Source organism: Streptomyces sp. 2114.4 (assembly GCF_900187385.1).
GTDB lineage: Bacteria > Actinomycetota > Actinomycetes > Streptomycetales > Streptomycetaceae > Streptomyces > Streptomyces mooreae.
Genome location: NZ_FYEY01000001.1, coordinates 3,682,866 through 3,740,536, shown reverse-complemented (window position 1 = coordinate 3,740,536; position 57,671 = coordinate 3,682,866). Strand labels below are relative to the sequence as shown.

Sequence of the window (57,671 nt, the reverse complement as noted above, 5' to 3'; positions counted from 1 at the left end):
TCGCGGCCCGGGCCCTGCAGGGCGTCGGCGGGGCGCTGCTCACCCCCGGCTCGCTGGCTCTGATCCAGGCCGTCTTCCACCCCGAGGACCGGGCGCGGGCGGTCGGTGCCTGGTCGGGGCTCGGTGGTGTGGCCGCGGCGGTCGGCCCGTTCATCGGCGGCTGGCTGGTGGACGGGGCGGGCTGGCGCTGGGTGTTCTTCCTGAACGTGCCGCTGGCGGCGGTGTGCGTACCGGTGGCGCTGCGGCACGTCCCCGAGACCCGGGAGCGGGACGCCCGCGAGCGCCGCGGCTTCGATGTGTCCGGCGCGGTGCTGGGGGCGCTGGCGCTGGCCGGGGTGACCTATGCGCTGATCGCCGCCCCGGGCGGGGGCGCGGGGCCCGGCGTGATCGTCCCGGCGGCGGCCGGGGTGCTGCTCGGGGTGCTCTTCGTCCATGCCGAGCGGCGGCGGAAGGATCCGATGCTGCCCCCGGCGATCTTCGGCATCCGGCTGTTCTCGGCCGTCAACGCCGTGACGGTGTGCGTCTACGCCGCGTTCGGCGGCTTCTTCTTCCTCGCCGTGCTCCAGCTCCAGGTCGTGGTGGGGTACTCGGCGCTGCAGGCCGGTACCGCGCTGCTGCCCACCACCGTGCTGATGCTGCTGCTGTCCGCCCGCTCGGGCCAGCTGGGGCAGCGCATCGGGCCGCGGATTCCGCTCACCGTCGGACCGCTGCTGTGCGCCGCGGGGATGCTGCTGATGACGCGGGTGGGCCGGGGCGCCTCGTACTTCGCCGATGTGCTGCCCGCGCTGGTGGTGCTGGGCGCGGGCATGGTGACGCTGGTCGCGCCGCTCACCTCGACCGTGCTGGCGTCGGTGGACGTGGACCGGGCGGGCCTGGCCAGTGGCATCAACAACGCGGCGGCGCGGGCCGCGAGCCTGATGGCGGTGGCCGCGCTGCCGCTGCTGGCGGGCATCGGCCCGGAGGCCTACCGCTCGGCGGACGCATTCGGCGCGGCCTTCCGGCGGGCCATGCCGTTGTGCGCGGGCATCCTGGTGCTCGGCGCGCTGATCGCCGTGCTGACCGTACGCGCCAATGTGCTGCGCGCCGCACCGGGTGCCGAGGAGCCGTGCCGGGCGGAGACGACCTACCACTGCGGGGTGAGCGCACCGCCGCTGGATCCGGGCGAGACCACGGTCCGGCGGGTCCAGCGGCTGCCGCGCGGCGGGGGACAGCCGGGCCGGCCGGCCGAGGGGGACGCGCCTTAGGAGCCCGGACCAGGCCTCCGGGCCCGTAGCCGCGCCCCAGCCGCCAGCCGCCGGCACCCACCCGGGCCGCCGGCACGCCCCTCTCCCCAGGCCGCCGGCACGCCCATATCCGCTCCGTCCCGCCCCGTCCGCCGCACTCCCAGGGGCAAGATCCCGGCTGCCGCCCGCCCCGCCCCGGCGACCAGGCAGACTGGGGAGCATGGCCATTCACGAGAACCTGCTCGGGGGACCGCCCCCGACCCATCTGCCCGACGACCCGGAACCCCGCGAACTGCTCGCCTCGGGCACGGCGCCGTCCGACGTCGCCGCGAAGTACCCCACCTCCTCCCTGGCCTGGGCCCAGCTCGCGGACGACGCCTTCGAGCAAGGCCGGGTCGTGGAGTCGTACGCCTACGCCCGCACCGGTTACCACCGCGGCCTGGACGCGCTGCGCCGGGCCGGCTGGAAGGGCCACGGCCCGGTGCCGTTCGAGCACGAGCCCAACCGCGGCTTCCTGCGGGCGCTGCACGCCCTTGCCCGCGCCGCCCAGGCGATCGGTGAGCAGGAGGAGTACGAGCGCTGCTCGACCTTCCTGCGGGACTCCTCGCCGACCGCGGCCGACACCCTCAGCTGAGGGGCTGCCACCGGTTCTCCCCGCAGTAAGGGCCGTCGCCCTCCCGCGGGGAGCCGGGCAAGATCAATGGGCCGGCCGCGTGATCGCGGTCGGCCCTTGCGCGGTCGCTGCCCAGCACGGATCATTTCCAGTGGGCCGGGTCATCCCGCGCCCGAGGGGACCGGGGCTCCCGAGCCGACGAGGAAGGGGCGGACCGCTACCCGGTAGTTCGCACCTGAGGAGTCCCTCATGTCGCAGCCGTCTCCCACCGACCCCGTGGACAGCGCCTCGACCGCACCCGCAGCGGGCCCCGCACCGGCCGGCACCGCCGAGCCCGACCCGCCGTTCGCCCCGGATCTCAGCATCGGCAGCAGCGGTACGACCCCGTACGAGGACTACGTCCAGGCGGACGTCCTCACCCACCTGCAGCACCCGCTCTCCGACGACCCCGGCGAGATGGTCTTCCTGGTCACCACCCAGGTCATGGAGCTGTGGTTCACCGTCATCGTCCATGAGTGGAGCACCGCCGCCGCGGCGCTGCGCCGCGACGACCTGGCGGAGGCAAAGGAGGCGCTGCGCCGCTCCACCTACGAGCTGGAGGCGCTGAACGCCGCCTGGAAACCGCTCGCCCGGCTGACCCCGGCGCAGTTCAACGCCTACCGCAGCGCGCTCGGCGACGGGTCCGGCTTCCAGTCCGCCATGTACCGGCGGATGGAGTTCCTGCTCGGCGAGAAGTCCGCGTCGATGCTGGTGCCGCACCGCGGCGCCGCGCGGGAGCACGCCGAACTGGAGAAGGCCCTCCAGGAGCCGAGCCTGTGGGACGAGGTGCTGCGGCTGCTCGCCCGCCGCGGCCATGCCGTGCCCGAGGCCGTCCTCCGGCGGGACCCCGCGCTGCGCTACGAGGCCGACCCGGCCGTCGAGGCCGTCTGGGCCGAGATCTACGCCGGGCCGCAGGATTCCGACCTCGTCCGGCTCGGCGAGGCGCTGACCGATGTGGCCGAGCTGGTCTGGCGCTGGCGTAACGACCACCTGGTCGCGACCCGGCGGGCCATGGGGGCGAAGATGGGCACCGGTGGTTCCGCGGGGGTGGCCTGGCTGGAGAAGCGGGCCCGCAAGAATGTCTTCCCGGAGCTGTGGACGGCGCGCAGCCATGTCTGAGACCCCGGAATTCCCCGACCACGCCGGCCTTCAGGAGCCGTCCGGCGCCCGCGAGCATGCCGCGCGGGCCGCGGAGCGGGACGCCGCCGACCCGCTCGCCGCGATCCGTGACCGCTTCGTCCTCGACGCCGCACCCGATCACGCCTCCGGCGACGCCGGGGTCTACCTGGACGGCAACTCCCTCGGCGCGCTGCCCCGTACGGTGCCCGGCCGGATCGCCGATGTCATCGCCCGCGAATGGGGCGAGCTGCGCATCCGGTCCTGGACCGAGTCCGGCTGGTGGACCGCGCCCGAGCGGGTCGGCGACAAGATCGCGCCGCTGATCGGAGCGGCACCGGGCCGGGTGGTGGTCGGCGACTCGACCAGCGTCAACCTCTTCAAGGCCGTGGTGGGCGGCGTCCGGATGGCCGGCAAGGGCTGTACGGAGATCCTCGTCGATGCCACGACCTTCCCGACCGACGGCTATATCGCCCGGTCAGCGGCCCGGATGACCGGTCTCGCGGTGCGCCCGGTCGAGCCCGCCCGGATCGCCGACGAGGTCACCGAGCGGACCGCGCTGGCGCTGGTCAACCACGTCGACTACCGCACCGGACGGCTCCACGACCTGCCCGGCATCACCCGCGCGCTGCACTCCGCGGGCGCGCTCGCCGTCTGGGACCTGTGCCACAGCGCCGGGGCGCTGCCGGTCGGCCTCGATGCGCACCACGTCGACCTCGCCGTGGGCTGCACGTACAAGTACCTCAACGGCGGCCCGGGTGCGCCCGCCTACCTCTACATCCGCGAAAGCCTCCAGGAGCGGTTCGAATCGCCGCTGCCGGGCTGGAATTCGCACGGCGATCCGTTCGCCATGGACCCCGCGTACGTCCCCGCCGAGGGCATCGCGCGCGGCCGTGTCGGCACCCCCGACATCCTGTCGCTGCTCGCCCTGGAGGCGGCGCTGGAGGTCTGGGACGGGGTGTCCATCGAGGCCGTACGCACCAAAAGCCTCGCCCTGACCGACTTCTTCCTGGAGTGCGTGAACACCTACGTACCGCCGGGCCGGGCCCGCTCCGTCACGCCGTACGACCACCGGCGGCGCGGCAGCCAGGTGTCGCTGGAGTGCTCCCCCGCGGCGGAAGAGGTGATGGACGAGCTGATCCGGCGCGGGGTGGTCGGCGACTTCCGCCGGCCCGACGTGCTGCGCTTCGGCTTCACCCCGCTCTACACCTCGTTCGCGGACGCCGAGCGGGCGGCGTGGGTGCTCGGCGAGGTGCTGAGGGCGCTGCCCGAGGTCGAGTCCGGGGCGGCCGGGGCCGGCGGGTGAGCGCGGCGGACGAGGAGGCGGCGCTGCTGGGGCTGGCCCCGGTGGCGCCGGACCGGACGGTGGCGTACGGGCCGCATCCGGACCAGATCGTCGACCTGTACCTGCCGTGGGCGGCCGAGGACACGTGGGCGGCCGAGGACACGTGGGCGGCCGAGGGCGAGCGGGCGCCCGTGGGCGAGCGGGTGGCCGACGGCGAGCGGAGGACGGACGAGGCGAGGGCGGCCGACGGGGCACCGGCGCAGGGGGCCGGGCCCCCGCTGGTCGTCCTCCTGCACGGCGGCTTCTGGCGCGCCGCCTACGACCGCCGCCATCTGTCGCCGCTCGCCGCCGCACTGGCCACGCAGGGACTGCCGGTCGCGCTCGCCGAGTACCGCAGGGTCGGTGCGGGCGGCGGGGCGCCGCAGACCTTCGACGATGTGACGGCGGGCCTCGCGGCGGCGGTGCGCGAGCTGCCGGGGGGCGGGTACCCGGTGCTGGCCGGCCACTCCGCGGGCGGCCAGCTCGCGCTGCTCGCCGCCGCCCGCCCCGGCACCCGCGTCTCCCGTGTCCTCGCCGTCGCACCGGTCGCCGACCTCGCCCGCGCCCATGCGCTGGGCCTGAGCAACGGCGCGGTCGCCGAACTGCTCGGCGACGGGCCCGGCCTCGCGGAACGGATCGCCGCTGCCGACCCGGTGTGCCACCCGCCCGCCGGCGTCCCGGTCACGATCCTGCACGGCACCGATGACCCGGACGTCCCGATCGACCTCTCCCGCCGCTACGCCGCACACAGCCCCGGCACCACGGACCTGCGCGAGCTGCCCGGCGTCGGTCACTACGGCCCCGTCACCCCCGGCAGCCCCAGCTGTCACACACTCTTCGCCCAACTGCGCCGGACCTGTAGTACTTGAGGCGGACCTCGGCAGATCCCCACTGGTGGGGACGCCCCGGGGCCCGTCGTTGCTTACCTTTGTCAGCGTGAACGACACCACCCAGACGCAGAGCCACCTGCGTTCCGAGGCCCGGATAGCCCACGGGGCACTGCACCGGCTGCGCCAGGACCTGTTCGTCGGCGCCTTCGCCTTCCGCCCGATGCCGCCGCTGGAGGACGCCAAGGTGTCCCGGTGGCTGCCCTTCCTGCCGCAGCGGCTGCGGCACTGGGCGCGCTGGCTGCCGCACTTCGCCGTCGGCTTCTTCTCGGTGTGCGTCTTCCTGGCGACCCTCGCCGACGCCGACGGCGGCGGCTCGCTGCGCGGCCTCCTGGTCACCGGCTTCAGCGCCGTGGTCGCCGCGGGCCCGCTGCTCACGCTCTTCCGCCCGGTGGGCGCCTACTGGCTTTCGCTGGGCGCGTTCGTGCTGTCGGTGCTCGTCTACGCGGGCTTCTCGTCCCCGTACGTCAGCGTCTTCGGACAGTCGTCCTTCCCCACCCACCTCGCCGTGATGGTCCTCGTGGTGCTGCGCACCCGGCCCCGGCTGGCCATCGAGATGTGGCTGGTCACCTTCGCCACGGCGGCCGTGATCACGGCGTCCCTCGGGAGGGAGCCGGGCGATGTGCCGCCGATCGCGGTGTTCTGCGGGGTGGTGCTGGCCTGCGCCGCCGCGATCCGCGCCTGGCGTGAGGAGCGCCGGCAGGTCGTCGAGACGCTGACCGCCACCGCGGAGGAGCGCTCCCGGCGCACGCTCCTGGAGGAGCGCGCCCTCATCGCCCGTGAGCTGCACGATGTGGTCGCCCACCACATGTCCGTGATCGCCATCCAGGCCGAGGCGGCGCCCTACCGCGTCAAGGACACCCCGCCCGAGCTCGCCACGTCCTTCGCGACGATCCGGGAGAACGCCGTCGCCGCGCTCGCCGAGCTGCGCCGCATCCTCGGTGTGGTCCGCTCCGCCGACCCGGACGCCTTCGCCGAGAACGATCCGGAGGCCCCGCAGCCGACGCTCGCCAGCCTCGACGCGCTGCTCGCCAGCGTCCGCAGCGCCGGGCTGACCGTCGAGGCGGTGACCACCGGTGCGCCCCGGCCGCTGCCGCAGGGCGTGGAGCTGTCCGCGTACCGGATCGTGCAGGAGGGGCTGAGCAATGCGCTGCGGCACTCGCCGGGCGCCGAGGCCCGGGTGGAGATCTCCTATGTGCTGGGCGGGCTGGGCGTACGGATCGTCAACGGTCCGCCGAGCCGCCTCGCCAAGCCCTCGCCGGGCGCGGGCCACGGGGTGCTGGGCATGCGGGAGCGGGTACAGATGCTGGGCGGCGAGATGACGGCCGATCACACCGAGGACGGCGGCTTCGAGGTCGCGGCGTTCCTCCCGGTGGTGCGCACGGCGGGCGAGAACACGGTGGGGGGCAAGGCATGATCCGGGTACTGATCGTCGATGACCAGGTGATGGTCCGCGAGGGCTTCTCCGTCCTGCTCAACGCCATGCCGGACATCGAGGTCGTCGGGGAGGCGGTGGACGGCCGGCAGGCGGTGCACAAGGTCGCGGTCCTCAAGCCCGATGTCGTCCTGATGGACATCCGGATGCCGGAGATGAACGGTCTGGAGGCGACCCGCGAGATCGTGGCCGCCGACGCGGACGCCAAGGTCCTGGTGCTGACCACCTTCGACCTGGACGAGTACGTCTACCAGGCGCTGCGCTCCGGGGCCAGTGGCTTCCTGCTCAAGGACGCCTCGGCCGGCCAGCTCGCCGACGGCGTCCGCATCGTCGCCTCCGGCGAGGCGCTGCTCGCCCCCACCGTCACCAAGCGCCTGATCTCCGAGTTCTCCCGTCTCGGCACCCCCCGCGCCCCCGCCCAGGAGCGCATCGCCGATCTCACGGAGCGCGAGACCGAGGTCCTGGTGCTGGTGGCCCAGGGCCTGTCGAACGGCGAGATCGCCGAGCACCTCGTCGTGGCCGAGTCGACGGTGAAGACGCATGTCAGCCGGATATTGGTGAAGCTGGGGCTGCGCGACCGCACTCAGGCGGCGGTGTTCGCGTACGAGGCGCGGCTGGTGACACCGGGGGGCTGAGGCCCGCGGCGGCGAGTGGCGGGGCGCACGGCGCGGGCCGCCGGCGGGCGGTGCCCGGCCGGCGGCCCGTCACCTCAGGCCCTACGGCTGGGGGACCTCCCGCACCAGCCTCGACGTCCAGGGACACCAGACCAGGCCGGGCAGGAACGGCCCGCCGGCCTCGTCCAGATGCTCTTCGACATAGGGCGTGGTGGCGTCACAGACCTCGATGGCGAAGTCGAAGAAGTCGATGGTTTCCGGACGGAGATGGAAGCTCCAGCGCCAGTTGTACGGGGCGGGGCGCTTCTCGATCCTGCCGATGACATGCGGCTCGGAGTGGGACGCGCCGCTCAGCAGGTCCCGGGCGTGCTGGATCTTGCGGGGGTCGGTGAGCTTGATGACGAATTCCTCGCGGGTGACGTCGGTCATCACGAAGTAGGCCGCCGATGCGTCCCCGGTGCGGTGTGCGGCGTCGCTCGCCTGCTTGCCCTGGGCGGGCCCGGCCGCCGCGACGGCGAGCAGTGCTGCCGCCGCCAGCATGCCGATCTTGGTGGTGATGCGTGGCATGAACCCCTCCGGTGCCGCGGGCCGTGGTCACGGCCGTGCATACGGAAAGTAACCGGAGCGTCACGCATTGCTCCAGAGTTACTACGGGTTAACGCGCGGGCAGGTGAAATCGCGAGGAGTGACTGGCCGTCGGGGGATTTCTGTGCTCTGTCCACACCCTGTGGGCAGAGCGCGCCGGCTCCGCACCCGCACAGGCCCGCCGGCCCGCCCCGCCCTGCGAGCGGAATCCTGGCCCGACCGGCCGTGCGAGCCAGATCCCGGGATCGGTGCGGTACGAGCGGGACCCCGGGCTCGGCGTCGTACGAGCGGTATGCCCGCCCGGCGCCGTACGGCAGAACGCCGGCCCGGCGCTCAGCCCGAGCCCGCGCTCACCCCCGGGGCAGCTGGAGCCGCCAGGCCCCCGGCTGCAGGGTCCAGGTACGGGTCCTGACCGGCCCGCCGACGACCGCATCCGCCCGGTAGTGGAAGTCCGCGCCGGACACCGTCACCGCCCGCGCCCGGGTCCGTACCGGCCGGGCCCCGTCCGGCCAGTGCACCACCACCTCGGCCAGCGCGTCCTGGGCCCCGGGCCGCAGCCCGTCCGCTCCCGCCCGTCCGCCGGGCGCCACCGACACCCCGCGCACCGGCCGGTCCAGATCCGCCAGCAGCACCCCGTCCGCCTCGATCCGCAGCCGCTGCCCCGGCACCCGTGCGCGCCGCCCGCCCAGCCCGGCGGCCGGCGCGGCCAGCAGCGACAGCGCCGTACGGGCGGTCCGCGCGGCCGGCTGCCACCACGGCCGGTGTCCGTCGAGGCCGCCCGCCGGGCCGTCCGGCGCCTCCACGGCCTCCCGCGGATCCGCCGGGGTCACCGCGGAGGCCGCCGCCGGCACATACACCCCGCCGCCCTGCCGGGCCGCCGCGCTCCCGCAGGGGATCCGCAGCCCGCCGAGCACGATGCCGTCGCTGTCGTCCGTGAGCAGGTCCCGCGCCCGCTCTCCGCCGTCCAGGACGGCGCGCGCGGCGGCCACCGGGTCCGTGGGGACGCCCAGCGCGCGGCTCAGCGCCACGGCGGCCGGAGCGCCCACCGGGACCATCGACAGCGGCACCGCGGCCAGCTCGCGTTCCTTGTGCAGCAGGCCCACCACCCGCAGCAGCGCCCGGTCGTCACCGATCACCACCGGCCGCCGGTGGCCGCGCCGGGCCAGGACCCGGGCGAATTCCTCCGGCCCTTCCGGAAGGCAGATTTTCGCCCCCGCGCCCGCACACAGGACATCCTTCGCGATCCGCACGGACTCGCCGTCCGTACTGCGGGCGAGCGGGTCGATGACCACGAGCAGGGGGTGCCCCCGGACGGAGTCCACGGGAAAGTGCCCAGAAGGCTGCGCCGACACCTCGGTCCTTCCTCAGGTAGCATCTCGGTGCAAGAGCCCCTTGCGCTATTGCGCCAGGGGCTTCGTCTATTCCGGGGCACCGGTCCGATGTCTCCAGCGATGACGTGCGCGTGAACACGCAACGCCACGGCATCCACGCACGTTGGACATGCCCCGCCCGGAAGGGGTGTACGCCTGTGCCCGCACTTGTGCTGCTCGGTGCTCAGTGGGGTGATGAGGGCAAGGGAAAGGCCACCGACCTGCTCGGTGGGTCCGTTGACTATGTGGTGCGCTACCAGGGCGGCAACAACGCCGGCCACACGGTCGTCGTCGGCGACCAGAAGTACGCGCTGCACCTTCTCCCTTCCGGAATCCTCTCGCCGGGGTGCACCCCGGTCATCGGCAACGGTGTCGTGGTCGACCCGGCGGTCCTGCTCTCCGAGCTGAGCGGACTCAACGAGCGCGGCGTCGACACGTCCAAGCTGCTGCTCAGCGGTAACGCGCACCTGATCACGCCGTACAACATCACCGTCGACAAGGTGACGGAACGGTTCCTCGGCAAGCGGAAGATCGGCACCACCGGGCGCGGCATCGGCCCGACCTACGCCGACAAGATCAACCGCGTGGGCATCCGGGTGCAGGACCTCTACGACGAGTCGATCCTCATGCAGAAGGTCGAGGCGGCCCTGGAGGTCAAGAACCAGCTCCTGTCCAAGCTCTACAACCGCCGCGCCATCGAGGCCGGCCAGGTCGTCGAGGAGCTGCTGGGCTACGCCGACAAGATCAAGGGCTATGTCGCCGACACCACCCTGATCCTCAACAAGGCGCTCGACGACGACAAGGTGGTCCTCTTCGAGGGCGGCCAGGGCACGCTGCTGGACATCGACCACGGCACGTACCCCTTCGTCACGTCCTCGAACCCGACCGCGGGCGGCGCCTGCACGGGCGCCGGCGTCGGCCCCACGAAGATCAACCGCGTCATCGGCATCCTCAAGGCCTATACGACGCGCGTCGGCGCCGGTCCGTTCCCGACCGAGCTGTTCGACGAGGACGGCGAGGCGCTGCGCCGGATCGGCGGCGAGCGCGGGGTCACCACCGGCCGCGACCGCCGCTGCGGCTGGTTCGACGCGGTCATCGCCCGCTACGCCACCCGCGTCAACGGCCTGACCGACTTCTTCCTCACCAAGCTCGACGTGCTCACCGGCTGGGAGCAGATCCCGGTCTGCGTGGCCTACGAGATCGACGGCAAGCGCGTCGAGGAGCTGCCCTACAGCCAGTCCGACTTCCACCACGCGAAGCCGGTCTACGAGACGCTGCCGGGCTGGTCCGAGGACATCACCAAGGCGAAGTCCTTCTCCGACCTGCCGAAGAACGCCCAGGCCTACGTCAAGGCCCTGGAGGAGATGTCCGGCGCCCCGATCTCCGCGATCGGCGTCGGCCCCGGCCGCGACGAGACGATCGAGATCAACTCGTTCCTGTCCTAGCCACACCCCGCGGGGTCTCCGGGGACCTGGCGGCGGACGGCGACAAACAGCCGCGCACCTACTCCGCTCTGGAGTAGGTGCGCGGCTGTTTGTCGCCGTCCAGGAACTCGCGGTGCAGGGTGCCGTCGCCGTTCAGGCGGAGGAGGGAGCTGCTGCCCGGGGCGCAGCCGGGGGCGGGCCGGTCGACGACCGAGGGGCCGACGGTCAGTTGGCCGCCCTTTGCGGAGTAGAGGTCGGCATGCGCCGTGCAGCGGCCGCCGCGGCCTGCGACAACGAGGGTCAGGACCGTGCTGCCCACCGGGGCCCGCTTGAGGGTGAGCCGCCGGCTTCCGTAGCCGTCGGCGTCCGGCTGCTGCCAGGTGCCGAGGTAGCCGTCGGGGACGGACTCCTCGGCCGGGGCGGTGCGGTGCAGCGTCGCGGTGCGGCCGGCCGCCGCCCAGGTCAGGGTGCCGCCGTCGCCGGCTTCGAGGGTGTGCTCGCCCAGCGCGGCACAGCGGCCCTCGGGCACGGACCGTACGACCGTGGTGTCCAGCCGGAGCGCCGGATGCCCGTGGTGCGCCGTGACGGACACCAGCTTGGCGTCGCTGCGGCACTCATAGGTCGTGCCGAGGCTGGTGCTGTTGGCGACCACCTCGCCGGCCTTGCCGTTGATGATCACGAACCGGCGCTGCCCCCCGGTGGGTTCCCCGTCCCGCAGCACCGGGCCCGACCAGGTGCCGACGAAACGTGCGGGGATGTCGGACGGGCTCTCGCCGGCATCCGCGCCGCCGCTCAGCAGCGGGACCGCGACGGCGGTGGCGGCGGCCGCGGCGACGGCGGTGGCGAGGAGGGGGAGCCAGCGGGGGCGGCGGGACCGGGACGGTGCCGCCTCGGCCGGGGGAGCGGGCGTGGGAGGGGGCGTGACCCTGGTGGACGAGAGTGTCGGCGGCTGGCCGCCGGGCGGGGTGTCGGTGTCCAGGAGGCGTACGGCGTGCTGTCCCAGGCGCGCGAGCAGGTCGGCCGGCAGCCAGGGGGCGGCCGAGGGGCCGCCGGGCACCGGCCCCATGCGGTCGGCGATCTCCCCGGGGGTGGGCCGCGCTGCCGGGTCCTTGGCCAGGCAGTCCTGGATCAGGCCGCGGATGCCGTCCGGCGCCCCCGTCAGCTCGGGCTCCTCCTGGGCGATCTTGAACATCACGGCGTGGAAGCCCGAGTGGATATTGCCGAACGGCTGCCGCCCGGTCGCCGCGTACGCCAGCACCGACCCCACGCAGAAGACGTCGCTGGCCGGGCCGGCGCGTAGCCCCCGTACCTGCTCGGGCGACATGAAGCTGGGCGAGCCGAGCACCGTGCCGGTGCGGGTCCGGGTCCGGTCCCCGACCGCGTCCAGGGCCCGCGCGATGCCGAAGTCGATGACCCGCGGCCCGTCGATGGTCAGCAGCACATTGGACGGTTTGAGGTCGCGGTGCACCAGGCCGACGCCGTGGATGTCGCGCAGCGCGCAGGACAGCCCGTACGCCAGCCGCCGCAGCGAATACTCCGGCAGGGGGCCCGGGTTGCGGATGGGGCCGTAGGTGCCGCCGACGACCTCGCTCAGGGTGGGGCCCGCGATATAGCCGGTGGCGACCCATGGGATCGCGGCCTCGGTGTCGGCGTCCAGCACCGGCGCGGTCCACCGGCCGCCGACCCGCCGCGCGGCCGCGACCTCGGCCCGGAAACGGTCCCGGAACTCTTCCTCCACGGCGAGTTCGGCCTTCACCAGCTTCACGGCGACGGTCCTGCCGCCCTCGGAACGGGCGAGGTAGACCCGCCCCATTCCGCCGCTGCCGAGACGGCTGAGCAGCCGGTAGTCCCCGATCCACTGCGGATCGTCGGCCGTCAGCCCCCGCAGGCCGTCCATCCGGGCGCCCTCCCCCGTCTCGTGGTGTGCCTGAGGCGCGTTCCGGCAGCAGGCGTGCTCCGAGCGTAGGCGGCCGGGGATCGCGCCAGGGCCGGGGGATCGTCACGACGGGGGAACAATCGGTGCCCGGACGGGAGCGAGGGGCGTGACGGGGCGCGGGAAGGGGAGCGCGGCCGTCAGCTCCTACGGGCCGTCAGCTCCTCTTGTCGGACGGCAGCTTGCGGTACGTCAGCGCCTTCCCGTCGTCGGAGGTGCGGCGCAGCTTGCCGTTCACCATCTCCAGGGTGCTCGCCGAGCCCGGGGAGCAGCCGTCCGGCCCGGAGACCACGGTGGAGGGGCCGAGGCGGACCGGCGGCCCCGTATTCGACAGGGCGGCGGCGAACTCACAGCGGTAGTCCGCCCCGGTCGCCGTCATCGTCAGCACGATGTCACCGGGCTTGCCCTGCGCGAGGGTGAAGCGCCGGACCTCGTCGTGGGAGTCGCCCAGCCTCGCCTCCCACGTGCCCAGGTAGTTGGCGGGAAGCCTGCCCTTCGCGGACTCCGCCGTCCTCCGGGCGCCGCTGCCGCCCGCGTCGCCGGCGTCCGTCGAGCGCAGGCCGCTGCCGTCCGCGCTCATCAGGGCGTACGCGGCGACCGCACCGGCCCCGGCGAGCACCAGCGCGGCCGCGGTGACCAGGGCGGCACCGGCCCCGCGGCGGCGCGACGGCTTACCGGCCGGGGCGGGGACCGACGCCGCGTCAGGGTGCGGTGCCGTGGCGGCGGGTGAGTACGCCGCCGGGCCCCGGGACGGCGGTGGCGGCGTGGCCGGGGCGCGGCCCGGTGCCGAGGGGGTGGGCACGACGGCGGTGGGCGGCTCCCCGTCCCGGGCGGTGTCCCGGTTCTGCGGGTTCTCCGCCGCCAGCAGTTCCACGGCGTGCCGCCCCAGCCGGGCGGTCAACGCCCCCGGCAGCCACGGCTCGTCGTCCGCTCCCGGCCGGCCCCCGCCACCGCTGCCGCCCTCCGCCTGCGCCACCAACTGCGCGGGCGTGGGCCGCTGTGCGGGGTCCTTGGCGAGCGCGCCGGCGATCAGCCCGCGCAGTCCCTCGGGCACCGCGGAGAGGTCGGGCTCCTCCTGGGCGATGCGGAACATCACCGCGTGCGCGAGGCTGTCGGCCGTCCCGAACGGCGCTCGCCCGGTCACCGCGTACGCCAGCACGGCACCGAGGCTGAAGACGTCGCAGGCCGGGGTCAGCGGCGCGCCGCGCACCTGCTCCGGCGACATGAAGCCCGGCGAGCCGATCGCCCCGCCGGTATGCGTCACGCCGTGGCCGGACACCGCCTCCAGGGCCCGCGCGATGCCGAAGTCGATGACCCGCGGCCCGTCGATGGTGAGCAGCACGTTGGAGGGCTTGAGGTCGCGGTGGATGATTCCGGCGGCGTGGATCGACCCCAGCGCGCGGGCCAGCCCGGCGGCCAGGATCCGTACCGTCCGCTCGGGCAGCGGGGTGCCGCTGCCGCCGACGACCTGCTGCAGGGAAGGCCCCGCGATATAGCCCGTGGCGAGCCAGGGGGTCTCGGCCTCGGTGTCCGCGTCCAGTACGGGCGCGGTCCACTCCCCGGCGACCTGCTGGGCCGCCCGCACCTCCCGCCGGAAGCGTGCCCGGAACTCCTCCTCACCGGCCAGCTCCGCCCGCACCAGCTTGACCGCGACCGTACGGCCGCGGTCCGAACGGGCCAGGAACACCCGCCCCATGCCGCCCTCGCCGAGCCGCCCGAGCAGGCGGTAGTCCCCGATCCGCGGCGGATCCTGTGCATCCAGCGGCATCAGCCCCGCCGGCCCGTCCGCGCGCCCCAGCAGCCGCTGCCACCCCAGTCGCCCCGCTTGTCCTGGCCGTTCCACGATCTTCCGCCCCTTCCCCCCGAATCCGCCCCCCGGGAGAGTGGGCGGGCCGCCTGTGCTGCCCGCGCCGCCTCCTCCGCGTGAGGATATCGAGCGCCCCCCGGCCCCCGGCAGGCCGCGGGCCCGTCATGCCTCCGCAGCCGGCGGCACCCGGGGCCCCGGCCAACTCGTCCCGCGCCGCGCAGCGTTCCGGCAGCACCGCCATGAACCGCCCGCCCGTGGCCGGGATGCGACGTTCCCGGATGTCTTTTTCCGCGTCCCGGAACTTTCCCGGAACTTTCCGGAGACGAGGATCGTCGTACGCGTACCTCGACGACCACCGCGACCCCGGCCCGCCCTCGGCTCCGCCCGCGACACCACGCCGACAGCCGGACATCGGGACCGCAAGGGAACCGATACGGAACAACGACGGAACAGCGCGCCCCCCCGGCCCCGCACGCCCCTTCTCTCGCCCTTCAACCGCCAAGGAGACCGTGTGATTCCCGCCGTACGCGCCCTCGCCCGTGCCGCCATGGCCGCACGCCCGGTACCGCTCGCCGACGTCCAGGCGCGGGCCGAACTCCTCGCCCGTTTCGACCGCCGCTACCTCGTCCCGGTCGAGGTCTTCGCCGCCTTCGCGGCCGAACTCACCGACCACCGCAGGCCGGGCGGCCCGTTCGCGGCGCTGTGCATCAACGGACGCCGCTGGTTCCGCTACCGCTCCCTCCACTACGACACCCCTGACCTGCGTTCCTTCCACGACCACCGGCAGGGTCTGCCACTGCGCTACACGATCCGCGAGCGGCACTACGAGGACATCGGGCAGCGGCAGTTCGAGGTCAAGCTCACGGGACGGCGCGGCGAGACGGTCAAGCACCGGCAGCCGCTGCTGCCGGGCGACCCGGCACTCGGCGCGGCCCCGCGCGGCTTCCTCACCGCCGTACTGGACCGCGCCTACGGCCTCCCGGCCCCCACCGACCTCGACGGCGCCCTGGAGACCGACTACACCCGCGCCACCTTCGTCGCGGACGGCCGGCGCATCACCTGTGACGCCGCGCTGCGCTGCCGGGACCCGGAGTCCGGCCGCACGGTACGCGCCGACGGCGGACTGGTCCTCGTCGAGATCCGGACCGCCGGCCGGCTGACCGACGCGGACCGGCTGACCGACGCGGACCGGCTGACCGACGCGGACCGGCTGCTGCACGGCCACGGCGTCCGGGCCGCCGCCTTCACCCGCTACTGCGGCGGACTGTCGGCCCTGCGCCCGGACCTGGCCGCCGACCACTGGCGCCAGGCGGTACGGACGGCTTTTCCCACGGCCGCCTGACCACCCGGTCCGTGCCACGGGCCACGGCAGCCGGCAGCCCACGATTCTGGACAGAATGTCCGCGCGTCGTGGGTGGAGTCACACACAGTGTCGGTACCGCCCGGCGGACCGTGATCCCTACGCTGAGGGCGTTCGCCGCGACCGTTCCACGGCGGACCCGAGCGACCCGATCCGAGGTACTGACCGTGACCACGACGCCCTCCGCCTCCGCCGACCCGTCAACCGGCGCGGCCGTCAAGGCCGCCGACCGCGCGCACGTCTTCCACTCCTGGTCCGCGCAGGGCCTGATCGACCCGCTGCCGATCGCCGGCGCCGAGGGCGCGTACTTCTGGGACTACGACGGCAACCGCTACCTCGACTTCTCCTCGCAGCTGGTCAACACCAACATCGGCCACCAGCACCCCAAGGTCGTCGCGGCGATCCAGGAGCAGGCCGCCAAGCTGTGCACCATCGCGCCCGGATTCGCCGTGGACGTACGGTCCGAGGCCGCGCGGCTGGTCGCCGAGCGCACCCCCGGCGACCTCGACAAGATCTTCTTCACCAACGGCGGCGCGGAGGCCGTGGAGAACGCGGTCCGCATGGCCCGCCTGCACACCGGCCGCGCCAAGGTGCTCTCCGCCTACCGCTCGTACCACGGCGCCACCGCCACCGCGATCAACCTGACCGGCGACCCCCGCCGCTGGCCCTCCGACACCGCCTCGGCCGGTGTCGTCCACTTCTGGGGCCCGTTCCTCTACCGCTCGGCCTTCCACGCCGAGACGGAGGAGCAGGAGTGCGAGCGCGCCCTCGCGCACCTCGAGCAGACCATCGCCTTCGAGGGGCCGCAGACGATCGCGGCGATCGTCCTGGAGACCATCCCCGGCACCGCCGGGATCATGGTCCCGCCGGCCGGCTACCTCGCCGGGGTCCGGGAGATCTGCGACCGCCACGGCATCGTCTTCATCCTCGACGAGGTGATGGCGGGCTTCGGCCGTACGGGCAAGTGGTTCGCCGCCGACCACTTCGGCGTCACCCCCGACCTGCTGACCTTCGCCAAGGGCGTCAACTCCGGCTACGTCCCGCTGGGCGGCGTCGCGATCAGCGCCGAGATCGCCGCGACCTTCGACCAGCGCCCCTACCCGGGCGGTCTGACCTACTCAGGACACCCGCTGGCCTGCGCCTCCGCCGTTGCCACCATGAACGCGATGGCCGAGGAGCGGATCGTGGAGAACGCCGCCGAGATCGGCGAGAAGGTCATCGGCCCCGCGCTGCGCGAGATCGCCGAGCGCCACCCGTCCGTCGGCGAGGTCCGCGGCCTGGGCGTCTTCTGGGCGCTCGACCTGGTCCGCAACAAGGAGACCCGCGAGCCGCTGGTCCCCTACAACGCCGCCGGTGCCGCGGGCGCCCCGATGGCCGAATTCGCCGCGGCCTGCAAGCGCGGCGGCCTGTGGCCGTTCGTGAACATGAACCGGACGCATGTCGTCCCGGCCTGCACCATCACCGAGGCCGAGGCCAAGCAGGGCCTGGCCGCCCTCGACGAGGCCCTGACGGCGGCCGACGCCCACACCGTCTGAGCCCCCCGGGCGACGCCGCCGGAGGCGGAACCGCAGGTCACGGACGTGTCGTCCGGCGGACCGACGGTAACCTCGGGCGGCAACGCGGTACGGCCCTCGCCTATCGTGGGCGGGGGCCGCTCCCACCTGCGCGGTCAGGGACGTCGAAGGAGACGCACACGATGGCTGCCGCCGGAGACAGCTCGGTCATACGACGCAGCACCCTGCGCCAGCAGATCGCCGACGCGCTGCGCGACGAGGTCCTGGCCGGCCGGCTGCCGTCCGGCCATCCCTTCACCGTCAAGGAGATCGCCGAGCAGTACGGCGTCTCCGCCACCCCCGTGCGCGAGGCGCTGCTCGACCTCTGCGCCCAGGGCCTGCTCGACGTCGAACAGCACCGCGGCTTCAAGGTGCACGCCTTCACCGCCGATGACTTCCGCGCCATGGTCGAGGCCCGCACCCTGATCATCGAGGGCATCTTCCGCAGCGGCGCCGACCAGGCCCTGCGGGATACCCCCGCCGAGGTGCTGATCTCCGTCCGGCGCCGCGCCGACGAGGCCGAACGGGCCGCGCGGGGCGGCGACCTGGACGTCCTGATCGGCTACGACCTGCGGTTCTGGCGCGAACTGAGCAGCATCGTGAACAACGCCTACATCAGCGACTTCCTGGACCGGATCCGCGTCCAGACCTGGATGTTCGCGGTGCCGCTGCTGCGCCGCGAGGGCGACCTCAAGGGGCATCTGTGGCAGGGCCACAGCGCGCTGGCCGACGCCCTGCTGCGGCACGACCTGCCCGCGGCCCAGCGGCTGATCGCCGAGTACAACGAGCACTCCCTCACTCTCGTCGGAACGCGCGGGTAGCACTACGCTGTCCCGACCATCGGCCGTAATGGGCCGTACCCGTAGCTGTACGTGCGCCGGTGTCCCCGTCCCCGACCGGAAGCGAGCCCACACTCGTGGCATGTGACCTGTGGCTGGTACCCCTCGTCGATGTGCTGTGCCACAGCCCCGACAACCCGTTCTCCGAAGAGATCGCCGCCTACGACAAGGCCCTGACGGAAGCGGGTCTGCCACCGGTCCCGGTCTTCAGCTATATGCCCGGCCTGTCCGGTGACGTCGCCCCGGTCGCCGGTTTCGACTACGACGCACTGCACTTCCTGCGCCGCGCCTACCTGCTGCGACTGTGCAACCTGGAGGTGACCCCGGTCGACGAACTGGGCGGTGACTACGAGCAGTTGCTGGAGATGTTCGAGACCACCGCGCAGCAGTCCCATCTCGTGTGGCACTACGACCACGCCGGCGCCTACGTCCCGGTCGACTTCCCGCACCCGCTCGCCAACGACGAACTGCTGGAGGGCGGCGGCCCGCTGGGCTCCTCGCACGGTCTGCTGCGCGACCTCGAACTCGTTGCGCCATCCCTCGGCATCGATCCGGCCAATCCGCCGGCCGCCCCCGCCCCGCCGGCCGGCCCCACCTCCCTGGAGGAGCGGGCGGGCGCGGTCCCCCTGGACGACAGCCCGTTCGCCCGGGAACGGCATGTATGGCTCGGCCTGCACGCGGCCGCCACCCGAAGCCTGGGCCAAGGCTCCATGATCGTCTTCAGCTGACCCGCACCACCGGCATCCCACCCACGGGCCGTCCCCACCCACCACCTGATCTCCACCCACCCACCCACGGGAGGGGACGGGCCGGAGGGGCCTGGTGTGTGGGCTTTGCTTCCGAAGGCTCCAAGAAAGAGCAAAGGCGGAGCGCAGCGGAGCGTAAAGCGAAGCAGTCCACACACCAGGCCCCGGAGGCCCGTCACCGCACCCACAAGCCCCGCGCAGCGGACCCGGCCCGCCGCAGGGGTACCTCCCACGCCCTTCAGGCAGTGGGGGAGCAACGGCGGGCGCACCGCGCAGCGGGCGAAAAACGGCGAGCAACCCCCACGGCGGGAAAGGCAAAAACGTGGGAAAAGCAAGCGCGCTCAACGCGCCTCCGGCGGCCGCTGCCGCGGCATATTCGGCCGCACCCGCTCCGGCACCGCGAACCGCCCCGGCGCCCCCGGCTCCTCCCGACGCGCGTCCACGGCGGCGAATCCGCCCCCGCGCGCCGCGGCGAACCGCAGCGAATCGGCCCGGAAGTCCGCCATCCAGTCGGCCGTCTCGGCCCGTACCAGCTCCCCGAGGTCTTCGTTGAACCGCCGCAGCACGCCCAGACAGCGCTCGGCCGCCTCACCCGCCGTGCCCTCGGCCGGCCCCAGCACCTCGCGCACACCCTCCACCGCCCAGTCGAACTGCAGCGCCTCCAGCCGCCGGTGAATCGCCTGGGCGGTCGCCAGGTCCCGCATCCAGCCTGCGGTCAGCCCGAAATACCGGTCGCAGCCCACACACACCGCCGCCAGCAGCAGCGACAGAGCGCCCCAGGGCGCCCCGCCCGGCCAGATCCCGGCCAGCTCCAGCAGCGGGAGCACCCCGCCCGCCGTCACCCCGGCGGCGGCCCCCACCCGCAGCATCCGCGCGCCGTGGCGCTTGGCCCGCCGGCCGCGCAGATACCAGTCGGCGCTGCGCAGCGCGCCCTCCTCGCACCAGAGATAGAGCGCGTCCAGGCGGTCGGCCGGCTCCCCCCAGTCGCCGAGCGGAAAGGCCCGCCCCGCAAGATCCCTCCGGCCGCGGCCCCGGCTGCCGCTCTCCCGGGTGGGGCTGCCGCCCTCCCGAGGGGGCCCCTCGGGCTGCATCTCCGGATGACTCACCCGTGCACTCCCTCTCTGTCTCCACAGCCTCTGTAGCTCTCCACGGACACGTCCGGTGCGTGACGTACACGCGCGGTGCCTGCAGGACGTCCACGCGCGGCGCATCCGTGGCGTAGCGGCGCATCCGTGACACCTACGCGCGGTGCCTGCGTGACATACGAGACAGCCGTTGCGCCCGGCCCGGCCCCCTTCCTACCGCCGAACGGCTGGCGTCGGCTCCACGATCACGCCCTTTCCGCCCGGAAGTGGTGCGTGATCGGATATAAGGCGGCCGACCGCCTCACCCGAAAGAGTTGCCACCGCGACGACGCACGGTTTCCGGCCGCCCGGGCCGGTGCGCCGGCCCCGGCCCGGCCGACGTCGGGGCGGCGGGCGCTCTCGTCTAGGCTGCCACCGTGAAGGTCCTCGTCATCGGCGGCGGCGCCCGCGAACACGCCCTGTGCCGCTCTCTGTCCCTCGACCCCGACGTCACCGCGCTGCACTGCGCTCCCGGCAACGCCGGTATCGCCGAGGTGGCCGAATTGCACGGGGTCAACGCCCTCGACGGCGCGGCCGTCGCCGAACTCGCCGCCGGTCTGCAGGCCGACCTGGTCATCGTCGGTCCCGAGGCCCCCTTGGTGGCGGGCGTCGCCGACGCCGTGCGCGACCGCGGCATCCCGGTCTTCGGCCCCTCGGCCCAGGCCGCCGAGCTGGAGGGCTCCAAGGCCTTCGCCAAGGACGTGATGGCCGCCGCGGCCGTCCCCACCGCCCGCAGCTATGTGTGCACCACCCGGGAAGAGATCGACGCGGCCCTGGACGCCTTCGGCGCCCCGTACGTCGTCAAGGACGACGGCCTGGCCGCCGGCAAGGGCGTCGTGGTCACCGACGACGTCGAGGCGGCCCGGGCGCACGCCCTGGCCTGCGACCGCGTGGTCATCGAGGAGTTCCTGGACGGCCCCGAGGTCTCGCTCTTCGCGGTCACCGACGGCGTGACCGTCGTCCCGCTGCAGCCCGCCCAGGACTTCAAGCGCGCCTACGACGGGGACCAGGGCCCCAACACCGGCGGCATGGGTGCGTACAGCCCGCTGCCCTGGGCCGACCCCAAGCTGGTCGACGAGGTCATGGCCACCGTCCTGCAGCCCACCGTCGACGAGCTGCGCCGCCGCGGCACCCCGTTCTCCGGGCTGCTCTACGCGGGCCTGGCGATCACCTCCCGCGGGGTGCGGGTGATCGAGTTCAACGCGCGCTTCGGCGACCCGGAGACCCAGGTCGTCCTCGCCCGCCTCAAGACTCCGCTCGCCGGTCTGCTGCACGCCGCGGCCACCGGCACCCTCGCCACCCTCCCGCCGCTGCGCTGGAGCGACGGCGCGGCGGTCACCGTCGTCATCGCCTCCCACAACTACCCGGACACCCCGCGCACCGGCGACCCGATCGACGGCCTCGCCGACGTCGCGGAGCAGGACGGCCCCAAGGCGTACGTCCTGCACGCCGGCACCAAGCGGGACGAGAGCGGCGCGGTGCTCAGCGCGGGCGGCCGGGTGCTGTCCGTCACCGCCACCGGCTCCGACCTGACCGCCGCCCGGCAGCGCGCCTACCGCGCCGTCGGCCGGATCTCCCTCGACGGCTCGCAGCACCGCACGGACATCGCCGCCAAGGTCGCGGACGCGGGGGCAGAGGGCGTCTAGGACGCCGTCCCCGACCCGCCGGGTCGGACGGGGAGCACGCAGGCCGCACGGACGCGCCCGTCGCGGGCGTCCCGACCGCTGTGTCCGGTCCCGTCTTCGGGGGCCTCTTGGGTGACATTTCTCCTGGGGCATATGCCACATACCGTGACATATGCCCCAGTCCTCTTGCTGGAGACCGGGCCGAAGCGTCCACGGCCCATACCCGCCAGGCACGGGTTCCCGGCTTTGCCCAAAGCCATTCCATCGAGTGACCGCACCAGGTATACGGCTGACGAGGCCCACACCCCCAACTAGGGTGCGGCGCAAGCGTCCTGTGGTCACCGGGCCGGAATCCGGCACGGCTGCCCCGGCGGCGTCCGGCAAGTGGCTCACCGGCATTGCGATGTCAGTGGCCGGTGCCACAGTGGTGGTGGAGTGCCCTCGCTCCACTCACCGCGCAATTCTCGTACGTCCGTCCCGTGTTCTCTCCGTCCGGCTCCATCAGGACAGCAGGGGGTGTACAGGCTCGTGGCAAGTCCGGAAACAGGCGTCCTGGCGGCGCGTGCCCGCGCCCTTGCCGTGCTGCGGATCCGCAGCACGGCGCTGGCCGTCGCGCTGCTGCCGGCGGCCGTGGCCGTGGTGCTGTTCACCGGCCGGGCGACCGGCCACCTCGGCGCGGGCGCCGGCTGGGATCTGGCCCGCTGGATCGCCGGCGGTCTCGCGGTGCTCAGCCTGCTCCTGGCGGCGCTGGTCACGGCCGTCGTGGCGCGCGCCAGACCCGCGCTCAGCCCGTCCGTGCCGATCTCCGAGAAATCGGCGCCCGATCTCTACCGCCTCGTCCGCGATCTCGCCGACCGCCTGGAGGTCCCCGCGCCCTCGGCCATAGCGCTCACCCCGGACTGCGACAGCTGGCTGGAGGACCGTACGCACCGCGCCCACGGCCCGCCGCGCCGCGGCAGGGGAGCGGCACCATGCGAAGGGCGCCGGAGCGCCGAGGCGCCGGTCCTGGTCATCGGCTCGCCCTTCCTGTGGTGGATGCGGGTCGGCGAGCTGCGCGCCCTGCTGGCCCCGGTCGTCGCGGGCACCGGCCCGTCCGCCCACCCCGACATAGCGGCCGCCCGCCGCTTCATCCGCGGCCTGGACGCCGCCGTCGCCGTATCGGCCCGCGCCCGGGGCCCGCTGCGCGCCCTCCCGCTCCGCTTCGTGGGCCGGGTGGCGCGACTGCTGCTGCGGGCCGGCCGCGAACACGCCACGATCATGGAGCGCGCCGTCGCCGCCGCCGCCTCCGAGCGCGCACAGACCGTCGACTACGGCCTGCGGATCGTCGCCCAGGAGCAGGTCGGTCTCGCCTACGCGGGCTGGGACCGGCTGCTGACCCGGGTGGCGCTGCCCGCCTGGCGGATGGGCCGCTGGCCGTCCCGGCTGGACGCCGGTGTGGTCTCCGCGCTCACCGAACTCTCCCGCCGCGACCGCCTCGCCAACGGCTTCGCCTCCCGGCTCGGCGAGCGCCCGGCCTGCGACCTCCTGGAGGAGCCGGGCGCCATCGACCGCGCCGCCTCCCTGCTGGCCGCCCGCCTCTTCCACGGCGGCCCGGCCGAGCCCGGCCCCGACTGGTCGCCGGTCGGCTGGAGCCAGTACCCGGAAGAGGTCGTGGACCGCAAATGGCGCCTGGAGGCCGCCCGCCTCCACCGCGTCCTCGACAACCTCCCGGCGCCCCCGCTCCCGGCGGCCCCGCCCGCTCCGGCGGCCCCGGACCCCGCCTGCGCCCCGCCCCTCTCGTACGCCCGCTCCTCCTCCCGTACGCCCGCGGGCCACCACCCGGCGGACCGCCCCGCCGACGGCTCGCCGCCCACCGGCCACCCCGCCGGCGCCCCGTCGTCCGCCGGCCGTCGCGACGACCCGCCGGCCACACCGGCCCCGGGCCCCACCCTGGCCCGTGTCATCGACCGGCTCGTCCAGGACGAGCGGGCGGGCGATCTGGTTGCCGCCCGGCTGGGCGCGGAGGTCGAGCGCGAGGAGCGCGAGGAAGCGGCCCGCCAGGCCGCCCGCTGCGGCGCGGCGCAGGACGCCGGCATCGGTGTGGCCTGGGGCGACGGCATGGTGTCCGAGGGCGGCCTCCCGCTGTTCCCGCTGCAGCCGCCCCGTACGGGCCGCGAACTCCTCGCCGACCACGTCACCGCCATGGTCTGCTGCGCCGCCGTCGACACCGCGGGAGCCGCCCCCGGCCTGGACTGGCTCGACGGCCCGGCGCTGCTGGTCGACGGCGCCCGCCGCGCCGACCTCGGCCGCCCGGTCCTCAGCCTGGTCGACGACGGCGACGCGGAGCCGCTTCGCGGCTGGCTGACGACGGTCGGCGTACGCCCCGAAAAGCCGGTCCGGCTGGTATGACCGGGACAGCCGGGACAGCCGGAATGACCGGAGCAGCCGGAGCAACCGGAATCGTCGGAAAGTCGCGCTCAAGGCCGCACTTACCCGCCGGGCGGGGGCCGGGCGCCTCGCCCCGCGGCTCCCGCACCACCGGCTGAATGTTCCCTTCCAGTTCGCATTTCGGGGGCCGCACCCTCTAAATTCACGACGAAGGGTGACGGAGTGAGTGCGTAATGTGATGTGCTGAGGGGATGGCCGGCCGGGTTTGCCCGGCCGGACGCAGTAGCGGCTCGATCGGCTGCGGCCGATGGGGATGTGGGAGGGGAGTGAAGGTGGCGACGGATCAGATCAGGCGCTGGGAGTCGGGTGCGCTCGCCCACGCGGTCACGGACCCGTTCGGGCAGGGCCCGCTGCCCTGGCTGCGCGGCAGCGAGAACTACTTCGACTCCGGCCGCATCATTCCCTGGTACGTCGACCCCGCCGTCGCCCAGGGCGCCCTGCCGGTGCCCGACCCCGGCAAGCACAACGGGCCGCGTACCGCCGATGACGTCCACCGCCAGATCAAGGGCTTCGCCGGCCCCGGCGCGGTGGCCCCCGGCGAGGCCATCGACTTCCGCGTCTCGGTGGACCCGCCCCAGCCGTTCAACATCGACATCTACCGCATCGGCCATTACCGGGGCGCCGGCGCCTCCAAGATCACCAACAGCCCCCGCCTGGCCGGTATCGTCCAGCCGCCCCCGCTGACCGCGGACCGTACGGCCTCCTGCCACCACTGGTGGCTCTCCTGGCGCCTGCAGGTCCCCACGTCCTGGCAGCTCGGCGCCTATGTCGCCGTGCTCACCACCGCCGACGGCCGCTACCGCTCCCACATCCCCTTCACGGTCCGCGACCATCAGCCCGCCGATCTCCTCCTGCTGCTGCCCGACATCACGTGGCAGGCCTACAACCTCTACCCGGAGGACGGCCGGACCGGCGCCAGCCTCTACCACGCCTGGGACGAGGAGGGTGCGCTGCTCGGCGAGGCGGACGCCGCCACCACCGTCTCCTTCGACCGCCCCTACGCCGGCGCGGGACTGCCCCTCCACGTCGGCCATGCCTACGACTTCATCCGCTGGGCCGAGCGCTACGGCTACGACCTCGCCTACGCCGACGCCCGCGATCTGCACGCCGGCCGCGTCGACCCGTCCCGCTACCGCGGCCTGGTCTTCCCCGGCCACGACGAGTACTGGTCGGTGCCGATGCGCCGTACGGTCGAGCACGCCCGCGACACCGGCACCTCCCTCGTCTTCCTCTCCGCCAACACCATGTACTGGCAGGTCGATCTCTCCCCCTCGCCCTCGGGCCCGGACGCGCTGCTGCACTGCCGCAAGCGGCAGGGCCCCGGACGTCCCGCGCTCTGGCGGGAGCTGGGAAACCCCGAACAGCGGCTGATGGGCATCCAGTACGCCGGCCGGGTCCCCGAGCCGGCCCCCATGGTCGTACGCAACGGCGGCCACTGGCTGTGGGATGCCACCGGCGCGCACGAAGGCGACGAGCTCCCCGGGCTGGTCGCCGGCGAGGCCGACCGCTACTTTCCGCGCACCAATCTCCCCGAGCACACCGAACGCATCCTGCTCGCCCACTCCCCCTACCGCGACAGCGAAGGCGCCCGCCGCCATCAGGAGACCTCCCTCTACCGTGCCCCCAGCGGCGCCTGGGTCTTCGCCTCCGGGACCTTCGCCTGGTCCCCCGCCCTCGACCGCCCCGGCCACGTCGACGAACGCATCCAACGCGCCACCGCCAACCTCCTCGACCGCATCTGCAAACGCGACTGAGCCCACGGGCGGGGCGCGGGGCCCCGCCCCGCCCGGCCCGTGCGGGGGCCCGCCGACTACCGGGCGGGGATCGACCGGTTACCGCCCACTACCGCGCGGCGACCGGCCCCAGCTCCCGTGCCAGCGCGACCGTCAGGGCCCGGAAGATCCGCACCTCCGGATTCGGGTCCCCGGCACGAGTGGCGAGCACACTCTGCGCCCATGGCGCATCCAGTACCGGGACGAACACCGCCCCCGGCCACGGGTAGTAGCGCGCGAACGACTTCAGTCCCGAGCCCGCTCCCCGCCCTGCCGCCACGCTCGTCAGCACATCCTGCGGGGTCAGCGCGTAGTCGAGGCCACGCCGTTGGCCCTCGTGGAAGTACAGGTAGTCGGAGAAGGGCTGCGGTGTGTGCGAGGGCAGCCGCAGATACGGCAGGTCGATGACGTCCGCCATCCGCACCCCTTCGTGCGCGGCGTCCGCGAGCGAGGACGCCGCCGGCACCGCCACGATCCGCTGCTCGTTCGTCAGCACATCGGCCTCGATCTCCGCACTCCGCACCAGCGGCCGCACGAACGCCACGTCCACCCGGTCCTCGCGCAGCGCACTGCAGTGCTCGGTAAAGGTCAACTGCACCAGCGACACGGGGACGTCGGGCCGGGCCCGGCGGAAGGCGCTGATCGCGGCCGGGGTCACCTCGGCCGATCCGTGCCCCATGACGCCGACCCGCAGCGGCCGGGCCGGTGCCGTCCCCTGTGCCGCGTCCGCCACATCGTCCATGGCGGCGTTGGCGGCGGCGAGCAGCGTACGGGCGTGGGAGACCAGCCGCCGCCCCGCCGCGGTCGGCACCACGGGGCTGCGCTCCAGCAGGACGGTGCCGAACTCCCGCTCCAGTTGCTGTATATGGCCGGTCACCGCCGCGGGAGACAGAAACAACCGGGCCGCCGCCCGTCCGAAGTGCCCCTCCTCGACCACGGCAAGAAAGGAGGAGAGCCGCCGCAGATCCATGCGGCCCACGATAATTCCGGACCCGCGCCGCCACCGGGGGCCGTTCAGTTTTCCTGAACGGGGGAGGCGCCGCGGCCCGCCCGGCCCGTACAACACGTTCCATGACGACCACGGCACACCCCGCCACCTCCCGGACCACCGGCCGTCCGATCCGTCACCGCCACTGGCTGCGCACGGGCTGGGTGATGACCGCCTCGGGCTGGAGCGCCAACCAGTTCTCCGCCCTCCTCGGCGCCTACCATGCGGAGCTCGGTCTGACCGGGGCCACGACCACCGCCCTCTTCGGCGTCTATGTCCTGGGCCTGATCCCTGGTCTGTTCCTGGGAGGTCCGGCCGCCGACCGCCGCGGCCGGCGCCCCGTCGTCTTCGCCGCTCTCACGCTCTCCGCGCTCGCGACCGTGCTGCTGATGGCGGGTTCGATGGCCACCGGCCTGCTGTGGCCCGGCCGCTTCCTGACCGGTATCGGGGCCGGCGCCCTGCTCAGCGCCGGCAGCGCCTGGATCAAGGAGCTGTCCTCGCTCCCGTACGACACCCACTCGACGGCCGGCGCCGCGGCCCGCCGTTCGGGACTCTTCCTCTCCGCGGGTTTCGCCACCGGCGGGCTGGTGGCGGCGCTGATAGCCCAGTGGGCCCCGGCGCCCATGATCACCGCATACCTGCCCCACCTCGTCCTCTCCGTGACAGCCGCGCTCCTGGCGTCCCGCGCACCGGAAACGGCCCGCACCGGCGGCCGGGGGCCCGCCCGCACGCCCGACGCCCCCGCGACGGCACCGGCCCCCGCGACGACACCGGCCCCCGCGCCGCACGGCACCGCCCCCGGCGCGGCCTTCCGCCGCCTGGTCGCCCCCGTCGCCCCCTGGGTGTTCGTCGCCCCCAGCATCGCCCTCGCCACCCTCCCCGGGCTCGTCGATGCGGGTCTCACCGGCTGGCAGACCGTGTACGCCGGGATCCTCACCGCCGTCACCCCCGGCGCCGGCCTGCTCGTCGCACCCTTCGCCCGACGCCTCGCCGCCCGCCACCGCATCGCCACCGCCGTGGCCGGACTCGCCGCCGTTATTGCCGGCCTGCTCCTCGCCGCCTTCGCGGTCGCCCGCATCCGGCCCGACGCCGCACTGCTCGCCGCCGCCGTACTCGGCGCCGGATACGGACTGTGTGTGGCGTACGGTCTCACCGAGGTCGCCGCCCTTGCGCCCCCGGAGGGGCTGGCCCGCCTGACCGCCCGCTTCTGGGCCCTGTGCTACCTGGGCTTCTGCACCCCGTACGCGATCACGCTGCTCACCGGCCTGTTCGCCCCGGCCACGGTGCTGCTCGCGGCGGTCGTCCCGGCCGCGGCCACCCTCGCCCTGATCGCCCGCCGGGGCGCCCACCGGGGCGCGCGCCGGGGTGCCCGCCCTGCCGCATGACGCCCAGCCCCCGGCTGCCCGACCTCAGCTCGCGCCGACTGGAGCCCGGCCCCCCGGTATACCCGGCCCCCGTCCGCCACCACCGGCCCGCGTGAGGGAGAATCGGTATGACTCCTGGATCAACCTACGCGGAGGAAGCGTGCCCGGTTTTGTAGAAAAGCCTGAGCCGGTGGAGGTTCCCGGGCTCACCCACCTTCACACCGGCAAGGTGCGCGACCTCTACCAGAACGCCGCCGGCGACCTGATCATGGTCGCCAGCGACCGCACCTCCGTCTACGACTGGGTGCTGCCCACCGAGATCCCCGAAAAGGGCCGCATCCTCACCCAGCTGTCCCTGTGGTGGTTCGAGCAGCTCTCCGACCTGGCCCCCCACCACGTCCTCTCCACCGACGTCCCGGCCGGCGCCCCCGCCGACTGGGCGGGCCGCACCCTGGTCTGCAAGTCGCTGCGGATGGTCCCCGTCGAGTGTGTGGCCCGCGGCTACCTCACCGGCTCCGGCCTCGCCGAATACCGGCAGACCCGTACCGTCTGCGGCCTGGCCCTCCCCGAAGGCCTCGTCGACGGTTCCGAGCTCCCCGCGCCGATCTTCACCCCGGCCACCAAGGCCGCCGTCGGTGACCACGACGAGAACGTCTCCTACGAGGAGGTCGTCCACCAGATCGGCGCCGAGGTGGCCGCCCAGCTCCGGCAGACGACCCTCGCCGTCTACGGCCGGGCCCGCGACATCGCCCGCGAGCGCGGCGTCATCCTGGCCGACACCAAGTTCGAGTTCGGCTTCGACGGTGAGCAGCTGACCCTGGCCGACGAGGTCCTGACGCCCGACTCCTCGCGCTTCTGGCCGGCCGACCTGTGGCAGCCGGGCCGCGCCCAGCCGTCCTTCGACAAGCAGTTCGTCCGGGACTGGCTGACTTCTCCCGCGGCGGCCTGGGACCGTACGGGAACGCTGCCGCCGCCTGCCCTCCCGCACGAGATCGTCGAGAGCACCCGCGCCAAGTACGTCGAGGCCTACGAGCGTCTTACGGGTCTCAGCTGGGCGTGAGCCCTCGTCCGGGCCGGGCCTCAACCCGGCCCGGGCCGTACCCGGCCGGCGAACAGGTGCCGCGCACACGAAGAGGCCCCGTCCGACATCACTGCCGGCCGGGGCCTTCTCCTTCTGAGCGGACGACGAGGCTCGAACTCGCGACCTCAACCTTGGCAAGGTTGCGCTCTACCAACTGAGCTACGTCCGCATGCTCCGTGCACAGCTCCTGAAACCAGTCGCCGCCGCGCGGTGCGGGCACCACTATAGCCAACCTCGCTCGCGGGCGAGGCGCGCCGCGGCGTGACGGTTCTCCGCACCCAGCTTCGCGGTCGCCGACGAGAGGTAGTTCCGCACCGTCCCGGGCGACAGCGAGGCCCGCTCCGCGATCTCCGCGACCGGCGCCCCGTCCTCGGCGCATTCCAGCACCTCCGCCTCCCTGGCTGACAACGGAGACTCCCCGGCGCTGATCGCATCCGCCGCCAACTCCGGGTCCACATAGCGGTTTCCGGCATGGACCGCGCGTATGATCTCCGCCAGCCGCTGCGCCGACACCGTCTTCGGAACGAACCCCCGCACCCCGGCTTCCAGCGCCCGCTTCAGATGCCCCGGCCGGCCATGGCTCGTCACGATCATGCACCGGCACCCCGGCACCTCACCCCGCAGAGATGTGGCCACTGCCACACCGTCCGCCCCCGGCATCTGCAGATCCAGCACCGCCACATCCGGCCCGTGGGCCCGTGCCATCGCCCGCGCCTCCGGTCCCGACGCCGCCTCGGCCACGACCAGCAGATCGTCCTCCAGCGACAGCAACGCCGCCAGTGCTCCCCGGATCAGATGCTCGTCATCCGCGAGCAACACCCGGATCACCTCGCCACGCACCCCGTCACTCACCTGCCGCCCCACCTCTCCGCCGGCCATGAACCCCCGTTCCGAATCTCGTGCCGAACCTCCGTGCCGAGTCCCTGCGCCGAACCCCTGCACCAGATCCCCGCGCCGCACCAGATCCCCGCACCGAGCCCTTGCGCCGAACCCCCGCCCCGTTCGCCCGCGCCATCCGCACCCTCACCCCTCCCTACCCCGTCACCGCCCCCCTCGGTATCGGCAGCTCGACCGTCAGACGGTAGGAGCCCGGCAGGACCGGGCCCGACGCCAGGGTGCCGCCCAAGGGCTGCAGCCGTTCCCGCAGTCCCTTGAGGCCGCTGCCGGGCAGCGAGCCGGCCCCGGTGGGGTCCGGCCGGTGGGTGACCCCGTCGTTCTCCATGGTCATCACGAGTACCGAGCGGTGCGGATCGATCAGGGTCCGCACCGCACAGTGCCGCACCGCGGCGGCGTGCCGCAGGACGTTCGTGGTGCCTTCGCGTACGACCCAGCCGAGCGCCGACTCCACCTCCGGCGGCAGCTGCGTTTCGTCCTCGCCCTCGATACGGCAGTCCACCCCGGCCGCCCGCAGGATGGAGCGGGCCCCGGCCAACTCCGCCCGGAGATCGGCCTTGCGGTAGCCGCGCACCACCTCCCGTACCTCGCGCTGCGAATCCTGGGCGATCCGCTGCACCTCCACCATCTGCTCCACGGCCTCCGGCCGCTCCCGCCGGGCGAGCTGGACCGCCAGCTCGCTCTTGAGGGCGATCACCGCCAGATTCCGGCCCATGACGTCGTGCAGATCCCGGCCGAACCGCAGCCGTTCCTCGGCGACCGCGAGCCGTGCCTCGGTACCGCGTGCCGCGTCCAGCTTGCGGACCACACCGAGCAGCCATCCCGTGGGCCGCGCTATCACGAAGCTCCACAGACCGGCGAAGACCAGCAGACTCGCCACGGCCAGTGCCCCCAGCCAGGAGCCCTTGAGCACCCCGAGCACCAGGATGAGCCCCGTCGCGGCGGCGGCCAGCGCCGCCAGGAACCCCCGCTTCGACACCAGCAGGCTGTGTGCCATGAAGAACGGTGTGAGGCTGGCGGCGACCGCGATGAACACCGTGGCCAGGTTTTCGTCGCGAGTGTGGCCGTAGCCGATGCCGTTGACCGCGATCAGCGCGACCAACGCGATCTCGGCGGCGAGCGTCAGCACACCCGAGACGAGCAGCAGGCCGCGCGGTGTCGCCCCCAGTTTCAGATAGCTGTTCAACGCCCGGTTGAACAGCGGCACGGCCAGCACGGCCTGCACCACATTCAGTCCGGCGACGGCCACCGCCAAAGTGACCGGCAATGCGCTGCCGCTCGTCATGCCCACGACGGGCATCACCCCGCCGATCGCAGGAAGCCAGGGAAGGGCGTACAGCGTCCAGCGGAAGTACGCCTCGACCATGCCCACCTGGCTCCGCCGTCGCCACATCGCCCGTAGCCGCCCGATCATGCGCTGCCCGCCCCCGTTGCCCGATCTCCTGCGCCGTTAGCGCCGCGGCTCCCAGCGGAACCACCGCTGCACAGCAAACAGCGCGAGCCCGGCCCAGGCCAAGCCGGTGATCAGTTGCCCCACCGTCTCCTTGAGGTCCCCGCCGCCGGTCCAGCCGCCGCGTATCAGCTCCATCGCAGGAGACAGCGGCAGGAATCCGAGGACGGTGGCGATCCGCTCCGGAAAGATATCCAGGGGCACCATCACCCCGGACCCGGCCAGCGACAGCATGATGAAGGGCATCACGATCAGCTGAGCGGACTCGGTCGACCTCGCGAAGGCGGAGGTCGCCGCTGCGAGGCCGAGGACCGTGACCATGCCCAGCAACACTCCTGCGATCAGGAGGTGCGGTGCGGTGGGCAGGTCGGTGTCCAGCACCAGCGCACCGAGGACGGCGAGGAGCACGCACTGCGCCAGCCCTATCAGTACCGAAGGGAGCGCGGTGCCGGTCAGTATTTCCAGATCCCGCAGTTCTCCGGTGCGCAGGCGCTTGAGCACCAGTTCCTCGCGCCGGGCGACATAGGCGGCGGTGACGTTGGAGTAGACGGCAAAGACCAGAACGCAGCCGAGGGTGCCGGGCAACAGCACTGTTCCGACCGACAACCCCGTGCCGGCCAGATTCATCGAACCGACCCCCTGCCGCATGGCGATGGCCATCACAATCGGCAGGAACAACGACGTGTACAGCGCGGACTTGTTGCGGACGAGAAGCGTCAACTCGGCCCGCCCCAGGGCCTGCAGACGGCCGGAAGCGCGGGTTTCGGCGGGAATTCCGCCCCGCTCATCGCCGACAGCTTGGCTTGTACCTGCACTCATGTGTTCTCCAGCCCCTTTGCGATGTGCAGAAATGCCTCTTCCAGCGACGCGGATCTGACGTCCAGTCCGTGCAGCGTGATCCCCTTGTCCTGCGCCCAGACCAGCACCGCCGTCGCGGTCCGCTGCAGTTCGTCCGTCCGCAGCCGGACCGTGCGCCCGGTCGTCTCATGGCCGATGACTCCCAGTTCCCCCAGCGGCGGGAGATCGCCGAGGTGGAATCCCTCGGGCAGCTCGAAGGAGAGGTGCGAGGGATGCGCGGCGACCACGTCCGCGACATATCCCGCCGCCGCTATCCGCCCGCCGTGCAAAATCGCCAGCCGGTCCGCCAGCTCCTCGGCTTCCTCGAGATAGTGCGTGGTCAGCACGATCGTGGTGCCGGCGTCCCGCAGCTCGCGCACCAGCTCCCAGGTGACATGCCGCGCCTCGGTGTCCAGCCCGGTTGTCGGCTCGTCCAGGAACAGCACCTCGGGCCGCCCCAGCAGCGCGAGGGCGAAATCCAGTCGCCGCCGCTCGCCGCCGGACAGCTGCTTGACCCGGACGTCCTTGCGCCGGTCCAGTCCCACGGAGCCGAGGGCTTCCTCGACCGGGCGCGCCCCGGTGGTGCACCCCGCCCACATCCGCAGGGTCTCCGCCGGCGTCAGCTCGGCGGGGAAGCCGCCCTCCTGCAGCATGACGCCGATACGGGGCCGCACCTTGTCCCGCTCCCGGAACGGATCATGGCCGAGGACCCGGATCCGCCCGGACGTGGGCGCGGCCAGGCCCTCCAGCAGTTCGAGGGTGGAGGTCTTGCCCGCACCGTTGGTGCCGAGCAGCGCGAACAGCTCGCCCCGGTCGACGGTGAAGTCGATGCCCTTCACGGCCTCATAGCTCTCCTGCGCGCCGGACCGGCTCCGCCCGCCCGGCCGGCTGCGCCCCTCCGCCTGCCCTGCGGGCGTGCTCCGCCCGCCCGGACGGGGCGTCTCCTTCCCGCGCCCTCCGGCCGCGCCGTAGCGCCGGCGGAGTTCGGTGACTTCGATCACACTGGCGCCGGAGCCGGTGCCCCCGGCGCCGCCGCGGCCGGCCTCCGCGATGGTTTTCTCCCCGATGTTCATGAGTCCAGCGTTTCGCCGGATCGCGTTTCCGGGCAGTGCGTCCTGTCATCGCAGCCGATGACAAATGTCAGTTGCCTACGCCGGAAGAGAGGGCAGGGGGACGGTGCGACGGAGAGGGAGGGAGGCGGGTGCGACACGACCGCCGGAAAAAGGAAGAAGGCCCCGGTCGCAATGACCGGGGCCTTCTCTTTCGGAGCGGACGACGAGGCTCGAACTCGCGACCTCAACCTTGGCAAGGTTGCGCTCTACCAACTGAGCTACGTCCGCAGGCATCCACTCGGCTTTCACCGAGCGGCGCGACAGCTACTGTACCTGATCCCGTGACCGGGAACGGTCGAGCTGTCAGAGCGGGTGACAGGGATTGCACACTGCGCCTCCCTCTTGGAAAGAGGGCGCTCTACTACTGAGCTACACCCGCGTGACTCCGTGAGGTCCGGCCTTTCGGCCTCGCCCCTCGGCGTGTTCCAGACTCTAGCTGATCAGTAGGGGTGCTGTGCAAGTCGGCTGTGCCCGGCCCGGGGGACGCGCTGAAGTCGGTTAGCGGTTGGCGGCGTTGAAGGCCTCGTAGACCTTCTTGGGGATCCGGCCGCGCGGGGGGACGTCCATCTGGTGGGACCGCGCCCAGGCGCGGACGGCCGCGGGGTCGGGGTTCACCGCGGTCCGGTGGTAGGCCTTGCCGGACTTGGCCCGCTTGCGGCCGGCCTCCACGAACGGGGCGAGAGCGCCGCGCAGTTTCTTCGCATTGGCTGGATTGAGGTCGATCTCGTACGACTTCCCGTCCAATCCGAAGGCGACCGTCTCTGCGGCTTCTCCTCCGTCGATGTCATCGGAGAGCGTTACTACTACGCGCTGCGCCACGGATATCGGTCCTTTCGTGGAGCGACCCCTTGTTGACATGGGGTGATGCTCCGGATCCGGCTGATTGGGATCAATGCTTTTTCATTTGTACAGCGATGGGCATTGCATTGTGAAGCCCAGTTAATTTCGTCAGCGTGTCTTCCCGCAATCCGGACCCCGGATCTTTTCGAGAATTTTTCCTGAGCTGCACTCCTTCCGATACCGGACCGTGATCGGGCCGCCCGCATATCTATGCGCGTAGATTTTCGAACACGGTACTGTGAGGACACCGCCTTACGCACCACACCACCGGGAGTGCCAGTGGCACGCGTCGTAGTCGACGTCATGCTCAAGCCGGAGATCCTCGACCCGCAGGGGCAGGCGGTGCAGCGCGCACTGCCACGCCTGGGCTTCGAGGGGATCGCCGACGTCCGTCAGGGCAAGCGTTTCGAACTTGAGGTGGAGGGTCCGGTCGACGACGCCGCCCTCGCTCGCATCCAAGAGATGGCCGAGACCTTCCTCGCCAACACCGTCATCGAAGACTTCACCGTGCGGGTCGACTCATGACCTCGCGGATCGGAGTCATTACCTTCCCCGGCACGCTCGACGACCGCGACACCCAGCGCGCGGTCCGGGTCGCCGGTGCCGAAGCGGTGCCGCTGTGGCACCGCGACAAGGACCTCAAGCAGGTCGACGCCGTGGTGCTGCCCGGCGGTTTCTCGTACGGCGACTATCTGCGGGCCGGCGCGATTTCCCGGTTCTCGCCGGTGATGGAGACCGTGATCGAGCAGGCCAGGGCCGGTATGCCGGTCCTCGGTATCTGCAACGGCTTCCAGGTGCTCACCGAGACCCACCTGCTGCCCGGCGCCATGCTGCGCAACAACCATCTGCACTTCATCTGCCGCGACCAGAAGCTGCGGGTGGAGAACGCGGAGACCTCCTGGACGTCGGACTACGCGTCCGGCCAGGAGATCAGCATCCCGCTGAAGAACATCGACGGCCGGTACGTCGCCGACGAGCGCACGCTCGACATGCTCGAGGCCGAGGGCCGGGTCGCCTTCCGCTACCTGGACGGCAACCCCAACGGCTCGCTCCGCGACATCGCCGGCATCACCAATGAGGCGGGCAATGTCGTCGGCCTCATGCCGCACCCCGAGCACGCCGTGGAGCCGCTGATCGGTACGGGCCGTACCGATGGCCTCGGATTCTTCACCTCGATCCTGAAGAAGCTGGTCAACGCATGACTCTGGACACCGTCAAGCACGCAGCCGAGACGCCGGACACCGACCAGCCGTGGGCCGAGCTCGGCCTGAAGCAGGACGAGTACCAGCGCATCCGCGAGATCCTCGGCCGCCGTCCCACCGGCGCCGAACTCGCCATGTACTCGGTGATGTGGTCCGAGCACTGCTCCTACAAGAGCAGCAAGGTCCACCTCAAGCAGTTCGGCGAGAAGGCCCCGGAGAACGACGCGCTGCTCGTCGGCATCGGCGAGAACGCCGGTGTCGTCGACGTCGGCCAGGGCTACGCCGTCACCTTCAAGGTGGAGTCCCACAACCACCCCTCGTACATCGAGCCCTACCAGGGCGCGGCCACCGGCGTCGGCGGCATCGTCCGCGACATCCTCGCCATGGGTGCCCGCCCGGTCGCCGTCGTGGACCCGCTGCGGTTCGGCGCCGCCGACCACCCCGACACCAAGCGCGTCCTGCCGGGCGTGGTGTCGGGCATCGGCGGGTACGGCAACTGTCTGGGCCTGCCCAACATCGGCGGCGAGGTCGTCTTCGACGCCTGCTACCAGGGCAACCCCCTGGTCAACGCCGGCTGCATCGGCGTCATGAAGCACGAGGACATCCACCTCGCCAAGGCGTCCGGCGCCGGCAACAAGGTCATCCTCTACGGCGCCCGCACCGGCGGCGACGGCATCGGCGGTGTCTCCGTGCTGGCCTCGGAGACCTTCGACGACTCCAAGCCCGCCAAGCGCCCCGCCGTCCAGGTCGGCGACCCCTTCCAGGAGAAGCTGCTCATCGAGTGCACCCTGGAGATCTTCAAGGAAGACCTGGTCGACGGCATCCAGGACCTCGGCGGCGCCGGGCTGTCCTGCGCCACCAGCGAGCTGGCCTCGGCCGGCTCCGGCGGGATGCGCGTCGAGCTGGACACCGTGCCGCTGCGTGACTCCTCCCTCTCGCCCGAGGAAATCCTCATGAGCGAGTCGCAGGAGCGGATGTGCGCGATCGTCGAGCCGGGGAAGGTCGACCGCTTCCTGGAGATCTGCGAGAAGTGGGACGTCATCGCGACCGTCATCGGTGAGGTGACGGAGGGCTCGCAGCTGGAGATCTTCTGGCACGGCGAGCAGATCGTGGACGTACCGCCGCGCACCGTGGCCCACGAGGGCCCGGTCTACCAGCGCCCGTATGCCCGGCCCGACTGGCAGGACGCCCTCCAGGCCGACGACGCGGCCAAGCTGGCCCGCCCGGCGAACGCGGACGAGCTGCGCGCGCAGGTCCTCGCGCTGGTGGCCTCGCCCAACCAGGCCTCCAAGGCGTGGATCACCGACCAGTACGACCGGTTCGTGCAGGGCAACACCGTCCTCGCGCAGCCGGAGGACGCCGGCATGGTCCGGATCGACGAGGACAGCAACCTCGGTGTCGCGCTCGCCACGGACGGCAACGGGCGCTACGCCAAGCTCGACCCGTACACCGGCGCGCAGCTGGCGCTGGCCGAGGCGTACCGCAATGTCGCCGCGTCCGGTGCCAAGCCGCTGGCCGTCTCCGACTGCCTGAACTTCGGTTCGCCCGAGGACCCGGCGGTGATGTGGCAGTTCGCCGAGGCCACCCGTGGTCTCGCCGACGCCTGCCAGACCCTCGGCACCCCGGTCACCGGCGGCAATGTGTCGCTCTACAACCAGACCGGCGAGGTGGCGATCCACCCGACCCCGGTCGTCGCGGTGCTCGGCGTGATCGACGATGTGAACCGCCGTACCCCGATCGCCTTCGCGGACGAGGGCCAGCTGCTCTACCTCCTGGGTGACACCCGCGAGGAGCTGGGTGGTTCGGCCTGGTCGCAGGTGGTGCACGACCACCTCGGCGGTCTGCCGCCGCAGGTGGACCTGGAGCGCGAGCGGCTGCTGGCCGAGGTGCTGATCTCCGCCTCCCGCGACGGCATGATCGACGCCGCGCACGACCTCTCCGACGGCGGTCTGATCCAGGCCGTGGTGGAGTCCTGCCTGCGCGGCGGCAAGGGTGCCCGCCTCGTCGTTCCCGACGGTCTCGACCCCTTCGTGCTGCTCTTCTCCGAGTCGGCGGGCCGGGCCGTGGTGGCCGTGCCGCGCAGCGAGGAGCTTCGCTTCACCGACATGTGCGGTGCACGGGGGCTGCCGGCCACCCGGATCGGTGTGGTCGACGGCACCGAGATCGACGTCCAGGGGCAGTTCAGCATCCCGCTGAGCGAACTGAAGGACGCGCACGAGGCGACCATCCCGGGCCTGATCGCCTGATCGCCTGATCCGTCTGAGACGCAGCCCGGGCGCCGCGCCGCGCCACCGACGGCCCGTTCCCGCCATGGGGACGGGCCGTCGCCATTTTTCCCCGCACCTTCCGGCGCCTCCCCGTACCTACCCGCCCGGCAGCCATTGCCATGAATTACGTTATTACGTAATCTCTGAGCATGGATCTGGAGCAGCGGCTGGCCGAAGTGGAACGCCGGCTGGCCGCGCTCGAACGGTCCGCCGCCCGCGCTCCGGTCTCCACGCCCGAGCGGGAGCCGGACGAGGAGCTGTGGGCGCTGCGCGGCCTCAAGGAGCAGTGGGCCGAACTCGGCGCCGACAACGGTGGAGTGCTCTTCACCGGGGCCGTACGGACGCCTGCCGGGCTGCGCTACGAGTGGCAGTACGGCCTGGCCACCGATGCCCTGCTGGACGACGACTGGGCGGCCGCCGCCGAGTCGTTCGCCGCACTGGGCCAGCCCCTGCGGCTGCGGCTGCTGCGCGAGATCCTCGGCGGCCGCTGCACCGCCGCCGAGCTCACCGAGCTCGACGGCACGGGCACGACCGGGCAGATCTACCACCACCTGCGGCAGTTGACCGCCGCCGGCTGGCTGCAGACGGCCGCCCGCGGCCGCTACGAGGTTCCGGCCGGCCGCGTCGTGCCGCTGCTGGTGATGCTGACCGCCGCCGGGTGCTGACGCCCGGCCACACCGACCTCACGGGGGAGAACAAATGACGTCCACCACTGTGCGAAAGCTCTCCAGGTACGCCGCACGCGCCTGCCTGCTCGTCTTCCTCGCGATAGTCGTCGCGAGGTTTTTCGTCGACATCCCGTATGGGTGGGGCTGGGTTCCGCTGGGCCTCTGGATGCTGATCGGATTCGGGGTGAACCGCCGGGCGGCCCGCGAGGAGGGGGACACCATGACGGGCCCGGCCCGCGAGCCGGTGGCGGTCGCCGCTCCGGTCACCGGCCGCTGGAAGGCCCTCAACAGCCCCGCCGACAAGGTCCCCAGCCATGGCACACGGGCCTACGGGCAGGCGTACGCGATCGACATCGTGGCGGAACCGGAGCCGGACTCCCGCCCCGGCTTCGGCTGGTGGCCCCTGTTCCGCCGCAACGAGGAGTTCCCGGCCTTCGGGGCGCCCCTGCTCGCCGTCGCCGACGCCACCGTCGTCCGGGCCGAGGACGGCAGTCGCGACCATCTCAGCCGCACGTCCTGGCCCGCGGCCGTCTACCTGCTCGCCCTGGAAGGCCCCGCCCGCACGCTCGGCGGCGCCCGCTGGATGCTCGGCAACCATGTGATCCTCGACCTGGGAGGCGGCGTCCACGCGCTCTACGCCCATGTCCGCCGCGGTTCGCTCACCGTCCGTACGGGCGACCGGGTGCGGGCCGGGGAGACCCTCGGCCAGTGCGGCGACTCCGGCAACAGCAGCGAGCCGCACGTCCACTTCCAGCTCATGGACGCCGCCGACCCGGTCACCGCCCAGGGCATCCCGTTCACCTGGCAGGGCGTCGGCGTCCCACGCAACGGCGAGACCTTCGAGGCCGCCCAGCCGCGGACGACACCGGCGAGCTGACCGCCGGCCGCCCGCTTGCCGGCCGCCCCGGCACCCGTCTCGCGCATTCGGCAGCACCTGTCAGTGCCGCCTCGTAGGCTGACGGACATGTCTCCTGCCGCCCGGAAGCCGCGTCCCCGCCGGTACGACCCGAAGAAGACCCGCAGCGCCGTCACGGCCCAGCTCGCGCACGTCCAGGAGGCCGTACGCGCCCTTGTGCCGGGCCAGTTGGCGCTGCCGACCCGGCTCGGTGACTGGACGGTGCGCGAGCTGGTGGCGCATCTGTCCATGGCCACGGGGAGCGTGGCGCGCAGTCTTGAGAAGCCGGTGCCGGCGCGGGCGGAGGCCACCTTGCTGGAGTGGCCGTCGGCGGCCGCGCCGCGTGCCTTTGATGTCGATGCGCGCACCCGCGCCCTGGCCGACGCGCACGACCCCGTGGAGCTGCTGGAACGCACCGCTGCCGAGTTCGCCGAGGTCGTCGCGCCGGAGCCGGACGACCGGCTGGTGCCGGTCCTGCCCGGCGCGATGCCGTTGGCCGACTTCCTCGTCACCCGCTGTCTCGAACTCGTCGTGCACACCGACGACCTCGCGGCGGCGACCGGCCTGGAGATCCCCTTCGACCGCCAGGCCCTGGCCGCCACCACCCGCCTGCTGGCCGACGTCCTGGCGGACCGGGCCCCCGGCGGTTCGGTGGAACTGCGGATTCCGCCGTTCGCCGTGGTGCAGTGCGTGGCGGGCCCCAAGCACACCCGCGGCACCCCGCCGAATGTCGTCGAGACCGACCCGCTGACCTGGATACGGCTGGCCACCGGCCGTACGTCCTGGGCCGAGGCGCTGGACGCGGCGACGGTCAGCGCCGGCGGCGAGCGGGCCGATATCAGCGGGTATCTGCCCGTGCTGAGCTGACGGCGGCGGTGGGCCCGGCGCCCGCAACGGACGTGGGCCCGGCGCCCGCACCGGACGTGGGCCGGGCCCCGCGCCCCGGCGTGGGCGGCACCCCCGGCGCCCGTACCGATCGCGGCCGCGGGCGGCGTCGCGCATCTCACACGGAGCGGGACGCGCCACCGCACCGCAAGATCCACACGGTCCGCGCCGCGGGCCCCGCATCCGGCGCCGCACCAGGTGAGCCAAGGGATCCGCGGTGCGCCCGGGGCGCTGAGCCGCCCGTCGCGGGGCGTGGGCACGTCACGCCGTGCGGCCCGCATTCATGCACTCATCCAGTTCCGCGGCCCTCCCCGGTTCGGATGAATGCGCGACCTGCCCTAGACTCGGTGCCGTGCCACGTGGTGACGGACGACTCAACCACGACCTGCTCCCCGGCGAGAAGGGCCCCCAGGACGCTTGCGGCGTCTTCGGTGTCTGGGCTCCGGGTGAAGAGGTCGCCAAACTCACCTATTTCGGGCTGTATGCGCTGCAGCACCGTGGACAGGAGTCCGCGGGCATCGCGGTGAGCAACGGCTCCCAGATCCTCGTCTTCAAGGACATGGGCCTGGTCTCCCAGGTCTTCGACGAGACTTCGCTCGGCTCTCTCCAGGGCCATATCGCCGTGGGTCATGCCCGCTACTCCACCACCGGTGCCTCGGTGTGGGAGAACGCCCAGCCGACGTTCCGTGCGACCGCGCACGGCTCGATCGCGCTCGGCCACAACGGCAACCTGGTGAACACCGCCGAGCTGGCGGATCTGGTCGCCGCGCTGCCCCGCGAGGGCGGCCGGGCGACCCAGGTCGCGGCCACCAACGACACCGACCTGGTGACGGCGCTGCTGGCCGGCCAGGTCGACGAGGACGGCAAGCCGCTGACCGTCGAGGAGGCCGCCCCGCGCGTCCTGCCCAAGGTCAAGGGCGCCTTCTCGCTCTGCTTCATGGACGAGCACACGCTCTACGCCGCCCGCGACCCGCAGGGCATCCGCCCGCTGGTCCTCGGCCGCCTGGAGCGCGGCTGGGTGGTCGCCTCCGAGACCGCCGCCCTCGACATCTGCGGCGCCAGCTTCATCCGGGAGATCGAGCCCGGCGAGATGGTCGCCATCGACGAGAACGGTCTGCGCAGCAGCCGCTTCGCCGAGGCCCGCCCCAAGGGCTGCGTCTTCGAGTACGTCTACCTCGCCCGCCCGGACACCGACATCGCCGGCCGCAATGTGTACCTCTCCCGGGTGGAGATGGGCCGCAAGCTGGCCGCCGAGGCGCCGGCCGATGCCGACCTGGTGATAGCGACGCCGGAGTCCGGCACGCCCGCCGCCGTCGGATACGCCGAAGCCAGCGGCATCCCCTACGGCTCCGGCCTGGTCAAGAACTCCTACGTAGGCCGGACCTTCATCCAGCCCTCGCAGACCATCCGCCAGCTCGGTATCCGGCTCAAGCTCAACCCGCTCAAGGAAGTCATCCGCGGCAAGCGCCTGGTGGTCGTCGACGACTCGATCGTCCGCGGCAACACCCAGCGCGCGCTCGTACGGATGCTCCGCGAGGCCGGCGCGGCCGAGGTCCACATCCGGATCTCCTCCCCGCCGATCAAGTGGCCGTGCTTCTTCGGCATCGACTTCGCCACCCGCGCCGAGCTGATCGCCAACGGGCTGTCGGTCGAGGAGATCGGCAAGTCCCTGGGCGCCGACTCCCTCGCGTACATCTCCATCGACGGCATGATCGAGGCGACCACGATCGCCAAGCCGAATCTGTGCCGCGCCTGCTTCGACGGCGAGTACCCGATGGAGCTGCCCGACCCGGGGCTGCTGGGCAAGCACCTCCTGGAATCGGAGACCGCGAGCCGGACGAAGTCCGATGTGGACGGCGTCCAGACGCTCACCGCCGGGGTCGGCGGGGCCGACGCGCTGCGTCGCCCGTAGAGCTCGTTCACACACGACAGGAAAGTGCTCAGCCATGTCCGCTGAATCCTCCGGTGCCAGCTACGCCGCCGCGGGCGTTGACATCGAAGCCGGCGACCGCGCCGTGGACCTGATGAAGGAGTGGGTGAAGAAGGCCACCCGCCCCGAGGTCGTCGGCGGGCTCGGCGGCTTCGCCGGCCTCTTCGACGCCTCCGCCCTCAAGCGGTACGAGCGTCCGCTGCTCGCCTCCGCGACCGACGGCGTCGGCACGAAGGTCGACATCGCCCGCAAGATGGGCGTCTACGACAGCATCGGCCACGACCTCGTCGGCATGGTCGTCGACGACCTGGTCGTCTGCGGCGCCGAGCCGCTGTTCATGACCGACTACATCTGCGTCGGCAAGGTCTACCCCGAGCGGGTCGCCGCGATCGTCAAGGGCATCGCCGAGGGCTGTGTGCTGGCCGGCTGTGCGCTGGTCGGCGGCGAGACCGCGGAACACCCGGGGCTGCTGGGCGCGGACGAGTTCGATGTCGCGGGTGCCGGCACCGGCGTCGTCGAGGCGGACCGGGTGCTGGGCGCGGATCGTATCCGTACGGGCGACGCGGTGATCGCCATGGCGTCCTCCGGGCTTCACTCGAACGGGTACTCGCTGGTCCGCCATGTGCTGTTCGACCGTGCCGGAATGGCCCTGGACCGGGAGGTCCCGGAGTTCGGCCGCACGCTCGGCGAAGAGCTCCTGGAGCCGACCAAGATCTACTCGCTGGACTGCCTGGCGCTGACCCGTACGACCGAGGTGCACGCCTTCTCGCACATCACCGGCGGCGGTCTGGCCAACAACCTCGCCCGGGTGATCCCGGACGGTCTGCACGCCACCGTCGACCGCGCCACCTGGACGCCGGGCCCGGTCTTCGACCTGGTCGGCACGGCCGGCTCGGTCGCCCGCCCGGAGCTGGAGAAGACCCTGAACATGGGCGTCGGCATGATGGCCGTCGTGCCGCAGGGTTCGGTGGAGGCCGCCCTGACCACGCTGGCCGACCGCGGCGTGGACGCCTGGGTCAGCGGCGAGATCACCGACCGCGGTGACCGCGCCGAGGCAGTGACCCTGACCGGTGACTACGCGAGCTGAGCGGACGGGCGCCCGCCTCGGCCCCACCCGGGCCAGGACGGGCGCCCCTCTCTCCGGCGGCCTTCGGTGCGGCCACCGCGCCCACGGCTATCCGGGAAGCGGTCATCCGCGCAGCACAGAACCCGGTCCGGGCGATGCCCAGGACCGGGTCCGTGATGCTGTTATGGGTGCCGCGAGCGCGCAGAGCGTCAAGCGCGACGACGCTGCTGGGACGAGTCGCCCTCGTCCTCTTCTTCGTCGTCGCTGTTGTACAGATCTGCGTACCGTGCGTACGGGTCGTCGTCCTCGTCCTCCTCGAACGGCTCGGCGTTCGGAGGCTGCTGGTTCGACGGTGTTGCACCCAGCTCGTCGGCCAGTCGTGAGAGATCCGTCCCACCGCTGCTGTACTTCAGCTGGCGGGCGACCTTTGTCTGCTTGGCCTTGGCCCGGCCGCGCCCCATGGGTCGACCCCCTCAATGACGGGGCTCGGTGGCCCCAGAGTCTTGACACGCGTTCATGGATCAGAGCGGGCTCTCGACAGAGAGACCGGCCCGTAGGGCTTTAACGGTACCTGCTTCCGCGGCCATACGGTACGTCGCCCGCATCACCCGCCGCTCGGCACGACCGGCAAGGCGCCCCGTCCCCGCTGGTCAACTGCGATTTTAACCTGTCTTGTACGGCGACCCGCCGACGGGTGGTGAGGGATGTCTCCCCCGGCCACCCGCGGCAGGCAGTACAGAGCTGCCTTTCCGGCCCGCAAGGGGGCATTTCCGGCCTGGGTCAGGGGCGCTGCGCCTCCGCCATGCGCTGCTCGGCCAGGCGGTCGGCGGCCGCGGCGGGCGGAATGCCGTCGGCCTTCGCGCGAGCGAATATCGCCAGCGTGGTGTCGAAGATCTTCGCCGCCTTGGTCTTGCAGCGGTCGAAGTCGAAGCCGTGCAGCTCGTCGGCCACCTGGATGACACCGCCGGCGTTCACGACGTAGTCGGGGGCGTAGAGGATGCCGCGGTCGGAGAGGTCCTTCTCGACGCCGGGGTGGGCGAGCTGGTTGTTGGCCGCGCCGCACACCACCTTCGCGGTCAGCACCGGCAGCGAATCGTCACTCAGCGCGCCGCCCAGCGCACACGGGGCATAGACGTCCAGGCCCTCGGTGCGGATCAGGGCCTCGGTGTCCGCCACGGCCGTGACCTGCGGGTACTTGGCGCGCACCCGCGCCACCGAATCGGCGCGGACATCCGTGATCACGACCTCGGCGCCGTCTTCGAGCAGGTGCTCGACGAGGAGGTGGCCGACCTTGCCGACGCCCGCGATGCCCACCGTGCGGCCGCGCAGCGTCGGGTCGCCCCAGGCGTGCTGGGCCGAGGCGCGCATGCCCTGGAAGACGCCGTAGGCGGTCAGGACGGAGGAGTCACCGGCGCCGCCGTTCGCCGGGGAACGGCCGGTGGTCCACTTGTTCGTACGGGAGACGACGTCCATATCGGCCACGTAGGTGCCGACGTCGCAGGCGGTGACGTAGCGGCCGCCGAGGGAGGCCACGAACCGGCCGTAGGCGAGCAGAAGTTCCTCGGTCTTGATCAGGTCGGGGTCACCGATGATCACGGCCTTGCCGCCGCCGTGGTCCAGCCCGGCGAGGGCGTTCTTGTAGGACATGCCGCGCGACAGGTTGAGGGCGTCCAGCACGGCCTCCTCCTCGGAGGCGTAGGCATGGAAGCGGGTGCCACCGAGGGCGGGTCCCAGGGCGGTGCTGTGGATGGCGATCACGGCCTTGAGGCCGCTGGCACGGTCCTGGCAGAGAACGACCTGCTCATGGCCCCCCTGCTCCGATCGGAACAGGGTGTGCAGAACGCCGCCGTCGGTGCCGGCGTGGGCCGGACGTACGTCAGTCACGGTGGTGACTCCCATAAGTCGCGAAGGGTGCCCTCCGACGGGTGGGGAGGGCCGGTTGAAAAGAGCGTAAGACCTGCGGGACCGGTTGATCGGGCGGGTGCCCAGGATCACCCTCTCCCGGGGGACGGGCATGGGACGATCTGGTCGTATCGCAGGCCGGCGGGGACCCTCGGGATCTCCCGGCGGCGACTTCCCCTTTGAAGGAGCGGGCGTGGCCCTGGCGTCGTCGGTGAAAGTCCCGTACATGGCATATCTACGGGTCTACGAGCCGCTGGCTGCGTTCCCCGAGCCGGAGCGCTCCCACTGGGCGCGCTATGCCAAGCGGGAGGACACCCCCACCGCCCAGGACGAGCAGCGCCGGGCGCTGGCCGATCTGCTGGCGACCCCGCCGGTGCCGGTGCCGGTCCACGAGAGCGCGGACGCCTTCATCGCCGTGGTGGACGAGGTGACGTGTGTCTGTCCCTGGCGGACCCGGCTGCGCGGCTGGCAGGCCCTGGAGGCGCTGGACGAGCTGCTGCCGGCGTCGGTGCTGGACGCGGCGCTGCCCCCGGTGGTGCGGCTGCAGGCGGCCGGCGACTACGAGCGGTGGCGGGAGCGCAACCCGGACGCGAGGCCCTGGATCCGCGGCGCTGCCTGGCACGTCCCGGTCCGCTGGTTCGTGCTGTTCGACGACGGCGAGCGGGAGTACACGAAGGGTGACCAGGCGCCCGTGATGCGTTACCGGACGCCCATGGTGGAGGCACGGCGACGGGTCGCCCGGGGGCTGCGCACGCTGCGCGACGCCCTGGAGGAGGGGCCGCTGATCGACGGCCTGGTAGATGTGGGGCGTTGGCTCGAGGAATTCCATCCGCGTTCGCTCGTGGAGCTGGACTACGGCGGACTGGTGCACGCGGTGCCCGAGGAGCAGCTTGCCGAGGACCGTTCCGCCGCCGAGGTGGCGGAGGGACTGGCGGCGCTGCGCGAGGGCGACGGCGAGCGGGCCGGGGTCGCGTACGAGAAACTTTCCCAGCGGTGGCGTGCGGTGCGGGAACGCCAGTTCTCCAGCTGAGCGCCGGTGCGGTGCAATGGTAGGTATGCGGAATCGGTTCCTTCGCTTTCGGTGGCCGGACGGTAAAGGACGTAGGTCCCTATCCGGGCGATTGCCTCAAGCGTGACCTAAAGCACTGACTTCGGGTCTTGCTCTCAAGCCATACCCTCGTGCCAAAATAGGACAAGGAGCCCGACGCGGGCTCCTTCCGTCCAACTAAGGGCGGATAGATCGGTATTGCGCTCCTTGAGGGGTCTCGTGGCGTCTGTTCACGTTGTGACTGATCGTCACGGACGAGTGACTGTCCGCTATGGCACGGTCCATCGGCTTCCGCCGAGGTTGAACACCTGAGAGGGCAATTCCATCGGTTTGGCCGACGTGGCTGGACAGATGGTGTAGTTGTAGTGCCGAGGACAAGCCGTTCGTCCTATAACCGACTCGGCCCGCGTCCGCCATTTCGGGCAACGTGGGTCAAGGTGCAGAATTTAGAGGAAAGAACCGTGATGGTTCGGTTCTCCCGAGGAGGCCGCTCATGACCGCTCGCACCCCTGACGCCGAGCCGCTGCTTACCCCTGCTGAGGTCGCCACGATGTTCCGCGTGGACCCGAAGACGGTGACCCGCTGGGCCAAGGCAGGCAAGCTCACGTCCATCCGCACGCTCGGAGGGCATCGGCGTTACCGCGAGGCTGAGGTCCGCGCACTGCTCGCGGGCATTCCGCAGCAGCGCAGCGAGGCCTGAACAACCGCATAACCAGGTCGTTTTCGGGGCCCCCAACCCGAAAATGCCTGCTTTGCACCCCTAGCTCGACCTGCTTCACCTTGCTTCACACAGCTTCATATGACGCGGCGCCTGCCCCAACAGGCCCCACGCCCGCCGCATCTTGGGTACGTCATCGATCGCGCTGGACTCCGCCGGGTCCAGCGCGATCTTTTTGTGTACGCCCGCTCCAGGGCCCTTCACGGCGGCCGGGTCGGCACGCCGCCGACGCCATCCCGGACGCCGGTCAGGGTGCCTTCACGGGCCTTGTGGGGGCCTCTGTGTACGGACCCGGCGGGCTCGTTACTGAGTCGTTCACAGGCAGTGCAATTGCACATATTAAATTGACCGGTTGTATGGGGGGTTTAAGTTCCGCATCGCGCCAAACTGGTTCGGTGACACCCGTCACACTGCGCGGCGCTTGAAGACGATACGTCCGCTGCGGTAGAGAACTTCTCCCGCCGCGCCCAACAGCCTGTCACCGCGCGTACGAGAGCGCAGGCGGCGTTGGTCATCCGCGCACAGGATTTTCGTCCTCAGCCGCCTGCGGCTCGCAGAGGGCCGGCGGCGGGGCGGGAGCGGCCGCGGGCGCCGGAGCCGCGGAGCGGGCCGTGTGCGGCTCCATGGCGAGCCGCAGCAGCTGGTGGCAGACGGGGCAGTGCCGCATCAGGTGGCGATAGGCCGTGGCCGCCGACAGATGGGCCCGCAACAGTGCTCTGGTCTCGTGCCGTACCGCAGTCGTCATTGCGCATACCTCCCCGGCCCCCGTGCCCTTCCTCAGTGAGTACCGGTGGTACGTGCCGCAGTCAATACGGCGGGCAGCAAACCGGCTACGCACCGCATTCGGCCGGCGGGGGTGGGGGGCGGACGGCGGCGGAGGCGAACGGCGGCGCGGGCCCGCGGTCAGTGGCGCTTGAAGGCCCGATACGGCCCGCAGGGGCGGGTCCTGACGGGGAGTGCGGCGACCGGCCCCCGGCGGCGGCCGTCCACCGGGCGCGGGATCACTCCGACAGCGGAACGGTCCGGACAGCAGAACGGCCCGCATCCGAGAAGGATGCGGGCCGTCATCATGCGGTCCTGACGGGATTTGAACCCGCGGCCTCCACCTTGACAGGGTGGCGAGCACTCCAAACTGCTCCACAGGACCTTGCGTTTCGCTTTCCGCTTGCGGCGGGCTGCGAAACAAGACTGTACAGCAGGTCAGGGGGTGCGGTCGAACTCGCTACCGGCGGCCCTGATTCCCGGGGGAAAGACGCCGCCTACGGCGCGGCGGCGTCCACCGCCTTCACGATCCGCTTGTCGGAGACCGGGTACGCCGTGCCCAGGGCATGGGCGAAGTAGCTCACCCGCAACTCCTCGATCATCCAGCGGATCTCCCGGGCCGCTGCGGGCACCGGGCGGCCCTGCGGGAACTGCTCCAGCAGCCAGGCGTATTCGTCCTGCATCTCCTTCACCTTCGCCATCCGGGTGCGGTCCCGCTCGGCGTGGGTGGGCAGCTGCTGCAGCCGGCGGTCGGCGGCCACCAGGTAACGCATCAGGTCCGGCAGCCGTTTGGCGCCGTGCGCCGTGACGAAGCCCGGCTTGATCAGCGCCGCCAGCTGCTCCTTGACGTCCGTGAGCGACGGGAGCAGGGAGGGGAACGAGGTCTCCTTCAGCCGGCGCTCGCACGCCTGCCAGGCGGCCAGCACCTCCTGGACCTGCTGGATGGTCTTGAGGGTGATGTCCACCAGGTCGGCGCGGACGGCGTCGAAGAGCTTGCGGAAGGACTCCTCGTCCCACGCGGGGCCGCCCCGGGCCGCGATCAGCCGGTCGGCCGCGGCGGTGACACAGTCGTCGAAGAGTGCCCCGATCGAGCCGTGCGGATTACGGGACAGCGCCAGCTTCTGCTGATTGCTCAGCTTGTCCTGGGCGAACTTGGCGGGGTTGGTGGGAATGTTGAGCAGGATGAGGCGGCGGGTGCCCGCCCACATCGCCGTGAGCTGTTCGGCCTCGGTGTCGAAGAGGCGGACCGCGACGCTGCTGCCCTCGTCGACCAGCGCCGGATAGGCCTTCAGCGGCTGGCCCCCGCGCCGGGTCTCGAAGGTGCGCGGCAGGGTGCCGATCGTCCAGGACGTCAGGCCGGTCCGCTGCTCCGGGCCGGCCGGCGTCCGCCCGTCGCCCGTGCCGCCCTTGCGGTCCCCGGCGGGGCGCTCGGCGGCCTGCTCGAAGGCCTTGGAGATGGCCGCCCTGGTCTTCGGCTTGAGCTTCAGCCGCAGCGCCTCCAGGTCCTTGTCCTCGGCGAGCTTGCGGCGGCGCTCGTCCACCACCCGGAAGGTGATCTTGAGATGGTCGGGGATCTTGTCCGGGGCGAAGTCCGCGGCGTCAACGGGCACGCCCACCATCCGCTGCAGCCCCGCGGCCAGCGAGGTCACGAGGGCGCCCTGCAGGGGAACCGTGGAGTCCAGGAAGCGGGCCGCGAAGTTCGGCGCCGGGACGTAGTTACGGCGGATCGGCTTGGGGAGTGACCGGATCAGCTCGGTCACCAACTGCTCGCGCAGGCCGGGGATCTGCCAGTCGAAGCCCTCGGAGGAGACCTGGTTGAGGACCTGGAGCGGGATGTGGACGGTCACGCCGTCCGCGTCCGCGCCCGGCTCGAACTGGTAGGTGACCTTGAGCTTCAGCTTTCCCTGCCGCCAGGAATCCGGGTAGTCGTCCTTGGTGACGGCCTCGGCGGACTCATTGATGAGCATCGAGTGCTCGAAGTTCAGCAGCTCCGGCTCTTCGCGGTGCTGCTTCTTCCACCAGGCGTCGAAATGCGCGCCGGAGACCACATCGGCCGGAATGCGCTGGTCGTAGAAGTCGAAGAGGGTTTCGTCGTCCACGAGGATGTCGCGGCGCCGGGCCCGGTGCTCCAACTCCTCGACCTCGCCGAGAAGTTTGCGGTTGTCATGGAAGAACTGGTGGTGGGTGCGCCAGTCGCCCTCGACCAGGGCGTTGCGGATGAACAGGTCCCGCGAGGTCTCCGGGTCGATCCGGCCGTAGGCGATCTTGCGCTGGGCGACGATCGGGACGCCGTAGAGCGTCACCCGCTCGTAGGCCATCACCGCGGCCATCTTCTGTTCCCAGTGCGGCTCGCTGTACGTCCGCTTCACCAGATGCTGGGCGAGCGGTTCGATCCACTCCGGCTCGATCTTCGCATTCACCCGCGCCCACAGGCGGGACGTCTCGACCAGCTCGGCCGACATCACCCAGCGCGGTGGCTTCTTGAAGAGCGCGGAACCGGGGAACACCGCGAACTTGGCGCTGCGGGCGCCCAGATACTCGTTCTTGCCGGCCCCTTCTTTCCCGCCCTCCAGCCCTGCGTTCTTGAGGCCGATGTGCGAGAGCAAACCGGAGAGCAACGAGGTGTGGATATGGTCCGGCGCGGCATCCTCCTCGCTGAGGTGGATGCCCATGGTCTTGGCGACCGAACGCAGCTGGGAGTAGATGTCCTGCCACTCGCGTATCCGCAGGTAGTTCAGGAACTCGCTGCGGCACATCCGGCGGAAGGCCGAGGAGGACAGCTCCTTCTGCTGCTCGCGGACGTAGCGCCACAGGTTGAGGAAGGCGAGGAAGTCGGAGGTCTCGTCCTTGAAGCGGGCGTGCTGCTGGTCGGCCTGCTGCTGTTTGTCGGCGGGCCGCTCGCGCGGGTCCTGGATGGACAGCGCCGCCGCGATGACCATGACCTCGCGGACACAGCCGTTGCGGTCCGCCTCCAGCACCATCCGCGCCAGCCGCGGGTCGACCGGCAGCTGGGAGAGTTTGCGGCCGAGCGGGGTCAGCCGCTGCCCCTTCTCCCCCGGCTTGGCGGGCTTCTGCTGGGTGTCGAGCGCCCCGAGCTCGCGCAGCAGATCGACGCCGTCCTTGATGTTGCGGCGGTCCGGCGGGTCGATGAACGGGAACTTCTCGATGTCGCCGAGGCCGGCCGCGGTCATCTGCAGGATGACGGAGGCGAGGTTCGTCCGGAGGATCTCGGCGTCGGTGAACTCGGGACGGGAGAGGAAGTCGTCCTCGGAGTAGAGGCGGATGCAGATGCCGTCGCTGGTACGGCCGCAGCGGCCCTTGCGCTGATTGGCGCTGGCCTGCGAGACCGGCTCGATGGGCAGCCGCTGGACCTTGGTGCGGTAGCTGTAGCGCGAGATACGGGCCATGCCCGGGTCGATGACGTACCGGATGCCCGGGACGGTCAGCGAGGTCTCGGCGACGTTCGTGGCCAGCACGATCCGTCTGCCCGTGTGCCGCTGGAAGACGCGGTGCTGCTCGGCGTGCGACAGCCGCGCGTAGAGGGGGAGCACCTCGGTGGACGGCAGGGCCTTCTTGTTGAGCGCGTCCGCGGTGTCGCGGATCTCCCGTTCACCGGAGAGGAAGACCAGGATGTCGCCGGGGCCCTCGGCCTGCAGCTCGTCCACGGCGTCGCAGATCGCGGTGATCTGGTCGCGGTCGGCCTCCTGGCCGCCCTCTTCCAGCAGCGGGCGGTAACGCACCTCCACCGGGTACGTACGGCCGGAAACCTCGACGATGGGGGCGCTCGGCTTCGGCTCGTCGCTCCCGGAGATGCCGGTGCGGTCCGGCGCCGCCCCTACGGTCGCGAAACTGCCGAAGTGCCGCGCGAACCGTTCCGGGTCGATGGTCGCGGACGTGATCACGACCTTCAGGTCCGGGCGGCGGGGCAGCAGCTGCGCCAGGTAGCCGAGGATGAAGTCGATGTTGAGGCTGCGTTCGTGTGCCTCGTCGATGATGATCGTGTCGTACTGGCGCAGCTCGCGGTCCGTCTGGATCTCGGCGAGCAGGATGCCGTCCGTCATCAGCTTGACGAGGGTGTCGCCGCCGACCTGGTCGGTGAAGCGGACCTTCCAGCCGACCGCCTCGCCCAGCGGGGTCTTCAGCTCCTCGGCCACCCGCTCGGCGACCGTGCGGGCCGCGATCCGGCGGGGCTGAGTGTGCCCGATCAGGCCCCGGATGCCGCGGCCGAGCTCCAGGCAGATCTTGGGGATCTGGGTCGTCTTGCCGGAGCCGGTCTCACCGGCGACGATCACGACCTGGTGGTCGCGGATCGCGGCGAGGATCTCGTCCTTCTTCTGGCTGACCGGCAGCTCTTCCGGATAGGTGATCTGGGGCACCGCGGCCTGCCGCTGGGCGACCCGCAGCTCCGCCTCGTCGAGGCCGGCGGAGATCTCGGCGAGCACGGCGGCCCGGGCCTCGGGCTTACGGATCCGGCGCGCGCCGTCGAGCCGACGCCCCAGCCGCTGCTGGTCGCGCAGCATCAGCTCGGGCAGCCGCTCCAGCAGAGCGGACAGGGTGGGAGCGGGGGTGCCGGGCGGGGTGGAGACAGCGCCGTCGGGCAGGGCGGAGGCAGGCTGACTGGACATACGTCCCCCAGGATCTCACCTCACGTAATCGACTGGCGAACCATTTGCCCGTACGGCCGGATCACGGGCCTCCGGGCCGCCGATACGGGTCATCTGCCCGGGTATGCCCCGTGTCGTTGCTTTAGCGTGTCCCCATGGCTGATCATCGTGGCGCTTCCGGCCCGCCCGGCGGACCCGCTCCGCACGGCGTGCACGGCAGGTCGCGGACCGGCGCTCAGAGGTGGGCGGCCGTCGCGTGGGCGGCCTTCAAGAAGTCGCCCTACCTCCCCGCGGTCGTGCTGATCTTCATCGTTGCCGCGGCGGCCGGTCTGTTCGCCGGCTCGTACACGTACGCCATGGCCAATCCGACGCCCCGGTCCGTCCCGACCGCCGTGGTCGGCTCTCCCGACACCCCGCCGGTGAAGGCCTTCACCCAGGGGATGGAGAAGGCGCTGAACGCTTCGCTCCGGCTGACCGGGTACCGCACCTACGGCCAGGCCCGGCGGGCCGTCGACGAGCAGCAGGAGTTCGCGATCCTGCGCGCCCGTGGCAGGGGCGTGGAGCTGGACGTCTCCGGCGCCTCGGGGGCCACGGTGGCGCAGCTGCTGGCCCAGTCGGGCGCGAAGGTCGGCAAGGCGATCGGCGTGGACGTCCGGATCCGGGACATCAAACCGCTGCAGAAGGGCGATCCCCGCGGTCTGGCGCTGTTCTACGTCTCGCTGGCCGCGGTGATCATCGGCTTCGTCGGCGCGATCCAGCTCAGCGTGCACGCCCGCGGCCTGGATCCGGCCGAGCGGATCGCCTGCACCGCGGTCTATGCGCTGCTGGGGGGCTTCTGCATCGCGGCGGTGGTCGACTGGTGGCTGGGCGCGCTGCGGCTGCCGTTCGTGGAGTCCTGGCTGATCCTGGCGCTGACGATGTTCACGTCCGGCATGGTCTTCACGATGTTCAACGCCCTCATGGGGCGCTGGGCGATGATCCCCACCTGGGGACTGATGGTGCTGCTGGGCAACCCTTCCTCGGGCGGCGCGGTCTCCTGGCCGCTGCTCCCCTCCGCCCTCGGCCTCATCGGCCGCTGGCTGCCGCCGGGCGGCTCGGTCAACGCCCAGCACACCGCCGTCTACTTCGGCGGCCACCAGCACGCCTTCCCCTTCCTGGTGCTGGCCGGCTGGTCGGTGCTCTCGTGCACGGTCTTCTGGATCTGGCGGCACCGCCACCCGGGTGGCCGCGAGGAGGCGGTGGCGCCCGCCGCGGACGGGTGAGGCGGCAGGGGCGGTGGGCGGAAAAAGGGATTACGCGGCCTTCGCGCATCGGTGACGATGACGGCATGGACAAGGGATGACGACGGACGGCGGGTATCGCCGTGATGGCCGCCGGTTTCGGAATTGCCGCCTGGCTGGTCTTCGGCGCGCCGCCGGCCGCGGAGGACGGCTGGTGGCGGCTGGTGCGGATGGCAGTGGGCCTGACGGCGATGGGGGTGGTCAGCGGCGGCGCCCGGCTGTTTTTCTGTCAGCCGGAGAGTGAGCGCGACGGGGCCCTCGGGGAAACGGTCGCCGACCGGGACAGCGGTCACCGACCGGACGTGAAAGCGGTCACCGACCGGGCGTAAGCCCGTCATCGACATCGCCCGGACCCGACAACGACCGCACACGAAAAAGGCCCCGATTCGAGGAATCGGGGCCTTCTCCCAATGGGTGTGGCTGGGGCCGGGGTCGAACCGGCGACCTATCGCTTTTCAGGCGATCGCTCGTACCAACTGAGCTACCCAGCCGCAGCGGTCCTGACGGGATTTGAACCCGCGGCCTCCACCTTGACAGGGTGGCGAGCACTCCAAACTGCTCCACAGGACCTTGCATTGTGCGAAAGCGGCGTGAACCAGTCTCGCACACGGTGATGCGTGCCCCCAACGGGATTCGAACCCGTGCTACCGCCTTGAAAGGGCGGCGTCCTGGGCCACTAGACGATGAGGGCTGGTGGCCACCTTGGCGTCGTTACCGGCGCCGTCGGGGACGTGAGAAGCATATGGGATGGGAGGACCGTTCGCCAAAACGGTTTACCGGGGGCCGCCGGAAGGGCTCCTGGCCGGGCGCGGAAGCGGGTCGGACGGTGGGCCGGACGAGTGAGGGGAGCCGGACGGCGAGGGCGTGGCGCCGGGTTGGTTCTCGCGGGGGAGGTGGCGGCTGACCTCGGCCCGCGACAGGCCCAGTCCGCCGAGGGTGATCTCGTCCCAGGCCTGCAGCCGTTTCGTCGTCCGGTCCAGATAGAGCACCGACGCCTCGACCGGCGCGGGCTTCTTGTTCTGCACCGCGCGCAGCCCGCCGCCGCCCGTGGAGCCCTCGACCATCAGCCGGGTGCCCTGGGGGAGCGTGGTGATCTCGCGGTGGTGAAGGTGGCCGGCCAGCGCCAGCGGGGCCAGGCCGTCCGCCTCGGTCACGGCGGTGGGGTTGTGGGCCAGTGCGATGTCGACGGGGGTGCCGGCCAGCCGCTGGGTGCGCAGCGAGTCGGCGAGCCGGCCGCCGGCGGTGCGCTCGGCGGGCTCGCCGGCCGCCACCACGGAGCGGTCCGGGGTGAACTGTGGGTCGCCGACGCCCGCGAGGCGCAGGCCGGCGACCCGGGCGACCTTGCCGTGGTCCAGGACGGTGACGCGGGGGCGGCCGGTCAGGTACTTCTGCGTGCCGCGCGAGTCGTGGTTGCCGCGCACCCAGACGTACGGGGCGCCGAGGGTGGAGACCGGGTCCAGGAAGTGGTTCTCGGCGGCCGAGCCGTGGTCCATGGTGTCGCCGGTGTCGATGATCACGCTGATCCGGTACTGCTTCACCAGGGAGGCGATGATCCGCCAGCCGGCGGGGTTGAGGTGGATGTCGGAGACGTGCAGCACCCGGATGGTGGTGGGTTCCGGCTGGTAGACCGGCAGCGTCGAGGTGGCGTCGTAGAGCTTGGTCACATTGGTCACCAGGCGCGCCAACTCCTTCTGGTAGACGTTGAATTCGCTGACGATGTTGCGGGCGTTGCCGACCACGGACGGGGCCGAGGAGAGCAGCCCGGAGAACTTCGGCTCCAGTACGGACTTCGGGTTCCAGGTGGCGTACGCGGTGCCGGCACAGGCGGCGAGCAGGGCGAGCGCCAGCCCGCCGGCGGCCAGCGCGCGGCGCGGGCGGCGGTGGACGGCCAGGCTCAGCGCGGTCGCGCCGGACGCCACGGCGACAGCGGAGTGCAGCGCCAGCCCCAGGGCGCCGCGGGTGACGTCACGGGTGACCTCGTCCTGCAGGCCGGCGAACCGCTCGGGGTGGTCGACCAGCGCCCGGGAGCGGGCCGGGTCCAGCCGGTCGACATCGACATCGAGCGCTACGGGTGCGTAGTGGCTGCTCAGTTCCAGGTCGCCGAGGGGCGGGACGTTGATCCGGGTGCCGCCGGTCAGCGAGGGGCGCAGCGCCATGCTGGTGTCCATCGGGCCGACGGGGGCGTGGACGCCGCCGATCAGGACCAGCCCCAGCCAGGCACCGAGGACGGCCACGGATATCAGGCCGAGGGCGGAGCGCAGGGGGCGGCGCGGGGCGGCGCCGAGCGGGGTGGCGGATGCCGGGTGGGCTAAGGAGCGCGACCAGTCCAGGACGGGAGCGCCCGGGGCCGTACGGCGGGAGCGGTAGGCGCGGCGGACGGCTGTGGGCAGTGCGGGTACGCCGTGGAGCCAGGTGAACAGCAGCCGGTGCGGCGGGGTGCGCGGGGAGTCGGGGTGCGGTGTCCGGGAGCGCGCGGCGCGGGCCATTGGTCCCGTATGCCCGGCCGGTGGCACCGCCATGCGGGGAGCGGCCGCTTCCGGTTGGGGTGCGGAGTGGCGGGCGGGACGCGACGATCGGTGGTGGGTCCGGGTGGCGGAGAATGGTGGTGTGCTGGAAATGACGCGCGAGGAGTTCGAGGAACTGGTCGCCGAGGCGCTGGACCGGATTCCGCCGGAGCTGACCCGGCTGATGGACAACGTGGCGGTCTTCGTCGAGGACGAGCCCCCGGCCGGCGATCCCGAGTTGCTCGGGCTGTACGAGGGGACGCCGCTGACCGACCGCGGGGAGTGGTACGCGGGTGTGCTGCCGGACCGGATCACCGTCTACCGGGGGCCGACGCTGCGGATGTGCGACACGCGCGAGGACGTGGTCGCGGAGACCGAAGTGACGGTCGTTCACGAGATCGCGCACCACTTCGGGATCGACGACGAGCGGCTGCACGCGCTCGGCTACGGCTAGGGCGTGTCGTTTGGATCATGGCGGGCTCGCGGGGTCTGGCACGCACGCTCGCCGCGTTGTCGTCAGTCGCCGACGCTCCGCGTCGACTCCCTCCTCCGCCTTGCGATCGCACGCACCAGACCCCGCTCCCTGATCCGCCCTGATCCAAACGACACGCCCTAGAAGTCTCATGAAGATCTTGGGTTCTGGCCCTGCCGCGTGAGCGGTAGGGCCAGACTTGTCATGTGGCGATGGGTGAATGGGTCGGCGAGATGGTCGGGCCGGACGTGTGGGAGACGTGCGGGGATCTGATCCCGGCCGGGAGTGTGTTCGCGTTCCTGGCCGAGCATCGTGGCGAGCTGTTCCCGGCTGAGATGTTCGCGGACATGTATCCGTCGGCGAACGGACGGCCGAGCATGCCGCCGCAGATCCTGGCCGCCACGATCATGCTGCAGGCCCTGCACGGGCTGTCGGACTTCGAGACGGTCCAGGAACTGCGGTGCGACCTGCGGTGGAAGGCCGCATGTGGACTGGGCCTTCACGACATGGCGTTCGATCCGTCGCTGCTGGCCTACTTCCGCCGCCGGCTGGCCCGTTCCGCCCGCCCCAACCGCGTCTTCGAGGCCGTACGCGAAGTCGTGAAGGCCACCGGCGTACTGAAAGGCAAGCACCGCCGGGCTTTGGACTCCACCGTGCTGGACGACGCGGTCGCCACCCAGGACACCGTCACCCAGATCATCGCCGCCGTCCGGGCGGTGATCCGTGAAGTCCCCGGCGCCGACACGGTCGCCGCTGCCCAGTGCACCGCACATGACTACACCGACCCGGGCAAGCCCCGCATCGCCTGGAACGACGAGCAGGCCCGCACCGAACTGGTCGACGCGCTGGTCACCGATGCTCTGCGGCTGCTGGGCCACCTGCCCGACCAGCAACTCGGAGAGAAAGCCGCCAACGCGGTGGGCATCCTGGCCCTGGTCGCCGGGCAGGACGTCGAGCCCGCTGAGAACTCCGACGGCCGTGACGGACGCTGGCGCATCACCCAGGGCACCGCCCATGAGCGGATCGTGTCCACCGTCGATCCCGAAGCACGCCACGTGCACAAGACCCGCTCCCACCAGCAGGACG

The 57,671-nt window shown here is 72.1% G+C and carries 47 protein-coding genes and 7 tRNA genes (2 of these 54 cut by a window edge); 31 read left to right on the top strand and 23 right to left on the bottom strand.

Annotated elements, in window-relative coordinates; translation table 11 throughout:
* From CFW40_RS16330 to CFW40_RS16300, 7 genes are all read left to right on the top strand, one after another.
* Positions 1 to 1,244: the 3' portion of an MFS transporter gene (locus CFW40_RS16330; protein WP_088798584.1), read on the top strand. 331 nt of this gene lie to the left of the window's left edge; only the last 1,244 of its 1,575 coding nucleotides appear in the window; its start codon lies off the left edge, out of view; it ends in the stop codon at positions 1,242 to 1,244.
* A 199-nt stretch (positions 1,245 to 1,443) separates the two neighbouring features.
* Positions 1,444 to 1,857 (top strand): DUF3151 domain-containing protein, encoded by a 414-nt coding sequence (locus tag CFW40_RS16325; RefSeq protein ID WP_088798583.1) that lies wholly within the window; start codon positions 1,444 to 1,446, stop codon positions 1,855 to 1,857.
* Between the two features lie 228 nt (positions 1,858 to 2,085).
* The gene (locus CFW40_RS16320) at positions 2,086 to 2,994 is read left to right on the top strand and encodes a tryptophan 2,3-dioxygenase family protein (protein ID WP_088798582.1); all 909 of its coding nucleotides are present in this window, start codon (positions 2,086 to 2,088) and stop codon (positions 2,992 to 2,994) included.
* The gene (gene kynU, locus CFW40_RS16315; RefSeq protein WP_088798581.1) at positions 2,987 to 4,297 is read left to right on the top strand and encodes a kynureninase; all 1,311 of its coding nucleotides are present in this window, start codon (positions 2,987 to 2,989) and stop codon (positions 4,295 to 4,297) included. The genes CFW40_RS16320 and kynU overlap by 8 nt, the downstream gene beginning before the upstream one ends.
* On the top strand, positions 4,294 to 5,184 hold the full coding sequence (locus tag CFW40_RS16310; protein ID WP_256331441.1) for a S9 family peptidase: 891 nt from the start codon (positions 4,294 to 4,296) through the stop codon (positions 5,182 to 5,184). Before kynU ends, CFW40_RS16310 begins: the two co-directional genes overlap by 4 nt.
* Positions 5,185 to 5,251: 67 nt before the next feature.
* On the top strand, positions 5,252 to 6,619 hold the full coding sequence (locus tag CFW40_RS16305) for a sensor histidine kinase (protein WP_371127119.1): 1,368 nt from the start codon (positions 5,252 to 5,254) through the stop codon (positions 6,617 to 6,619).
* Positions 6,616 to 7,272: a response regulator transcription factor gene (locus CFW40_RS16300; RefSeq protein ID WP_088798580.1), complete on the top strand. Its 657-nt coding sequence runs from the start codon at positions 6,616 to 6,618 to the stop codon at positions 7,270 to 7,272. Before CFW40_RS16305 ends, CFW40_RS16300 begins: the two co-directional genes overlap by 4 nt.
* 81 nt (positions 7,273 to 7,353) lie before the next feature.
* On the opposite strand, the gene CFW40_RS16295 is transcribed toward CFW40_RS16300, so the two are convergent.
* On the bottom strand, positions 7,354 to 7,818 hold the full coding sequence (locus tag CFW40_RS16295) for a calmodulin-binding protein (RefSeq protein ID WP_088798579.1): 465 nt from the start codon (positions 7,816 to 7,818) through the stop codon (positions 7,354 to 7,356).
* Between the two features lie 368 nt (positions 7,819 to 8,186).
* On the bottom strand, positions 8,187 to 9,158 hold the full coding sequence (locus CFW40_RS16290) for a hypothetical protein (RefSeq protein WP_256331442.1): 972 nt from the start codon (positions 9,156 to 9,158) through the stop codon (positions 8,187 to 8,189).
* Between the two features lie 206 nt (positions 9,159 to 9,364).
* On the opposite strand from CFW40_RS16290, the gene CFW40_RS16285 reads away from it, so the two are divergent.
* Positions 9,365 to 10,651 (top strand): adenylosuccinate synthase, encoded by a 1,287-nt coding sequence (locus CFW40_RS16285; RefSeq protein ID WP_086717212.1) that lies wholly within the window; start codon positions 9,365 to 9,367, stop codon positions 10,649 to 10,651.
* 58 nt (positions 10,652 to 10,709) lie between these two features.
* On the opposite strand, the gene CFW40_RS36175 is transcribed toward CFW40_RS16285, so the two are convergent.
* Complete coding sequence (locus CFW40_RS36175) at positions 10,710 to 12,527, bottom strand: serine/threonine-protein kinase (RefSeq protein WP_107446786.1); 1,818 nt, start codon at positions 12,525 to 12,527, stop codon at positions 10,710 to 10,712.
* Positions 12,528 to 12,720: 193 nt separating this feature from the next.
* The gene (locus CFW40_RS16270) at positions 12,721 to 14,406 is read right to left on the bottom strand and encodes a serine/threonine-protein kinase (RefSeq protein ID WP_256331443.1); all 1,686 of its coding nucleotides are present in this window, start codon (positions 14,404 to 14,406) and stop codon (positions 12,721 to 12,723) included.
* Between the two features lie 475 nt (positions 14,407 to 14,881).
* Between CFW40_RS16270 and CFW40_RS16265 the strand changes: the two genes are divergently transcribed.
* The 4 genes from CFW40_RS16265 to CFW40_RS16250 all read left to right on the top strand — a co-directional run bounded on the left by CFW40_RS16265 (position 14,882) and on the right by CFW40_RS16250 (position 18,850).
* Complete coding sequence (locus tag CFW40_RS16265) at positions 14,882 to 15,712, top strand: VTC domain-containing protein (protein WP_088798576.1); 831 nt, start codon at positions 14,882 to 14,884, stop codon at positions 15,710 to 15,712.
* A 185-nt stretch (positions 15,713 to 15,897) separates the two neighbouring features.
* A complete protein-coding gene (locus tag CFW40_RS16260) occupies positions 15,898 to 17,265 on the top strand; it encodes an aspartate aminotransferase family protein (RefSeq protein ID WP_088798575.1) in 1,368 nt (455 codons plus the stop codon).
* Between the two features lie 161 nt (positions 17,266 to 17,426).
* Positions 17,427 to 18,104, top strand: coding sequence for a GntR family transcriptional regulator (locus tag CFW40_RS16255; protein ID WP_088798574.1), 678 nt, complete (start codon positions 17,427 to 17,429; stop codon positions 18,102 to 18,104).
* A 95-nt stretch (positions 18,105 to 18,199) separates the two neighbouring features.
* Entirely contained in the window at positions 18,200 to 18,850 is a 651-nt protein-coding gene (locus tag CFW40_RS16250; RefSeq protein ID WP_088798573.1) for a hypothetical protein, read from the top strand.
* Between the two features lie 359 nt (positions 18,851 to 19,209).
* Here CFW40_RS16250 and CFW40_RS16245 read toward each other — a convergent pair whose 3' ends face one another.
* A complete protein-coding gene (locus CFW40_RS16245; protein WP_088798572.1) occupies positions 19,210 to 19,974 on the bottom strand; it encodes an SLATT domain-containing protein in 765 nt (254 codons plus the stop codon).
* 395 nt (positions 19,975 to 20,369) lie between these two features.
* On the opposite strand from CFW40_RS16245, the gene purD reads away from it, so the two are divergent.
* From purD to CFW40_RS16230, 3 genes are all read left to right on the top strand, one after another.
* The gene (gene purD, locus CFW40_RS16240; RefSeq protein WP_088798571.1) at positions 20,370 to 21,638 is read left to right on the top strand and encodes a phosphoribosylamine--glycine ligase; all 1,269 of its coding nucleotides are present in this window, start codon (positions 20,370 to 20,372) and stop codon (positions 21,636 to 21,638) included.
* A gap of 507 nt (positions 21,639 to 22,145) precedes the next feature.
* Complete coding sequence (locus CFW40_RS16235; protein ID WP_256331444.1) at positions 22,146 to 24,005, top strand: hypothetical protein; 1,860 nt, start codon at positions 22,146 to 22,148, stop codon at positions 24,003 to 24,005.
* A 311-nt stretch (positions 24,006 to 24,316) separates the two neighbouring features.
* The gene (locus CFW40_RS16230; RefSeq protein ID WP_088802158.1) at positions 24,317 to 25,798 is read left to right on the top strand and encodes a N,N-dimethylformamidase beta subunit family domain-containing protein; all 1,482 of its coding nucleotides are present in this window, start codon (positions 24,317 to 24,319) and stop codon (positions 25,796 to 25,798) included.
* An 88-nt stretch (positions 25,799 to 25,886) separates the two neighbouring features.
* On the opposite strand, the gene CFW40_RS16225 is transcribed toward CFW40_RS16230, so the two are convergent.
* Positions 25,887 to 26,786, bottom strand: a complete 900-nt coding sequence (locus tag CFW40_RS16225; protein WP_088798570.1) for a LysR family transcriptional regulator — start codon at positions 26,784 to 26,786, stop codon at positions 25,887 to 25,889.
* A gap of 101 nt (positions 26,787 to 26,887) precedes the next feature.
* On the opposite strand from CFW40_RS16225, the gene CFW40_RS16220 reads away from it, so the two are divergent.
* Both CFW40_RS16220 and CFW40_RS16215 read left to right on the top strand, forming a co-directional pair.
* A complete protein-coding gene (locus tag CFW40_RS16220; protein WP_256331445.1) occupies positions 26,888 to 28,189 on the top strand; it encodes an MFS transporter in 1,302 nt (433 codons plus the stop codon).
* Between the two features lie 139 nt (positions 28,190 to 28,328).
* Positions 28,329 to 29,228 (top strand): phosphoribosylaminoimidazolesuccinocarboxamide synthase, encoded by a 900-nt coding sequence (locus CFW40_RS16215; protein ID WP_088798569.1) that lies wholly within the window; start codon positions 28,329 to 28,331, stop codon positions 29,226 to 29,228.
* A 117-nt stretch (positions 29,229 to 29,345) separates the two neighbouring features.
* Here CFW40_RS16215 and CFW40_RS16210 read toward each other — a convergent pair.
* From CFW40_RS16210 to CFW40_RS16175, 8 genes are all read right to left on the bottom strand, one after another.
* A tRNA-Gly gene (locus CFW40_RS16210) sits at positions 29,346 to 29,418 on the bottom strand.
* A gap of 53 nt (positions 29,419 to 29,471) precedes the next feature.
* Positions 29,472 to 30,101: a DNA-binding response regulator gene (locus CFW40_RS16205; RefSeq protein WP_256331446.1), complete on the bottom strand. Its 630-nt coding sequence runs from the start codon at positions 30,099 to 30,101 to the stop codon at positions 29,472 to 29,474.
* 181 nt (positions 30,102 to 30,282) lie between these two features.
* Positions 30,283 to 31,509, bottom strand: a complete 1,227-nt coding sequence (locus tag CFW40_RS16200) for a sensor histidine kinase (RefSeq protein WP_256331447.1) — start codon at positions 31,507 to 31,509, stop codon at positions 30,283 to 30,285.
* Positions 31,510 to 31,593: 84 nt separating this feature from the next.
* Positions 31,594 to 32,412 (bottom strand): ABC transporter permease, encoded by an 819-nt coding sequence (locus CFW40_RS16195; protein ID WP_088798566.1) that lies wholly within the window; start codon positions 32,410 to 32,412, stop codon positions 31,594 to 31,596.
* Positions 32,409 to 33,503, bottom strand: coding sequence for an ABC transporter ATP-binding protein (locus CFW40_RS16190; protein WP_088798565.1), 1,095 nt, complete (start codon positions 33,501 to 33,503; stop codon positions 32,409 to 32,411). Before CFW40_RS16190 ends, CFW40_RS16195 begins: the two co-directional genes overlap by 4 nt.
* 194 nt (positions 33,504 to 33,697) lie before the next feature.
* A tRNA-Gly gene (locus CFW40_RS16185) sits at positions 33,698 to 33,770 on the bottom strand.
* 79 nt (positions 33,771 to 33,849) lie between these two features.
* Positions 33,850 to 33,921 (bottom strand) — tRNA-Gly (locus CFW40_RS16180).
* 119 nt (positions 33,922 to 34,040) lie between these two features.
* Positions 34,041 to 34,361 carry an Lsr2 family protein gene (locus CFW40_RS16175; protein WP_088798564.1) on the bottom strand — a complete coding sequence of 107 codons (321 nt, stop codon included), beginning with the start codon at positions 34,359 to 34,361 and terminating at the stop codon, positions 34,041 to 34,043.
* 300 nt (positions 34,362 to 34,661) lie between these two features.
* On the opposite strand from CFW40_RS16175, the gene purS reads away from it, so the two are divergent.
* From purS to purM, 8 genes are all read left to right on the top strand, one after another.
* Entirely contained in the window at positions 34,662 to 34,907 is a 246-nt protein-coding gene (gene purS / locus CFW40_RS16170; RefSeq protein WP_030086196.1) for a phosphoribosylformylglycinamidine synthase subunit PurS, read from the top strand.
* Entirely contained in the window at positions 34,904 to 35,584 is a 681-nt protein-coding gene (gene purQ / locus CFW40_RS16165) for a phosphoribosylformylglycinamidine synthase subunit PurQ (protein ID WP_088798563.1), read from the top strand. The genes purS and purQ overlap by 4 nt, the downstream gene beginning before the upstream one ends.
* Complete coding sequence (gene purL, locus CFW40_RS16160) at positions 35,581 to 37,830, top strand: phosphoribosylformylglycinamidine synthase subunit PurL (RefSeq protein WP_088798562.1); 2,250 nt, start codon at positions 35,581 to 35,583, stop codon at positions 37,828 to 37,830. Before purQ ends, purL begins: the two co-directional genes overlap by 4 nt.
* Before the next feature lie 170 nt (positions 37,831 to 38,000).
* The gene (locus tag CFW40_RS16155; RefSeq protein ID WP_088798561.1) at positions 38,001 to 38,516 is read left to right on the top strand and encodes a helix-turn-helix domain-containing protein; all 516 of its coding nucleotides are present in this window, start codon (positions 38,001 to 38,003) and stop codon (positions 38,514 to 38,516) included.
* Positions 38,517 to 38,550: 34 nt separating this feature from the next.
* A complete protein-coding gene (locus CFW40_RS16150) occupies positions 38,551 to 39,396 on the top strand; it encodes a M23 family metallopeptidase (RefSeq protein WP_088798560.1) in 846 nt (281 codons plus the stop codon).
* Between the two features lie 87 nt (positions 39,397 to 39,483).
* Positions 39,484 to 40,281: a maleylpyruvate isomerase family mycothiol-dependent enzyme gene (locus tag CFW40_RS16145; protein WP_088798559.1), complete on the top strand. Its 798-nt coding sequence runs from the start codon at positions 39,484 to 39,486 to the stop codon at positions 40,279 to 40,281.
* A 370-nt stretch (positions 40,282 to 40,651) separates the two neighbouring features.
* Positions 40,652 to 42,211 carry an amidophosphoribosyltransferase gene (gene purF / locus CFW40_RS16140; protein ID WP_088798558.1) on the top strand — a complete coding sequence of 520 codons (1,560 nt, stop codon included), beginning with the start codon at positions 40,652 to 40,654 and terminating at the stop codon, positions 42,209 to 42,211.
* A 34-nt stretch (positions 42,212 to 42,245) separates the two neighbouring features.
* On the top strand, positions 42,246 to 43,316 hold the full coding sequence (purM, locus tag CFW40_RS16135; RefSeq protein WP_088798557.1) for a phosphoribosylformylglycinamidine cyclo-ligase: 1,071 nt from the start codon (positions 42,246 to 42,248) through the stop codon (positions 43,314 to 43,316).
* A 188-nt stretch (positions 43,317 to 43,504) separates the two neighbouring features.
* On the opposite strand, the gene CFW40_RS16130 is transcribed toward purM, so the two are convergent.
* On the bottom strand, positions 43,505 to 43,756 hold the full coding sequence (locus CFW40_RS16130; RefSeq protein WP_088798556.1) for a DUF3073 domain-containing protein: 252 nt from the start codon (positions 43,754 to 43,756) through the stop codon (positions 43,505 to 43,507).
* A gap of 319 nt (positions 43,757 to 44,075) precedes the next feature.
* Positions 44,076 to 45,194, bottom strand: a complete 1,119-nt coding sequence (locus CFW40_RS16125; protein WP_088798555.1) for a Glu/Leu/Phe/Val dehydrogenase dimerization domain-containing protein — start codon at positions 45,192 to 45,194, stop codon at positions 44,076 to 44,078.
* A 196-nt stretch (positions 45,195 to 45,390) separates the two neighbouring features.
* Between CFW40_RS16125 and CFW40_RS16120 the strand changes: the two genes are divergently transcribed.
* Entirely contained in the window at positions 45,391 to 46,227 is an 837-nt protein-coding gene (locus CFW40_RS16120; protein WP_088798554.1) for a hypothetical protein, read from the top strand.
* Positions 46,228 to 46,738: 511 nt separating this feature from the next.
* Positions 46,739 to 46,945, top strand: coding sequence for a developmental transcriptional regulator BldC (gene bldC / locus CFW40_RS16115; RefSeq protein ID WP_003949541.1), 207 nt, complete (start codon positions 46,739 to 46,741; stop codon positions 46,943 to 46,945).
* Positions 46,946 to 47,474: 529 nt separating this feature from the next.
* Here the strand turns inward: bldC and CFW40_RS16110 are convergent.
* From CFW40_RS16110 to hrpA, 3 genes are all read right to left on the bottom strand, one after another.
* Positions 47,475 to 47,708 (bottom strand): DUF6274 family protein, encoded by a 234-nt coding sequence (locus tag CFW40_RS16110; protein ID WP_088798553.1) that lies wholly within the window; start codon positions 47,706 to 47,708, stop codon positions 47,475 to 47,477.
* Between the two features lie 327 nt (positions 47,709 to 48,035).
* Positions 48,036 to 48,110 (bottom strand) — tRNA-Asp (locus CFW40_RS16105).
* A gap of 112 nt (positions 48,111 to 48,222) precedes the next feature.
* Positions 48,223 to 52,350: an ATP-dependent RNA helicase HrpA gene (gene hrpA, locus CFW40_RS16100; protein WP_088798552.1), complete on the bottom strand. Its 4,128-nt coding sequence runs from the start codon at positions 52,348 to 52,350 to the stop codon at positions 48,223 to 48,225.
* Between the two features lie 134 nt (positions 52,351 to 52,484).
* Between hrpA and CFW40_RS16095 the strand changes: the two genes are divergently transcribed.
* Entirely contained in the window at positions 52,485 to 53,591 is a 1,107-nt protein-coding gene (locus tag CFW40_RS16095; RefSeq protein WP_088798551.1) for a hypothetical protein, read from the top strand.
* 104 nt (positions 53,592 to 53,695) lie between these two features.
* Positions 53,696 to 53,938 carry a hypothetical protein gene (locus tag CFW40_RS16090; RefSeq protein ID WP_088798550.1) on the top strand — a complete coding sequence of 81 codons (243 nt, stop codon included), beginning with the start codon at positions 53,696 to 53,698 and terminating at the stop codon, positions 53,936 to 53,938.
* Between the two features lie 88 nt (positions 53,939 to 54,026).
* Here the strand turns inward: CFW40_RS16090 and CFW40_RS16085 are convergent.
* The 4 genes from CFW40_RS16085 to CFW40_RS16070 form a co-directional block, all read right to left on the bottom strand.
* Positions 54,027 to 54,100, bottom strand: a tRNA-Phe gene (locus CFW40_RS16085).
* 4 nt (positions 54,101 to 54,104) lie between these two features.
* A tRNA-Asp gene (locus CFW40_RS16080) sits at positions 54,105 to 54,179 on the bottom strand.
* 48 nt (positions 54,180 to 54,227) lie between these two features.
* Positions 54,228 to 54,300, bottom strand: a tRNA-Glu gene (locus tag CFW40_RS16075).
* Positions 54,301 to 54,382: 82 nt separating this feature from the next.
* Positions 54,383 to 56,095, bottom strand: a complete 1,713-nt coding sequence (locus CFW40_RS16070; RefSeq protein WP_176956492.1) for a metallophosphoesterase — start codon at positions 56,093 to 56,095, stop codon at positions 54,383 to 54,385.
* Between the two features lie 121 nt (positions 56,096 to 56,216).
* On the opposite strand from CFW40_RS16070, the gene CFW40_RS16065 reads away from it, so the two are divergent.
* Both CFW40_RS16065 and CFW40_RS16060 read left to right on the top strand, forming a co-directional pair.
* Positions 56,217 to 56,567: a metallopeptidase family protein gene (locus CFW40_RS16065; protein WP_088798549.1), complete on the top strand. Its 351-nt coding sequence runs from the start codon at positions 56,217 to 56,219 to the stop codon at positions 56,565 to 56,567.
* A gap of 230 nt (positions 56,568 to 56,797) precedes the next feature.
* Positions 56,798 to 57,671 carry the 5' portion of an IS1182 family transposase gene (locus CFW40_RS16060; RefSeq protein WP_088798548.1) on the top strand. The gene runs 707 nt beyond the window's last position, so the window shows 874 of its 1,581 coding nt (coding positions 1–874); it begins with the start codon at positions 56,798 to 56,800; its stop codon lies off the right edge, out of view.

Excerpts from the sequence above, each read along its gene's own strand:
- CFW40_RS36175 (WP_107446786.1), bottom strand. The coding sequence starts at position 12,527 with ATGGACGGCCTGCGGGGGCTGACGGCCGACGATCCGCAGTGGATCGGG.
- CFW40_RS16325 (WP_088798583.1), top strand. The coding sequence starts at position 1,444 with ATGGCCATTCACGAGAACCTGCTCGGGGGACCGCCCCCGACCCATCTG.
- CFW40_RS16110 (WP_088798553.1), bottom strand. The coding sequence starts at position 47,708 with ATGACGACTGCGGTACGGCACGAGACCAGAGCACTGTTGCGGGCCCAT.
- CFW40_RS16220 (WP_256331445.1), top strand. The coding sequence starts at position 26,888 with ATGACGACCACGGCACACCCCGCCACCTCCCGGACCACCGGCCGTCCG.
- CFW40_RS16320 (WP_088798582.1), top strand. The coding sequence starts at position 2,086 with ATGTCGCAGCCGTCTCCCACCGACCCCGTGGACAGCGCCTCGACCGCA.
- kynU (WP_088798581.1), top strand. The coding sequence starts at position 2,987 with ATGTCTGAGACCCCGGAATTCCCCGACCACGCCGGCCTTCAGGAGCCG.
- CFW40_RS16155 (WP_088798561.1), top strand. The coding sequence starts at position 38,001 with ATGGATCTGGAGCAGCGGCTGGCCGAAGTGGAACGCCGGCTGGCCGCG.
- CFW40_RS16095 (WP_088798551.1), top strand. The coding sequence starts at position 52,485 with ATGGCTGATCATCGTGGCGCTTCCGGCCCGCCCGGCGGACCCGCTCCG.
- CFW40_RS16255 (WP_088798574.1), top strand. The coding sequence starts at position 17,427 with ATGGCTGCCGCCGGAGACAGCTCGGTCATACGACGCAGCACCCTGCGC.
- CFW40_RS16150 (WP_088798560.1), top strand. The coding sequence starts at position 38,551 with ATGACGTCCACCACTGTGCGAAAGCTCTCCAGGTACGCCGCACGCGCC.
- purQ (WP_088798563.1), top strand. The coding sequence starts at position 34,904 with ATGACCTCGCGGATCGGAGTCATTACCTTCCCCGGCACGCTCGACGAC.
- bldC (WP_003949541.1), top strand. The coding sequence starts at position 46,739 with ATGACCGCTCGCACCCCTGACGCCGAGCCGCTGCTTACCCCTGCTGAG.
- hrpA (WP_088798552.1), bottom strand. The coding sequence starts at position 52,350 with ATGTCCAGTCAGCCTGCCTCCGCCCTGCCCGACGGCGCTGTCTCCACC.
- CFW40_RS16130 (WP_088798556.1), bottom strand. The coding sequence starts at position 43,756 with ATGGGGCGCGGCCGGGCCAAGGCCAAGCAGACAAAGGTCGCCCGCCAG.
- CFW40_RS16190 (WP_088798565.1), bottom strand. The coding sequence starts at position 33,503 with ATGAACATCGGGGAGAAAACCATCGCGGAGGCCGGCCGCGGCGGCGCC.
- CFW40_RS16070 (WP_176956492.1), bottom strand. The coding sequence starts at position 56,095 with ATGGCCCGCGCCGCGCGCTCCCGGACACCGCACCCCGACTCCCCGCGC.
- CFW40_RS16225 (WP_088798570.1), bottom strand. The coding sequence starts at position 26,786 with ATGGATCTGCGGCGGCTCTCCTCCTTTCTTGCCGTGGTCGAGGAGGGG.
- CFW40_RS16125 (WP_088798555.1), bottom strand. The coding sequence starts at position 45,194 with ATGGGAGTCACCACCGTGACTGACGTACGTCCGGCCCACGCCGGCACC.
- CFW40_RS16295 (WP_088798579.1), bottom strand. The coding sequence starts at position 7,818 with ATGCCACGCATCACCACCAAGATCGGCATGCTGGCGGCGGCAGCACTG.
- CFW40_RS16090 (WP_088798550.1), top strand. The coding sequence starts at position 53,696 with ATGGCCGCCGGTTTCGGAATTGCCGCCTGGCTGGTCTTCGGCGCGCCG.
- CFW40_RS16300 (WP_088798580.1), top strand. The coding sequence starts at position 6,616 with ATGATCCGGGTACTGATCGTCGATGACCAGGTGATGGTCCGCGAGGGC.
- CFW40_RS16200 (WP_256331447.1), bottom strand. The coding sequence starts at position 31,509 with ATGGTCGAGGCGTACTTCCGCTGGACGCTGTACGCCCTTCCCTGGCTT.
- CFW40_RS16145 (WP_088798559.1), top strand. The coding sequence starts at position 39,484 with ATGTCTCCTGCCGCCCGGAAGCCGCGTCCCCGCCGGTACGACCCGAAG.
- purM (WP_088798557.1), top strand. The coding sequence starts at position 42,246 with ATGTCCGCTGAATCCTCCGGTGCCAGCTACGCCGCCGCGGGCGTTGAC.
- CFW40_RS16195 (WP_088798566.1), bottom strand. The coding sequence starts at position 32,412 with ATGAGTGCAGGTACAAGCCAAGCTGTCGGCGATGAGCGGGGCGGAATT.
- purL (WP_088798562.1), top strand. The coding sequence starts at position 35,581 with ATGACTCTGGACACCGTCAAGCACGCAGCCGAGACGCCGGACACCGAC.